Source organism: Mesorhizobium sp. M0618, from assembly GCF_040320765.1.
GTDB lineage: Bacteria > Pseudomonadota > Alphaproteobacteria > Rhizobiales > Rhizobiaceae > Mesorhizobium.
Genome location: NZ_JAMYQH010000013.1, coordinates 1 through 56,468, shown reverse-complemented (window position 1 = coordinate 56,468; position 56,468 = coordinate 1). Strand labels below are relative to the sequence as shown.

54 protein-coding genes and 6 pseudogenes (1 of these 60 running past the window's edge) are annotated in these 56,468 nt (G+C 60.2%); 16 read left to right on the top strand and 44 right to left on the bottom strand.

The window, feature by feature from the left end; genetic code table 11:
* The 14 genes from NKJ04_RS15740 to NKJ04_RS15675 form a co-directional block, all read right to left on the bottom strand.
* Positions 1 to 249, bottom strand: the 5' end (the start) of a protein-coding gene (locus tag NKJ04_RS15740) for a putative bifunctional diguanylate cyclase/phosphodiesterase (protein ID WP_352676154.1). It extends 1,662 nt beyond the left edge of the window; only the first 249 of its 1,911 coding nucleotides appear in the window; it begins with the start codon at positions 247 to 249; the stop codon falls past the left edge of the window.
* A gap of 293 nt (positions 250 to 542) precedes the next feature.
* Positions 543 to 1,724, bottom strand: a complete 1,182-nt coding sequence (ubiM, locus tag NKJ04_RS15735; protein ID WP_352676300.1) for a 5-demethoxyubiquinol-8 5-hydroxylase UbiM — start codon at positions 1,722 to 1,724, stop codon at positions 543 to 545.
* Between the two features lie 416 nt (positions 1,725 to 2,140).
* Entirely contained in the window at positions 2,141 to 2,257 is a 117-nt protein-coding gene (ccoS, locus tag NKJ04_RS15730) for a cbb3-type cytochrome oxidase assembly protein CcoS (RefSeq protein WP_084025756.1), read from the bottom strand.
* Between the two features lie 165 nt (positions 2,258 to 2,422).
* The gene (locus tag NKJ04_RS15725; protein ID WP_352676297.1) at positions 2,423 to 2,581 is read right to left on the bottom strand and encodes a BON domain-containing protein; all 159 of its coding nucleotides are present in this window, start codon (positions 2,579 to 2,581) and stop codon (positions 2,423 to 2,425) included.
* 236 nt (positions 2,582 to 2,817) lie between these two features.
* A complete protein-coding gene (locus NKJ04_RS15720) occupies positions 2,818 to 3,093 on the bottom strand; it encodes a CBS domain-containing protein (RefSeq protein WP_352676152.1) in 276 nt (91 codons plus the stop codon).
* A gap of 66 nt (positions 3,094 to 3,159) precedes the next feature.
* The gene (gene ccoS, locus NKJ04_RS15715; protein WP_352676150.1) at positions 3,160 to 3,330 is read right to left on the bottom strand and encodes a cbb3-type cytochrome oxidase assembly protein CcoS; all 171 of its coding nucleotides are present in this window, start codon (positions 3,328 to 3,330) and stop codon (positions 3,160 to 3,162) included.
* A complete protein-coding gene (locus NKJ04_RS15710; RefSeq protein WP_352676148.1) occupies positions 3,327 to 5,615 on the bottom strand; it encodes a cation-translocating P-type ATPase in 2,289 nt (762 codons plus the stop codon). The genes ccoS (NKJ04_RS15715) and NKJ04_RS15710 overlap by 4 nt, the downstream gene beginning before the upstream one ends.
* The gene (locus tag NKJ04_RS15705) at positions 5,612 to 6,109 is read right to left on the bottom strand and encodes a FixH family protein (protein ID WP_031261324.1); all 498 of its coding nucleotides are present in this window, start codon (positions 6,107 to 6,109) and stop codon (positions 5,612 to 5,614) included. The genes NKJ04_RS15710 and NKJ04_RS15705 overlap by 4 nt, the downstream gene beginning before the upstream one ends.
* The gene (gene ccoG, locus NKJ04_RS15700; protein WP_352676145.1) at positions 6,106 to 7,665 is read right to left on the bottom strand and encodes a cytochrome c oxidase accessory protein CcoG; all 1,560 of its coding nucleotides are present in this window, start codon (positions 7,663 to 7,665) and stop codon (positions 6,106 to 6,108) included. Before ccoG ends, NKJ04_RS15705 begins: the two co-directional genes overlap by 4 nt.
* 129 nt (positions 7,666 to 7,794) lie before the next feature.
* A complete protein-coding gene (gene ccoP, locus NKJ04_RS15695) occupies positions 7,795 to 8,658 on the bottom strand; it encodes a cytochrome-c oxidase, cbb3-type subunit III (protein ID WP_023809313.1) in 864 nt (287 codons plus the stop codon).
* Between the two features lie 2 nt (positions 8,659 to 8,660).
* Positions 8,661 to 8,810: a CcoQ/FixQ family Cbb3-type cytochrome c oxidase assembly chaperone gene (locus NKJ04_RS15690; protein ID WP_023735812.1), complete on the bottom strand. Its 150-nt coding sequence runs from the start codon at positions 8,808 to 8,810 to the stop codon at positions 8,661 to 8,663.
* Between the two features lie 11 nt (positions 8,811 to 8,821).
* The gene (gene ccoO / locus NKJ04_RS15685) at positions 8,822 to 9,553 is read right to left on the bottom strand and encodes a cytochrome-c oxidase, cbb3-type subunit II (RefSeq protein ID WP_023735813.1); all 732 of its coding nucleotides are present in this window, start codon (positions 9,551 to 9,553) and stop codon (positions 8,822 to 8,824) included.
* A gap of 11 nt (positions 9,554 to 9,564) precedes the next feature.
* Positions 9,565 to 11,175: a cytochrome-c oxidase, cbb3-type subunit I gene (gene ccoN, locus NKJ04_RS15680; RefSeq protein WP_352441140.1), complete on the bottom strand. Its 1,611-nt coding sequence runs from the start codon at positions 11,173 to 11,175 to the stop codon at positions 9,565 to 9,567.
* Between the two features lie 551 nt (positions 11,176 to 11,726).
* Complete coding sequence (locus tag NKJ04_RS15675) at positions 11,727 to 12,473, bottom strand: Crp/Fnr family transcriptional regulator (protein ID WP_023766606.1); 747 nt, start codon at positions 12,471 to 12,473, stop codon at positions 11,727 to 11,729.
* Positions 12,474 to 12,627: 154 nt separating this feature from the next.
* Between NKJ04_RS15675 and hemN the strand changes: the two genes are divergently transcribed.
* Positions 12,628 to 13,977: an oxygen-independent coproporphyrinogen III oxidase gene (gene hemN / locus NKJ04_RS15670; RefSeq protein ID WP_352676142.1), complete on the top strand. Its 1,350-nt coding sequence runs from the start codon at positions 12,628 to 12,630 to the stop codon at positions 13,975 to 13,977.
* 334 nt (positions 13,978 to 14,311) lie between these two features.
* On the opposite strand, the gene queE is transcribed toward hemN, so the two are convergent.
* The 3 genes from queE to queC are packed head-to-tail and all read right to left on the bottom strand — an operon-like array spanning position 14,312 to position 16,097.
* Positions 14,312 to 15,046: a 7-carboxy-7-deazaguanine synthase QueE gene (queE, locus tag NKJ04_RS15665; RefSeq protein WP_023735817.1), complete on the bottom strand. Its 735-nt coding sequence runs from the start codon at positions 15,044 to 15,046 to the stop codon at positions 14,312 to 14,314.
* Positions 15,043 to 15,399 (bottom strand): 6-carboxytetrahydropterin synthase QueD, encoded by a 357-nt coding sequence (queD, locus tag NKJ04_RS15660; RefSeq protein ID WP_023673552.1) that lies wholly within the window; start codon positions 15,397 to 15,399, stop codon positions 15,043 to 15,045. Before queD ends, queE begins: the two co-directional genes overlap by 4 nt.
* A complete protein-coding gene (gene queC, locus NKJ04_RS15655; RefSeq protein ID WP_023766604.1) occupies positions 15,399 to 16,097 on the bottom strand; it encodes a 7-cyano-7-deazaguanine synthase QueC in 699 nt (232 codons plus the stop codon). Before queC ends, queD begins: the two co-directional genes overlap by 1 nt.
* A 403-nt stretch (positions 16,098 to 16,500) precedes the next feature.
* Between queC and NKJ04_RS15650 the strand changes: the two genes are divergently transcribed.
* Entirely contained in the window at positions 16,501 to 16,890 is a 390-nt protein-coding gene (locus tag NKJ04_RS15650; protein ID WP_023735820.1) for a hypothetical protein, read from the top strand.
* A gap of 923 nt (positions 16,891 to 17,813) precedes the next feature.
* Here NKJ04_RS15650 and NKJ04_RS15645 read toward each other — a convergent pair.
* The 5 genes and pseudogenes from NKJ04_RS15645 to bluB form a co-directional block, all read right to left on the bottom strand.
* Entirely contained in the window at positions 17,814 to 18,068 is a 255-nt protein-coding gene (locus tag NKJ04_RS15645) for a helix-turn-helix domain-containing protein (protein WP_023735822.1), read from the bottom strand.
* Between the two features lie 519 nt (positions 18,069 to 18,587).
* Positions 18,588 to 20,408 (bottom strand): glutamine--fructose-6-phosphate transaminase (isomerizing), encoded by a 1,821-nt coding sequence (gene glmS / locus NKJ04_RS15640; RefSeq protein WP_352441143.1) that lies wholly within the window; start codon positions 20,406 to 20,408, stop codon positions 18,588 to 18,590.
* Positions 20,409 to 20,690: 282 nt separating this feature from the next.
* Positions 20,691 to 20,846 (bottom strand): hypothetical protein, encoded by a 156-nt coding sequence (locus NKJ04_RS15635; protein ID WP_023809321.1) that lies wholly within the window; start codon positions 20,844 to 20,846, stop codon positions 20,691 to 20,693.
* Positions 20,830 to 21,006: a class I SAM-dependent methyltransferase gene (locus tag NKJ04_RS15630; protein ID WP_023762808.1), complete on the bottom strand. Its 177-nt coding sequence runs from the start codon at positions 21,004 to 21,006 to the stop codon at positions 20,830 to 20,832. Before NKJ04_RS15630 ends, NKJ04_RS15635 begins: the two co-directional genes overlap by 17 nt.
* Positions 21,007 to 21,321: 315 nt before the next feature.
* Positions 21,322 to 21,942 (bottom strand): annotated as a pseudogene (gene bluB / locus NKJ04_RS33700) (5,6-dimethylbenzimidazole synthase).
* A 729-nt stretch (positions 21,943 to 22,671) separates the two neighbouring features.
* On the opposite strand from bluB, the gene NKJ04_RS15615 reads away from it, so the two are divergent.
* Positions 22,672 to 23,568 (top strand): hypothetical protein, encoded by an 897-nt coding sequence (locus NKJ04_RS15615; protein ID WP_352441144.1) that lies wholly within the window; start codon positions 22,672 to 22,674, stop codon positions 23,566 to 23,568.
* Between the two features lie 455 nt (positions 23,569 to 24,023).
* Positions 24,024 to 24,803, top strand: a complete 780-nt coding sequence (locus tag NKJ04_RS15610; RefSeq protein ID WP_023766597.1) for a Crp/Fnr family transcriptional regulator — start codon at positions 24,024 to 24,026, stop codon at positions 24,801 to 24,803.
* A 491-nt stretch (positions 24,804 to 25,294) separates the two neighbouring features.
* Here the strand turns inward: NKJ04_RS15610 and NKJ04_RS15605 are convergent.
* From NKJ04_RS15605 to panB, 8 genes and pseudogenes are all read right to left on the bottom strand, one after another.
* Positions 25,295 to 26,257: pseudogene (locus NKJ04_RS15605) on the bottom strand (hypothetical protein).
* Between the two features lie 155 nt (positions 26,258 to 26,412).
* The gene (locus NKJ04_RS15600) at positions 26,413 to 26,814 is read right to left on the bottom strand and encodes a DUF2285 domain-containing protein (protein ID WP_245264243.1); all 402 of its coding nucleotides are present in this window, start codon (positions 26,812 to 26,814) and stop codon (positions 26,413 to 26,415) included.
* Between the two features lie 67 nt (positions 26,815 to 26,881).
* Complete coding sequence (locus tag NKJ04_RS15595; RefSeq protein ID WP_350314065.1) at positions 26,882 to 27,256, bottom strand: transcriptional regulator domain-containing protein; 375 nt, start codon at positions 27,254 to 27,256, stop codon at positions 26,882 to 26,884.
* Between the two features lie 22 nt (positions 27,257 to 27,278).
* Positions 27,279 to 27,911 (bottom strand): acyl-homoserine-lactone synthase, encoded by a 633-nt coding sequence (locus tag NKJ04_RS15590; protein ID WP_023766595.1) that lies wholly within the window; start codon positions 27,909 to 27,911, stop codon positions 27,279 to 27,281.
* Between the two features lie 93 nt (positions 27,912 to 28,004).
* Positions 28,005 to 28,730, bottom strand: a complete 726-nt coding sequence (locus NKJ04_RS15585) for a LuxR family transcriptional regulator (protein ID WP_352676136.1) — start codon at positions 28,728 to 28,730, stop codon at positions 28,005 to 28,007.
* Between the two features lie 92 nt (positions 28,731 to 28,822).
* Positions 28,823 to 29,119: a pantoate--beta-alanine ligase gene (locus NKJ04_RS15580; protein WP_352676135.1), complete on the bottom strand. Its 297-nt coding sequence runs from the start codon at positions 29,117 to 29,119 to the stop codon at positions 28,823 to 28,825.
* Positions 29,067 to 29,618, bottom strand: a pseudogene (gene panC, locus NKJ04_RS15575) (pantoate--beta-alanine ligase); the annotation flags it as partial. The gene NKJ04_RS15580 and the pseudogene panC, both read right to left, overlap by 53 nt.
* Positions 29,619 to 29,683: 65 nt before the next feature.
* Complete coding sequence (panB, locus tag NKJ04_RS15570; protein ID WP_023766592.1) at positions 29,684 to 30,544, bottom strand: 3-methyl-2-oxobutanoate hydroxymethyltransferase; 861 nt, start codon at positions 30,542 to 30,544, stop codon at positions 29,684 to 29,686.
* A gap of 173 nt (positions 30,545 to 30,717) precedes the next feature.
* Between panB and NKJ04_RS15565 the strand changes: the two genes are divergently transcribed.
* The 11 genes from NKJ04_RS15565 to groL all read left to right on the top strand — a co-directional run bounded on the left by NKJ04_RS15565 (position 30,718) and on the right by groL (position 42,693).
* Positions 30,718 to 31,686 carry an NUDIX hydrolase gene (locus NKJ04_RS15565; RefSeq protein WP_352676132.1) on the top strand — a complete coding sequence of 323 codons (969 nt, stop codon included), beginning with the start codon at positions 30,718 to 30,720 and terminating at the stop codon, positions 31,684 to 31,686.
* A gap of 67 nt (positions 31,687 to 31,753) precedes the next feature.
* Positions 31,754 to 32,728, top strand: coding sequence for a quinolinate synthase NadA (nadA, locus tag NKJ04_RS15560; protein WP_352676129.1), 975 nt, complete (start codon positions 31,754 to 31,756; stop codon positions 32,726 to 32,728).
* A complete protein-coding gene (locus NKJ04_RS15555; RefSeq protein WP_023766590.1) occupies positions 32,725 to 34,266 on the top strand; it encodes an L-aspartate oxidase in 1,542 nt (513 codons plus the stop codon). The genes nadA and NKJ04_RS15555 overlap by 4 nt, the downstream gene beginning before the upstream one ends.
* A complete protein-coding gene (gene nadC / locus NKJ04_RS15550) occupies positions 34,266 to 35,120 on the top strand; it encodes a carboxylating nicotinate-nucleotide diphosphorylase (protein WP_352676126.1) in 855 nt (284 codons plus the stop codon). The genes NKJ04_RS15555 and nadC overlap by 1 nt, the downstream gene beginning before the upstream one ends.
* Before the next feature lie 94 nt (positions 35,121 to 35,214).
* Positions 35,215 to 36,213, top strand: a complete 999-nt coding sequence (bioB, locus tag NKJ04_RS15545) for a biotin synthase BioB (protein WP_050592767.1) — start codon at positions 35,215 to 35,217, stop codon at positions 36,211 to 36,213.
* Positions 36,210 to 37,358, top strand: a complete 1,149-nt coding sequence (locus NKJ04_RS15540) for an 8-amino-7-oxononanoate synthase (protein ID WP_023814406.1) — start codon at positions 36,210 to 36,212, stop codon at positions 37,356 to 37,358. Before bioB ends, NKJ04_RS15540 begins: the two co-directional genes overlap by 4 nt.
* Positions 37,355 to 37,990, top strand: a complete 636-nt coding sequence (gene bioD / locus NKJ04_RS15535; protein ID WP_023735844.1) for a dethiobiotin synthase — start codon at positions 37,355 to 37,357, stop codon at positions 37,988 to 37,990. Before NKJ04_RS15540 ends, bioD begins: the two co-directional genes overlap by 4 nt.
* Positions 37,990 to 39,255, top strand: coding sequence for an adenosylmethionine--8-amino-7-oxononanoate transaminase (locus NKJ04_RS15530; protein ID WP_023766586.1), 1,266 nt, complete (start codon positions 37,990 to 37,992; stop codon positions 39,253 to 39,255). Before bioD ends, NKJ04_RS15530 begins: the two co-directional genes overlap by 1 nt.
* Positions 39,252 to 40,235, top strand: a complete 984-nt coding sequence (gene bioZ / locus NKJ04_RS15525) for a 3-oxopimeloyl-[acyl-carrier-protein] synthase BioZ (RefSeq protein WP_023766585.1) — start codon at positions 39,252 to 39,254, stop codon at positions 40,233 to 40,235. Before NKJ04_RS15530 ends, bioZ begins: the two co-directional genes overlap by 4 nt.
* Positions 40,236 to 40,665: 430 nt before the next feature.
* Positions 40,666 to 40,962: a co-chaperone GroES gene (gene groES, locus NKJ04_RS15520; protein ID WP_019863563.1), complete on the top strand. Its 297-nt coding sequence runs from the start codon at positions 40,666 to 40,668 to the stop codon at positions 40,960 to 40,962.
* A gap of 63 nt (positions 40,963 to 41,025) precedes the next feature.
* Complete coding sequence (gene groL, locus NKJ04_RS15515) at positions 41,026 to 42,693, top strand: chaperonin GroEL (RefSeq protein ID WP_023766583.1); 1,668 nt, start codon at positions 41,026 to 41,028, stop codon at positions 42,691 to 42,693.
* Between the two features lie 1,057 nt (positions 42,694 to 43,750).
* Here the strand turns inward: groL and NKJ04_RS15505 are convergent.
* The 14 genes and pseudogenes from NKJ04_RS15505 to NKJ04_RS15440 form a co-directional block, all read right to left on the bottom strand.
* Positions 43,751 to 43,909: pseudogene (locus NKJ04_RS15505) on the bottom strand (ATP-binding protein); the annotation flags it as partial.
* A gap of 172 nt (positions 43,910 to 44,081) precedes the next feature.
* Positions 44,082 to 44,237 (bottom strand): annotated as a pseudogene (locus NKJ04_RS15500) (IS6 family transposase); the annotation flags it as partial.
* Positions 44,238 to 44,263: 26 nt separating this feature from the next.
* Positions 44,264 to 44,950, bottom strand: coding sequence for a response regulator (locus NKJ04_RS15495; protein WP_023814396.1), 687 nt, complete (start codon positions 44,948 to 44,950; stop codon positions 44,264 to 44,266).
* A 721-nt stretch (positions 44,951 to 45,671) separates the two neighbouring features.
* Positions 45,672 to 46,712, bottom strand: a complete 1,041-nt coding sequence (gene virB11 / locus NKJ04_RS15490; protein WP_023737143.1) for a P-type DNA transfer ATPase VirB11 — start codon at positions 46,710 to 46,712, stop codon at positions 45,672 to 45,674.
* Positions 46,696 to 47,832: a type IV secretion system protein VirB10 gene (gene virB10, locus NKJ04_RS15485; RefSeq protein ID WP_352676120.1), complete on the bottom strand. Its 1,137-nt coding sequence runs from the start codon at positions 47,830 to 47,832 to the stop codon at positions 46,696 to 46,698. The genes virB11 and virB10 overlap by 17 nt, the downstream gene beginning before the upstream one ends.
* Positions 47,825 to 48,709, bottom strand: a complete 885-nt coding sequence (locus NKJ04_RS15480) for a TrbG/VirB9 family P-type conjugative transfer protein (RefSeq protein WP_023766577.1) — start codon at positions 48,707 to 48,709, stop codon at positions 47,825 to 47,827. The genes virB10 and NKJ04_RS15480 overlap by 8 nt, the downstream gene beginning before the upstream one ends.
* Positions 48,706 to 49,419 carry a type IV secretion system protein VirB8 gene (locus NKJ04_RS15475; RefSeq protein ID WP_023766576.1) on the bottom strand — a complete coding sequence of 238 codons (714 nt, stop codon included), beginning with the start codon at positions 49,417 to 49,419 and terminating at the stop codon, positions 48,706 to 48,708. Before NKJ04_RS15475 ends, NKJ04_RS15480 begins: the two co-directional genes overlap by 4 nt.
* Positions 49,416 to 49,574: a type IV secretion system lipoprotein VirB7 gene (locus NKJ04_RS15470; RefSeq protein WP_081731114.1), complete on the bottom strand. Its 159-nt coding sequence runs from the start codon at positions 49,572 to 49,574 to the stop codon at positions 49,416 to 49,418. The genes NKJ04_RS15475 and NKJ04_RS15470 overlap by 4 nt, the downstream gene beginning before the upstream one ends.
* 27 nt (positions 49,575 to 49,601) lie before the next feature.
* Positions 49,602 to 50,489 carry a type IV secretion system protein gene (locus NKJ04_RS15465; RefSeq protein WP_023766575.1) on the bottom strand — a complete coding sequence of 296 codons (888 nt, stop codon included), beginning with the start codon at positions 50,487 to 50,489 and terminating at the stop codon, positions 49,602 to 49,604.
* Between the two features lie 55 nt (positions 50,490 to 50,544).
* A complete protein-coding gene (locus NKJ04_RS15460; protein ID WP_352676115.1) occupies positions 50,545 to 51,228 on the bottom strand; it encodes a TrbJ/VirB5 family protein in 684 nt (227 codons plus the stop codon).
* Between the two features lie 13 nt (positions 51,229 to 51,241).
* Complete coding sequence (gene virB4, locus NKJ04_RS15455) at positions 51,242 to 53,611, bottom strand: type IV secretion/conjugal transfer ATPase VirB4 (RefSeq protein WP_023737137.1); 2,370 nt, start codon at positions 53,609 to 53,611, stop codon at positions 51,242 to 51,244.
* Positions 53,611 to 53,937, bottom strand: a complete 327-nt coding sequence (locus tag NKJ04_RS15450) for a type IV secretion system protein VirB3 (protein ID WP_023679584.1) — start codon at positions 53,935 to 53,937, stop codon at positions 53,611 to 53,613. Before NKJ04_RS15450 ends, virB4 begins: the two co-directional genes overlap by 1 nt.
* Positions 53,937 to 54,302: a pilin major subunit VirB2 gene (gene virB2, locus NKJ04_RS15445; RefSeq protein ID WP_031257862.1), complete on the bottom strand. Its 366-nt coding sequence runs from the start codon at positions 54,300 to 54,302 to the stop codon at positions 53,937 to 53,939. Before virB2 ends, NKJ04_RS15450 begins: the two co-directional genes overlap by 1 nt.
* A gap of 14 nt (positions 54,303 to 54,316) precedes the next feature.
* Positions 54,317 to 55,102 carry a type IV secretion system lytic transglycosylase VirB1 gene (locus NKJ04_RS15440; protein ID WP_023766572.1) on the bottom strand — a complete coding sequence of 262 codons (786 nt, stop codon included), beginning with the start codon at positions 55,100 to 55,102 and terminating at the stop codon, positions 54,317 to 54,319.
* Between the two features lie 1,291 nt (positions 55,103 to 56,393).
* On the opposite strand from NKJ04_RS15440, the pseudogene NKJ04_RS15435 reads away from it, so the two are divergent.
* A pseudogene (locus NKJ04_RS15435) lies at positions 56,394 to 56,468 on the top strand (DNA-binding response regulator); the annotation flags it as partial.

The following is a 56,468-nucleotide window of genomic DNA, read 5'->3' as shown; positions in this document are numbered from 1 at the left end:
ATCCTGATGGCGCCCCGTTTCCTTTAGCTGAAAACGGGCGAGTGCAAGCCGGGCGGCATTTAGCGCATTGACGACCAGGAACCAGCTTGCAGCGGCAAAGCCGCCGCCAGAAAGGGCCTGCACCGCGCAAATCAGGCCTGACAGGATCGCGCTTATCGGCATCGACACGAAGAGCCCGGCCCTCAGGTCAGCAAGCTGATCCTGACGGATTTTGGCCTCCAGCGATTCTTCTTCCTTTAGGGGTGCCATGAATGGACCAGCTTGCTTGCGTCGTTGTTCGCGAGGACCAAACCTATGCAAGCCCACTGAAGGACGGGTTAACTACCCAGCGAGGGTAACCAGTGCGCTCACCATGCTGCGGGTCACACCTTTGGCTTGCATTGCCGAATGATCAAGGCTTCGCCCGCGCGCGTGCCTTGATCCGAATCATGCCATGATCGGCAACGTCACCAGGAGACAGCCTTGCCCCGCGACGACGCGCGCCAGCAAGACAAGGAAGCCTCGCCGAGACAGCGTTCCAGAGCGGCAGCGCTCTGTGCGATTCACCGCCTGAGCATGGCCGAAATGCCATGGCGGACAAAGGGAAGATGTTGGGCAAAGCGGAGCCCAGCATGTCTTGCAAGCCGTGCCGCCGAGTGCTCGCTTGAGTAGAGACCGACAAGCATGTTGGTGGCATGATAGAGCGGCCCCGCCGACAGCCGCAGCCGGCTTTCGTATCTGCCGAGCATGTCGGGATCGGCAATGTCGCGGCGGGCGCGACATGCTGTCAGTATTTTATGAGCGAGTTGCTTCTGGCCGCCGAGGCCGATGTTGAAGCCATGCGCGGTCACCGGGTGCATGCCGATGGCAGCATCGCCGATCAGTGCCGCACTCGGAGCCGAGAACTTGTGCGCCCAGGTCGTGACCAGCGGATAGGCATGGCGGGTGCTTGCCAGGGTCATCTGTCCGAGGCGTCCTCGACACCGGTTCATCAATTCCATGCGGAACAATTCGTCGTCGAGAGCAAACAGTCTGTCGGCCTCGCTTGAGCGCAAAGTCAGAAGCAGCGACGACACGCCTTCCATGAGCGGCAACATCGCTATGGTCTGATGGTGGTCGAACCATTCGACCGCGATCTGGTGATGGACGCGCTCGTGCCTCACTCGGCAAATCAGCATGGAGTGGCCAAGCGGATGGATGTTGGCGCCAATGCCGAGCAGGTCGCGCATCGGGGACAAACGCGAATCCGCTGCTACGAGCAGCCGAGCGGCCAATTGCCTGCCATCAGAAAGCGTTATGACCGCCTCGTCTTCGCTATTTGTTGCATTGACGACCGAGTTGCCGCACAGCAGCCGGGCATGATCCTGGAAGTGGACAATTTTGAACAGGGCATCGCGGATCCGACAATTTGGGACCAGAAATCCGAGTGGTTCCCCAGATCCGCTGGGAGCATCGAAGCTCAGGGCGAAAGGGCTGGATCCGTTGAGCACGCGCGCGCCATGAAGCGGTGATTTGTCCGATGCGGGGATGGCATCCCAGGCGCCGAGCTCGCGAAGGATTCTCACTGATGCGTGGGTCAGCGCGATCTCGCGACCGTCGAAAGCCGGATTCGCCAGGCTGTCGAGCGACTGCCGTTCAACCACTGCCACCTTCAGTCGGCTCCAGGCGAGCGATGCTGCGAAGGCAAGTCCGACCGGACCAGCTCCGACGACAATGATGTCGAATTTGTCGACATAGCCGGCCATCAGCGTGCCGCCAAAGCGGCTATCTTCGACACGAAGCGCTCTTGAAGCATCGCAATCACCCACGGTTTGCCGCTCATCTCCCCAACTCGATAGACATGCGTTCTCCGTTGGAAGCCTGGTCAATGAAACCATGCCGATGAAGAGATAACGCTGATCTGGATCAACCAGGCTCGACAAACCCGTCAGCGGCGGGTTCACGGTCGAGTGGTCGATTGCCGTGAAAACGTCTCCATGTCTGGGCATTCTGAATGGTCGGCTTCCCAATCGCGTGCCCCTCCTGGCCAAAGGTTCGGCAACGTATTGTGGCTGATCCGTTCTTCGCACCGCGCCGATATCGTCATGACGCGGCAATCGCCAGCAAAGATTCGGTCGACTGACGACCAGCATCCGCACAGTCGTTGGCGCCGCCAACCGGTTCAGCCTCGCGGCTCTTCCCGATCGATAAGGACCCGCTCGGCGGAGCCGTCGAGATCTTCGTATTGGCCGCTCTTCAAGATCCACAGGAAGCCCCGGTCCAAGCCCCACCAAAACAGGCAGCGGCCACCGCATTTCCGTCTGGACGGGCGTCTTGCTGCCGACAGCGTGCTCTCCTAACGCGCTAGACGCCGAAGGAACTCGCCGACGGCCTCATGTCCAAGTGATGTGGGAAGGGAGCAGAACCAAAGGGACTCTGCTTGGCGTCCCCGCTTTTTTCGCAGCTATGAAACCATCACTGAGAACGGATCCGTACTGAGGAGGAGGCGGTCCTTGACTTGCCCGACGCCGGCAACCTTCTCAGCCGCAACGATCGCTGCCTTCCGCTGACGCTCGTCGACCATCGCCCCCTTCAGTTCGACAAGGCCGTCGCTGACCCTCACATCGATCAAGTCCCACCGCTCCAGGTTTGTGGCTGCAGTTCGGCAAGGATAGCCTTGCGGATCAGTTCGTCATCGGGTGGCGTGGTTCCCTGTTTCGGCATGGCGGATCAGGACAAGCAGCAAATCAGTTCGCGTGATGATGCCGACGACCCTTTCCCGAATCGACAATCGGGACATTGTTGTGCGATGTTGCATCATCAGGTCGACAGGAGGCGCCGAGATGACGTGTGTGGTCATCACCTGATGGATGATCCGTCCATTCGAGCGCACACATAGTCATTGGCGGTTGTGCCCGGGCCAAGATCAAGCTCCAGCCATCGCGGACGCACAGGCTGGGTTCCGAGTTCCTCTCGGCGCAAGAAGTCGCTTTTGCTTACAATGCCAACCAAGGTGCCGTCGCTGGTCGTTACCGGCAGGCAGCTGACTTTGCTTGAAAGCATGACCGCTTCGGCGATCGTCGCGTTCGCATGCGTCGTGATGACTGGCTTTGTCATTAAGGATTCGGCTTGCATCCTCACCCTCCTGATCTTTCGTCGGACGACGATAGGACATCCCGACCCGCGGCGCGTTGATCTGAGTCACGTGGAACCAGTGGCATTCTCCGCGCCGTCGTCGCTGTCGATGAGAATGCGCTCCGCCGCGCCATCGAGATCCTCGTACTGGCCGCTTCTCAACGCCCAAAGGAAGCCGGACAGGCCGAGTGCGCCAAGGAATAGCGCTACGGGGATGAGGTAGACGAGCGTCGTCATGACGATTGAGCCAAGGCGCCGGCCCGCGCGGGCCTGTCTTGCCGCGCAATCGCGGACGACGCACCCGTTGCGAAGCCTTGCAGACGCATGGCATTTCCAACCACGAGCAATGACGAGGCTGACATCGCGACCGCCGCGATAAGAGGCGTAACATGGCCCAGAATGGCGATCGGCACGGCAACAGCATTATAAACGATCGCAATTGTTATGTTCTGTCGGATCAGGCTTCCCGCCTTGCGCGATACTTCAACAGCCAGCGGGACCGCCAAGAGGCTTTCGCGCAGGAAAACGAAGTCGGCTGCATTGCGGCCAATGTCGGCGGCGGTGGCGGGTGCGATCGAGACATGCGCAGCGCTCAGCGCCGGCGTATCGTTGAGCCCGTCGCCAACCATCAGAACCTTGTGCCCGTCCCTCGCCAGCGTCTCGATGCGTTCAACCTTGCCGGACGGCAGCAGGCAGGGAACGAAATCATCGACACCAAGCCCGTCCGCAACCTCGGCGCAGGCTTTCGCGGTGTCGCCCGACAGCATCTCCACGCACATACCAGCGTTGTGCAGTTGATCGATGGCCGCCCTGGCGTCGACGCGCAGCGCGTCCTCGAAATCGAAGGTCGCGACAATGAACCCGTCTTTTGTCAGCACCGTTCCGCCATAGCCATGTTTGCCTTCGCCGCCGGTCCGGGCCTTCCATCCAGCCCATCCGCGCCGGCCCAGCCGCCAGGTGCTACCGGCGGCTGTGGCCTCGATCCCGAAACCCGGGTGCTCGGTGACGGCATCGAATTTGTGCTGCCCGCCAAGGCGGGCAAAACCGGCTATGGCCTTTGAAAACGGGTGACGCGAATGCGCAGCCATGTCTCCCGCGATTGCCAGCATGGCCGGATCGATCGACGACGCATTGACGAGCCGGGGCTGTCCAAGCGTGAGCGTTCCGGTCTTGTCGAACACCGCTTTATCAATCGTCGCCAGGCGCTCCATGGCCGAACCGTCCTTGACCATGATGCCGCTCTCGAACAGGCGCCGCGCCGCGACCACCTGGACGATCGGTACGGCGAGGCCGAGCGCGCACGGGCATGTGATGATGAGAACGGCAATGGCGATGGTTATCGCCCGGTGCCAGTCACCGGTCGCCGCCATCCAGCCAAGGAACGTCGCGAAGGCTGTGAGATGAACCACCGGGGCATAGAGCGCTGAAACACGATCGGCGATCCGGCGATAATGCGCGCGGCCGCCCTCTGCGGACTCCATCAGCCGAACCATTTCCGCCAGAAACGAATCTTTCGCGGCGGCGGTCGCCTCGATCGTCAGCGGGCCGGTTAGGTTGAGGACACCGGCCTGCACGGCTTCGCCTGCCGCTACGTTTCGAGGCGTGCTCTCGCCGGACACCAACGAGCAGTCCAGATCCGAGGCCCCTTGAATGATCTTGCCGTCGACGGGGATTCTCTCGCCGGCAGCGATCAACAGCAGCATGCCAAGTTCGATCTCGCCAACCGGCAGATAGTCGCGTGCACCATCGCCGCGCAGCACCATGGCACCACGTGCGGCCAACTGGGACAGGCCTTTCACGGCGGTCCGGGCACGTTCGCGCATGACATGATCCAACGTGCGGCCGATCAACAGGAAGAACAGCAGTGACACCGATGCATCGAAATAAGCGTGGTCGCCATGGGTGATCGTCTCATAGAGGCTCATGGCGTAGGCGAGGGATACCCCGACCGCGATCGGCACATCCATGTTCATGCGGCCGTGACGCAGCGCATTCCAGGCCGAGCGGAAGAAGATGCCGCCGGCGAAGGCGAGTGCAGGGATGGCGATAAGCGCCGAGACCCAGTGGAACAGGTCGCGGGTAGCGCCTTCAGCACCGGACCAGACAGAGACCGAAAGCAGCATGATGTTGCCCGCCGCAAAGCCAGCGACAGCAACGGCGCGGATCAGCTCCGAAAGCGTCTTGTCCTTGTTGTCGACCTCGGGGTCGAACAGATGCGCCTCGTAGCCCAGCCGTCCCAGCGCGGCGACGAATGGTGGTACCTGGTTTCCACGCCAGCGGACCGCGACCCGCTTCGTCGACAGGTTGACACGAGCGCTCTCCACTTGATCGAGCTTTCCCAGTGCTGTCTCGATCGCCTGGATGCAGGCCGCGCAATGAACCGTGGGGACCGAAAGATCGGTCTGGCGGAGATCATCGCCAAGCGATCGGCTCGCCAGCCTGATCTCCTGGCTGGACGGCAGGACCGATCCGGCGTTGACCAGATCAAGCGCCATTTCGGCGCCCGGTGCACAACAGCTCATTGCAGCGCTCCATTGGAAATCATGATCCTGCGGACGTCGCGATACGGTTTATCCAGGCCGGCATCGGCGTCGACTTCGACGATCCAGACACCATCCTTCGGCAAATGCTGGGCGGCGAATTCCTGACCCGAGGCGAGGACGAGCTTGATGGATTCATCCTCTTTTTCGTAAGCGGGATGGCGAAACAGCGCCTTCACGCCATGCAAGGGAACCGGTTTGCCGGCGGCGTCGATGAGGCCGTAGCGGACTTCACCCGATGCGATGGTCAGCTTGCCGGTCCAGCCGAGGGCTGCCTGCGCCCGCCCTTCCTCGGCCTTCCTGTTGAACTGCTGGCTCGCCACATAGGTGTTTTCGACGACCAGGCCGGTCCAGCTCGTGTTGGCAAGCGTCGCCATGGTCAGATTGACCGCGATGACCACACCGAAAAAGGCCAGGATGATGGCCAACATGTGCCTGCCGGTGAATTCGCGGGTTTTTTGTGTTCTGGCGCTCATCTGGCAGTCTCCGGCGCGTTGAAGGTGGCGGTGTACTCGTTTGACTCGAAGCTGGCTCTGTCCTCGACGCGGAACTTGAAGGTCTGTGCCGGAGCGCGGATCTGGTCCGCCGGCTGGCGAACGAAGACCCTCAGCATTTTCAGGCGGTCGGGTTCGACCGGAATGGCGAAGGAACGGCCTGCGGGGATGTCGTCGCCGACGACGACCATGTCAGCGCCTTCAAGGCCCTGCATGGTTACGACGATCGTCCTCGGCTCGGGGATCATGTTGAGCAGCTTGACGGTGTAGCCGTTGCGGATCGAGCCGTCGGAGAGCGTCACGAATTGTGGATTGCGGTCGTGCAGGACATTGATTTCGAGCCGGTCGCGCGTCAGCAGCGAGTAGAGGAGGCCCAGGCCGATCAGCGACCACATAGCCATGTAGACATAGGTGCGTGGCCGGAAGATCTTGCTGACATGGAAATGCGCCACCTTGTCGGAGAACAGGCCACCAGCAGTCCTGACCAGCGACGGGTTGACTGAACTGGAGCCGCCCGCGGTCGCCAGCATCATGTTGGCGTTGTAATCGGAGAGCGTCGCGTAGGAAATCAGCCCACGCTCCCTGCCGAGCTTGTCCATGACGCCGTCACAGGCGTCGATGCAGAGCGCGCAAGTGATGCATTCGAGCTGCTGGCCATCGCGAATGTCGATCCCCATCGGGCAGACCGCGACACAGGCATTGCAGTCGACGCAGTCGCCCACGAGCTGGCCTGCGGCCAGCACCTTCTTGGCGTGGCGCGAACGCGGTTCGCCGCGCCAGTCATTGTAGGTGACAGTGAGGGAATTTTCATCGAGCATGGCCGCCTGGATGCGGGGCCACGGGCACATATAGGTGCAGACCTGTTCGCGCATCAGACCGCCGAACGTGTAGGTGGTAGCCGCCAGAACCGCGACGGTGATGTAGGCGACAGGCGCTGCCGTGCCGGTGAAGAGTTCGCCGAGCAGCGTCGGCGCGTCAGCGAAATAGAAGATCCAGGCGCCGCCCGTCAGCGCGCCTATGGCCAGCCAGATGGCGTGTTTCGATACCCGCAGCACGAGTTTGCGGGGGGTCCAGAGACCGGCATCAAGCTTGATACGAGCGTTGCGGTCGCCCTCTATCGCGCGCTCGACGACCAGGAACAGGTCGACCCATACGGTCTGCGGGCATGTGTAGCCACACCAGGCACGGCCGACAGTCGACGTGATCAGGAAAAGACCGACGCCGGCCATGACCAGAAGGCCGGCGACATAGTAGAATTCCTGCGGCCATATCTCGATGAAGAAGAAATAGAAACGCCGGTTAGCGACATCGAGCAGCACGGCCTGGTCCGGGCTAAACGAGCGCCGATCCCAGCGCAGCCACGGCGTCAGATAGTAGATGCCGAGCGTGACCGCCATCACCAGCCATTTGAACTGGCGAAAGCTGCCCGAGGCCCGCTTCGGGAAGATCTTCTTGCGCGCAGCGTACATTGGCTGACGCACCTTGGCGGAGTTGACCGGCGTGGGTTCGATCCTTTCTATTTGCGTGTTATCAAGCACGAGAAGCTCCAGTCACCAGCGACGATTTCGCCGGAAACCGACTCATCGGTTCTGGATGATGCCGAGGCCCGGCTTGCGCCGGGCCTCGTCGCTTGGCGGGAGGGGGAGGACGAGAATAGGCTTCTGCTCCTATTCTCCGCCGCCAAGCGAATGGATGTAGACCGCCAGTTCCTTGACCTTGGTCTCGCCGAGGCGCGCGCCCCAGGCCGGCATCACGCCCTGTTTCGGCGCGGTGACCTGGGCGGCGATGGCCGCTTCGCCTGACCCGTAGAGCCAGATGGCGTCGGTCAGATCTGGAGCGCCGAGTTCCTTGTTGCCTTTTGCATTGTCGCCGTGACAGGCCACGCAATTTTCGGCGAAGACCTTGGCGCCGGGCGCGACCAACGATTGATCGCCGACAGTGCCGGACAGGCTGGCAACGTAGGTGCTGACCTGTTTGATCTGATCGGCGGTGATGATGTCGCCAAAGGCCGGCATTTCCGACAGGCGCGTAGCCGGGTCGGAGGCGAAGCGGATGCCATGAGCGATCGTCTGCTGGATCTGGTCCACCTCGCCGCCCCACAGCCAGTCGTCGTCATTTAGGTTCGGAAAGCCCTTGGACCCCTGGGCGCCGGAACCGTGGCACTGCACGCAATTGACCTTGAACGCGGCGGCGCCGGCAGCGACGGCGAATTCGCGCAGCGTGTCATCCGCAGCAATCTCCGAAACACTTTTCGACTCTATTGCGGCGACATATTTGCCCTTTGCCGCTTCGGCCGCGGACAACTCGTTCTTGACTTCGTTGCGGCTGGAATAGCCAAGTACGCCCTTTGTCGCGGAGTGCAACAGCGGCCATGCCGGGTAGGCAATTGTGTAACCGATCGCCCAGACTATGGTCATGTAGAAGGTGATGACCCACCAGCGCGGGAGCGGGTTGTTGAGCTCGCGAATGCCGTCCCACTCATGACCGGTCGTCGAGATGCCGGAAACCTCGTCAATGTGATCGCTGCTCATGATCAGTCCTCCTTCAGAGGAATTTGAGCTGCTTCGCCGGCTTGCCTGCGGCTGCCGGGGCGAAGTGCAAAGGCAACGGATCCGATGAAGAAAAGAGCGATGGCAAGCAGGCCCCAGCTGTCAGCAAACTCCCGCATGAAATTGTACGTCATCGCCATTGTCCTCAGCGGTAGCCGGCGGTCTCATCGTAGTTCTTGAAATCGACAAGCGTGCCGAGCATCTGGAGATAAGAAACCAGGGCGTCCATTTCGGTGACTTGCTGCGGATCACCGTCGAAATCGCCGATCCTGGCCTTGGGGTAGCGGGCCTCGAGGCCGGACGTGTCGGCATTGGGATCAGCCTGCGCCATCAAATCAGCATTGGCGTTAGCGACCATGTCGTCGGAGTAGGGAACGCCGACGCGCCTGTTGGCAACCAGATGCGTCGAGAAATCCTTCACCGCGATCGGCGTATCCTTCAGAAAGCCATAGCTCGGCATGATGGATTCCGGCACCACGGAACGAGGGTCCGTGAGGTGCTCGACATGCCAAAGATTTGAGTAGCGATCGCCAACCCGAGCGAGGTCCGGTCCGGTGCGCTTCGATCCCCACTGGAAGGGATGATCATACATCGACTCGGCCGCCAGGCTGTAATGCCCATAGCGCTCGACCTCGTCACGGAACGGGCGGATCATCTGGCTATGGCAGAGATAGCATCCCTCACGCACATAGATGTTGCGCCCGACGAGTTCGAGCGGCGAGTAGGGCCGCATGCCTTCGACCTTCTCGATCGTGTTGTCGAGATAGAAGAGCGGCGCGATCTCGACGATGCCGCCGATTGTCACGACCAGCAGCGACCCGAGGAGAAGAAGTGTAGCGTTCTTCTCGATGACCGCGTGTCTGTTCATCAACCTCATTTTCTGTCTCATCATCGCGCAAGCTGGAGGGCGGGAACGGAGCCGGGCATCGGATCCTCCTCGCGCCGGTAGCCAAGGATGGTCATGGCGATGTTCCACGCCATGATCAGGGCGCCGGAAAGGTACATGGCTCCGCCGATGGCGCGCATGATGTAGTAGGGGTGCATGGCGGCCACGGTTTCGGCGAAGGAGTAGACCAGGAAGCCCTGCTCGTCGTATTCGCGCCACATCAGGCCCTGCATGATGCCGGACACCCACATGACCGACGCGTAGACAACGATGCCAAGCGTCGCCAGCCAGAAGTGCCAGGTAACGAGGCGCAGCGAGTAGAGCCGTTCACGGTTCCACAGCTTCGGCACCATGTAATAAAGCGCGCCGAACGAGATCATGCCGACCCAGCCGAGTGCGCCCGAATGGACGTGTCCGATGGTCCAGTCGGTATAGTGCGACAGCGAGTTGACCGTCTTGATCGACATCATCGGGCCCTCGAAGGTGGACATGCCGTAGAAGGCGATGGCCATCACCATCATGCGGATGATCGGATCGGTGCGGAGCTTGTCCCAGGCGCCCGACAGCGTCATCAGGCCATTGATCATGCCGCCCCATGACGGCATCCACAGCATGATCGAGAACACCATGCCGAGCGTCTGCGCCCAATCGGGCAAGGCGGTGTAGTGCAAATGATGGGGTCCAGCCCAGATGTAGAGAAAGATGATTGCCCAGAAATGGACGATCGACAGCCGGTAGGAATAGACCGGCCGGTTCGCCTGCTTGGGCACGAAATAATACATCATGCCGAGAAAGCCGGCGGTCAGAAAGAAGCCCACGGCGTTGTGGCCATACCACCATTGCGTCAGAGCGTCCTGGACCCCGGAGAAAGCCGAATAGCTCTTCGAGCCCAGGAAGGAGGCGGGCATGGAGAGGTTGTTGACCACATGCAGCATCGCGATGGTGACGATGAAGGACAGGTAGAACCAGTTAGCGACGTAGATGTGGGGTTCCTTGCGCTTCAGGATCGTGCCGAGGAACAGGATGAGATAGGCGACCCAGACAATGGTCAGCCAGATGTCCACATACCATTCGGGCTCGGCGTATTCGCGGCTCTCGGTGATGCCGAGCAGGTAGCCAGTCGCTGCCATGACGATGAAGAGCTGGTAGCCCCAGAACACGAACCAGCCGAGATCGCCGCCGAACAGCCGGGCGCGGCAGGTGCGTTGCACGACATAGAGAGACGTGCAAAGCAGCGCGTTGCCGCCGAAGGCGAAGACGACTCCCGACGTATGCAGTGGCCGCAAACGGCCAAAGTTGAACCAGGGCTGGATGTTGAGATCGGGATAGGCAAGCTGCAGCGCGATGACCACGCCGACAAGCATGCCGATGACACCCCAGAACATGGTGGCGATGGCGCCATAGCGGATTGGCCCGTCCATGTAAGCGGACGGGTCGATCGGCGCGGCAGGCTTGAACTCAGTGTTGCGCAACAGGATCGCAGTGAAGCCAGCCAAGGCGAAGAACAAGACCCACATATGCTGGCGAAAGGGTTCATCCACCCCAGCGCCAGCGGCCACCAAAGCCGCGAATGCGAACAGGCTTAGAAGCACGATTTCTTTGCCGAATTTCATCGCAAGCCCCGATTTCCAATTCCGGCGGATGCCAAACCGCGGTGCCTTATTGCGCAGCCGTCGCCTGCTCGCCCTGATCCATGTCAGAGCCGCACCATTTTGCTTCGAGCAGCATCGAGTTCGGTGCGATCAGACTGTGTCGAATGTGGAAGTGCAGCACCGGCCGCCGGTTTATGGACAGGCCCGGCGTCCCCAGTCGGGGCCCGGGTAGGCGGCGACCGCGGGCGTGTGGGGAAGCGCACCTTCTGTGACGCTGGTAAGCAGGCCGATGCCTTACCGAACGTCGATCGTTTCAATGCCTTGGAACAGCCAGCGCCAGCGTTGCGCTGCCTTCGCGACATTTATAGTTTGGGGAGACGGCGATTTTCGCCTGCGTATGAGGCATATTGACTTCGGCCAAGTGTGGATGCTTCGCCGACGAGCCGAAACGCAACTGGCGTATACGATCGGATGGAGAACGGGCTGTCGCTACGCGATGTCTTCTGAGCCCAACGCGAGCATGCCCTGCCCCGAATGAAGTAAGTGGCGTGGGCCATGCAGCTCCGTGTCATTCAAACGGCTATTGCGCCTCGGCCGCCGCAGCGCCGTTCCAGCCGGCTCATGCTGTCCACGGTGACGCGGCGGTTGTTCTCGATCCGAATCACGCCGTCCATTCTCAGGCTGGTCAGCTGACGGCTCACGGTCTCGTTTGTGATGCCAAGGAAATCAGATATGTCGGCACGCGTCATCGGCAGCTCGAAGCATGCCGACCTAGCCGCCGGGTCAACATTGGAGTCGATGTTCCGGGCAATCATGAGGAGAAAGCTCGCCACCTTCTCTGGTGCGGTCTTGCGCCCCAGAGTCACCATCCATTCGCGGGCCTCGTCAAGTTCGTTCAGCGCCTGCTTGAGCAGGCGATGCACAAATTCGGGTGACTGCTTCATCATCCGTTCGATGGCCGCTCTCGGAAACGAGCACAGCGAGACAGCTGTTGCCGCTTCCGCATTGATCGCACTTTTCATCTTGAAGGGCCGTCCCAGAAAATCCGGCGCGAACTGGAGACCGACGATCTGCTGGCGGCCGTCCGAAAGGCTCTTCGTGAGCTTCACCACGCCTGAAAGCACGTTTGAATAACAGTCCACCGCCTCGGCGTCGCCGATCAGTTCGACCCCCGGCTCGATATTGTGCCGCGACGACGTTTTGGCGAGCTGAGCCAAATCGTCTGGCTCGAGCGCGCCACAGACACCGCGGCGCCGTGCCTCGCAAGGCAGGCAAAGAACGGGAATGCCGGAACTGTGAATATCCTGCCGTAATGTCATTCGATCGCTCTACCGGTCCAGTGCGGGCAGGATAGCAATCCACGGTAGAAAAATCCTTGCGGCAGTTTGTCCGTGCTGAAGGTTGATCGAAATCAGGGCTTAGGCTCATCCAAGCATCCACAGTTCGGGCGACGCAAACACGGTGGACCACGACATGCGACAAAAGCTAGCTGCCAGATTTGGCGAGAACGTCCCGCGCTATACCAGTTATCCGACTGCGCCCCATTTCCATGCGGGCGTCGATGCCGTCGTTTACCGAGGCTGGTTGGAGGCGCTCGAAGGTGGTGACGAGATATCGCTTTACCTGCATATTCCCTATTGCGACAGGCTCTGCTGGTTCTGCGCGTGCCATACCAAACAGACCCGCCACTACGAGCCGGTGGCCGCTTATCTGCGCTCGCTGTATGCGGAGATCGCCACGGTTGGCGGCCTTGTTACCGGCAAGGGCCGAGTTCGCGCGGTTCATTTCGGCGGCGGTTCCCCGACGATGCTGGAACCTGAGGATATTGTGGCGCTGGGAAGCGTCCTGCGCAACAGCTTCGCCTTTCTTCCCGGCGCCAAGATCAGCGTTGAAATCGAACCCAATGATATGGACGATGCCCGCCTCGATGCGCTTGCCGAAATCGGCACGACCCGTGCGAGCCTCGGCGTCCAGGACTTCGATCCGAAGGTTCAGAAGGCAATCAACCGCGAGCAGAGCTTTTTGCAGACCAAAGCGGTAGTCGACGGTGTTCGTTCGCGCGGCGTCGAATCGGTCAATCTAGACCTGCTCTACGGCTTGCCGCACCAGACGAGGGAGAGCGTCTCCTCCACCGTCGCGCAGGCGCTGACCTTGGAACCCGACAGGATAGTGCTTTTTGGCTACGCCCATGTGCCGTGGTTCAAGAAACATCAGACCATGATAGACGAGGCATGGCTGCCCGGTCCCGCGGAGAGATTTGCTCAATTGCAACTGGCGGCGCGGGCGATCGTGGACCAGGGGTACGAAGCAATCGGCCTCGACCATTTCGCCAAACCCGGCGATGCCCTGGCCCTTGCCGCCCGCGCCGGAACACTGCACCGGAACTTTCAGGGTTACACCGACGATTGCTGCGAAACCTTGATTGGGCTAGGCCCATCGTCCATCAGCCAGTTTCGGCAGGGCTATGCGCAGAACATGCCTTCGACCAGCGAATATCGATGCACGGTTGATGACGGCGGGCTGGCCGCTGTTCGGGGTATCGCACTTTCCAGCGACGACCGCGTTCGCGGCTGGATCATCGAACGTTTGATGTGCGACTTCGCCTTCTCGGCCATCGATCTGGTGGAACGCTTCGGCGAGGCCGGCCAGAGGCTCCTCCTTCAGTCAAGTTCCATGGCCCTCCACGATCCGGTTCGATTGCTTGAACTTGATGGCGACAGATTCGTTGTGCCGGCTGAAAGTCGCCCTTTCGTCCGAAGCATCGCGGCCAGGTTCGACAAATATTTCGAAACTGGAACGGCCAGGCACTCGGCGGCAGTCTGAGCACCGCAGAGGAACGGTCATGGCTCTCACTCGATCGTGAACCGATTGCGATCGTTTTCCACTGTTGACCGGCGACCGTCGGCCGAGACGGTTCGAAGCGGACCAGACGCGTCTTGGCATGGCGACGATGTCGCCGCTCATGCCCTGCCTGTGAGATCATGGTTGTCGGCGACAGCTCCCTTCGACCTTGCAAGGAGAATGCAAGGTGCCGTGCAAGCGGCTGACAACACTTGGGCCGGTGGCAGAAGTCCGCAAGCACCCCGGCAGCGCGGTCAACGTTGAACCACCCGTTCACCCGAATATGCCGGTGCAGTTCCGGTGGAAAGGGCTTGGCCTAGACGGCTCTCTTGTTACCCCAGAGCATAACGTGCAGCTGCGGTAGCACGCGGGCTTCGAACCATTTGTCGCGGGTCACGCTGTCAACCAGCCACTCCATGCGCTTCAATATTCCGTCAAGGTCGACGGGCGCGTCATCATTTGCCGGGTGTGGCGGCGTGTGATTGCCGGGTTGCAGATAGATCGGAAGTTGCGGAAATTGCGCAGCGGCGTCTTTCGCGTAGGCGTAGTCCCTTTCGTCGAAAACAATGAGCTTGAGCACGATTTGGGGCTTGCCTTGTGCCGCCTGGAGGCACGCCTCGACAGCGGCCCAATCTGTCGTCATTTGGCTTGACGGCGGCTTTGGGCTGAGGATCAGCACGTCAAGGTGCGCAAACCAGTCCCTGGCAAGCGAACCTTGGGTTTCCAGCGCAAAACGGTAACCGTCACCATGGCCTCGGTCGATGAGCGCGCCGAGCGGCTGGATGGCCGGATTGCCGCCTGACAGTGACACCATAAGCGGGCGGCCACCGGAAAGCGCAAGCACATTTTTCCACACCGCGCCGACGGACATCATCTCCCATTCATGGCGGAATTGATTGTCCACAGCATGCAGGCTGTCGCACCAGGAACAGCGAAAGTCACACCCGCCGGTTCTGACGAAGATCGTCGGCAAACCTATGAGCACGCCCTCGCCCTGGATCGTCGGCCCGAAAATCTCGCTAACGCGGATTGCGGGATGCGTATTGGTCATGGCCGGTATTCCGCCCAGGTTTTCGGCGTTTCGCTCACCCGCACGGCCGCGGTTTCGCTCAGGCGTGCCTTGCACCAGTCGTAGAAATGTCTGGCCAGATATTCCGCCGTGACTTGCTCGTGTCCCAGCACGTCGTTGAGATGTCGGTGGTCGAAGCTCTCGTCGATGTAGCGTTTGAATGGCGCCAAATCGTGGTAGTCGCGCACGAAGCCGTGATCGTCCAGTCCATCCGCTGAAAGCTCCACTTCGACGATGTAGTTATGTCCGTGCAGGCGCGCGCATTGGTGATCGGGTGGCAATGAGGTGAGCTGATGCGAGGCTGAGAAGTGGAATTCCTTGGTGATGCGGAACATTACGCGGTGGTCCTTCGCAGCGCTCCGAGCCAGAAGTCGGAGTCCTCGTACTCGGTTGGGTCCGGGTGCCCGGCGATGTGGAACGCCTCACGCCGCTCGACGCAGGTCCCGCACCTCCCGCAATGACGCTCGGCGCCCTTGTAACAGGACCAGGTCTGCGCAAAGGGCGTGCCGTATGTGGCTCCATCCCTAACAATGTCCGCCTTCGTCAGGTTCACATAGGGTGCATAAAGGCGAATCTGCGCGTAGCCGTCGAGCGCGTGGTCCTGCATCATCTGGAAAGCATCGATGAAGGCCGGACGGCAATCGGGATAGACAATATGATCCCCACCATGCACGGCCGTCGCCACCGCGTCAGCGTCTTGCGCTGCGGCGAGACCGAAGGCAATGGCCAACATGATGGCGTTCCGGTTGGGCACCACCGTTACCTTCATCGTATCTTCGGCATAGTGCCCATCGGGCACGTCCACATTGTCGGTCAGCGCGGAGCCGGAAAGGCCGCCGCCGATCTCGTGGATATCGATGATTCGCTGCGGGACGCCCAGGCGCTCCGCGCAAAGGGTGGCGAAGCCCAATTCCTTCCTATGCCGTTGGCCGTAATCGAACGATAGCAGGCCGGTAAGCTGGTGCTCCGCTGCCACCTTGTGAGCAAGAGTAACGGAATCCAATCCGCCGGAGCAGACGACGAGAGTCTTCATCGTTGGGTCCTTGTTTTAACCGGGTAGGCTGCGACCGGAGATTTCTCTGCGCTCCAGTACTTCAGGAAAACCATTTTGTGAAGTGAACGGAGACCAGTTTCGTGCGCTTGCGTGCGGTGCGCAAAACGCCCTCGCGGTGAGCTGGAAGGACACGGACTGGTGAGACGTCACGCTTCAGCGGAATGCTCAAGCGAACGCTGCTCGCGGACAAAGTTCTCGACGAGCAGAGCCTGGCGGTTCCGAGCGCCGAGGGACGCCACTGCAACGGTTGCAGGGTACAAGGAGCCCGGATGGCTTGCCGCAAAGATGACCGGCAAACCCTGAATAACCGGTGATGAGCCGACATCTGTGAACAAGCGGTGTGGTCGATTGCAATCACCCATGTCTTGCGCACAGGTACCTTATGTCAGTGGATGAACTGAACTTGATGGTTTTACAGATGGCAGTCGAAAGCGTCCGCTCGCTCTCGTTGAGCTTCGCTGAAAAAGCCGCCGAGATAGCAACCAGGAGCCGCGGCATCCTGCTTTTCGACGTGCGGATCGACGGTGACGCGCAGGTCCAGCGGGTCGCAGCCATCCGATATCACGGCGGCCAATTCGGCGTGCTGGCGTTGGATGTACACGGCCTAGTTACCCACTATTGCATCGTTAACGGTATGTTCTCACATTACATTGCGTCCTTGGAGAGCTGGCACAGGATGCCCCTGTCGATGCAGGCCAAGATGGATGCCAACGGCAATGCCCGTCTCTTCGTAGCCGCGTTGCGGGATGCCGGACATATGCTGGGCACCTAGCATTGGGCGAGAATGCATCTGTGAATTTTGCATGTGCGTCACTGCGATGGCGCCGGCATGATCGTCATGCTCCAAAACGGCTGCGGCCCCCGCGAAGCGGTCGCCGCGATGATGGTGATCAACGGCGTTGCATCGATGCGAGCGTAGACAGAGGTCTCCTCCTGGCATCGAGCGCATGCAAGGAGCTACGCAAGCGCAGCTGCATCAAGTATTTTGAAGGGACGACCTCATGCATGGAGCTTGCGCTGCATACGGGCGGCGCGAGCCGCGTTGCCATCCAGCAGAGAGGGTGCTTGCGGTACTCTCAATGACCCGAGATCGCAAATGGACGTGGGTAAGCACCAGAACTGCAACACCCATGGTGGTCCGCTGGACTCGCTGGAGGAAGCACAAGGTGTCGGCGGGCAGAGCGCAGCGAGTGCCTACCTCGATCTTTCTAGAAGCGCGCCGGCAGCCTGGGCGGGGGGGCTTGGGGTTAGACTGCCGGCGCACGCCACTCACGAAGAGCGGCCCCTTTTCGTGGTTCGAACACCCATAGTCAACCCGGAAACGTCAGGATGCCCGCCATGTTATTTTCAGAGCGGCGCGATGCCGGCCAGTTGGCCGATTCAGCCTAGGAGTAGCCACTCTCGTAGGCCGAGTTGATGCTCAAGCGCCAGCATCGCCTCGCCGAACTACCAAGAGTTCGCCGTTACAATCCTTCGTCGCGAGCCGATGCCCTCGTGCACGTTTCGTAGCACTCCGGGCGGCTATATCGCGTTGTTGTTCGCGAGCCCATGTGAAGGGTTCCTGCATCGGAAAGTTGACGAGATTCTCTTGGCGGTACTGCGCCAGAGGCATCCCAACGGAATCAGCGTCTACAATCAGCCGCAAGCTTCACATCACAAGAGCGGTAGTCCACCCATTGCGGATCATCCGACTGATCAGGCGGCGTCCGAAATGTGCGACTCTGCCTCAAGGATTCCCACAGGTATGGAAAGCGATCTCGCTATCCGATCCCGATATCCCTTGTTGTACCTCAGACCTCGCTCGATGTTTTGAATTTCCTCAGCGGCAAGCCCGCTCGCGACCGTCAGGTCCTCGATCGAATACCCAAGGTGCTCACGATAAGCGCGGACGATGTGGGTCCCCTGCGACATAGCCGTCAAGACTGGTTCGGGAATGCGCGAATCGTTCATAAACATCTCCAAGAACATGGGAGCTCCCTCGGGAGATACCCCCCGGCGGCGCAGACCAAGCAAATCAAAAAATGGACGTCCATTCAGCCGGACCGGCCTCATCCATGGAATGGGCCGCCTGAATTAGGAGCTGGGTCGGAATATGGCGGCTCACCTCCTTCTAATCAAGAAAGCCAACGGCGAGAATTATTCGCGAAGGATCGCAGGTCGGATGCGCTACAGCCGATCAGGCCATCTCAGGAGGGGGCCCTGGAACTCTGAACACCAACTCGAACTCCCGGTACGGACACTGCTTCCTTCGGCCAATCTCCACCGGCGGGGGAGCGAAAGACCCACTCTTGAAAGCCCCCGGCTGCGTGCTGACGTCGGCTCTAGGAAGCTCGATCGCCCTGTGCCCCGATCGACCGGCCGAAAAAAGGGATTCCAAATTCCAGCAAACACTGGTCATCTGGTTTTCATCCGGATCCAGACAAAGGGTAGCTTTCCATCGAGAGCTTCGCCATCTGTACAGGTTCACAATCATTCGACCGTGACCGATTTTGCGAGATTGCGCGGCTGGTCTACATCTGTCCCCATGAAGAGCGCCGTGTGGTAGGCAAGAAGCTGTATCGGCAGCGAGAAGATCATTGGCGCGATAATCTCGTCGACTACCGGCAGCACGAGCGTGTGCATGGTGTCGAGTTTCGATGCGGCTGCCCCATTTTTATCGGTGATGAGTATAATCCGCCCTCCACGGGCAGCCACTTCCTGCATGTTGGAGACGGTCTTGTCGAAAAAGCGGTCATGGGGCGCGATGACGATCACCGGCATGTTCTCATCTATCAATGCGATTGGCCCGTGCTTCAATTCACCCGCTGCATAGCCTTCGGCATGGATGTAGGAAATCTCCTTGAGCTTCAGCGCTCCTTCCATCGCTAGCGGGAAACTGGTGCCACGGCCGAGATACAGGACGTCACGACACTTTGACAGTTCGCGCGACAAGAACTCGATCTCCGGCTGGATGCTGTTGAGTACCTGGCCCATGACGCGCGGCAATTCGGCGAGGCTCCTGACGAGTGCCCGCAGCTCGCCTTCGGGGACGGTCCCGCGGGCTCTGGCGGCGCTGATGGCGAGTGCGGCTAGAACGGCAAGCTGGCAGGTAAAAGCCTTGGTAGAGGCGACGCCGATCTCCGGTCCGGCAAGGATCGGGAAGACCGTATCGGCCTCCCGAGCGATGGTCGATTCGCAGGCATTGACGATAGCGCCAATTTTCAGCCCACGCTCCTTGCAGTACCTCAACGATGCAAGCGTATCGGCGGTTTCGCCGGATTGCGAAATGAAAAGAGCCGCGGACTGCGGCGGCAAAGGGATCTCGCGGTAACGGAATTCAGACGCAACGTCGATTTCAACCGTCAGGCGCGCATAGCGCTCGAACCAGTATTTTCCGATCAGTCCGGCGAGATAGGCGGTCCCGCAGGCAGAGATCGCCAAGCTCGGAACCTTGGCGAAATCGATGCCAGGAACCATGTCGCGACCCTCTATGATTTTGATGTAATGACGAAGAGCATGGGCGATGACCTCGGGCTGCTCGTATATTTCCTTCTCCATGAAGTGGCGATGGCTGCCCTTGTTGGCCAGATCGGCCGCGGCCGTGGAGATATGGCACGGACGCTCGACGGGATGGCCGTCGATATCGAAGATATGGGCGCCCGAATTGCCGACAATGGCCCAGTCGCCGTCCATGAGATAGGTAATTTCATTGGTGAAGGGCGCAAGAGCGATCGCGTCGGAGCCCAGGAACATCTCGCCGTCGCCGTGACCGATCGCCAGCGGTGGTCCGTTGCGCGCCGCCGTGATGGTCGACGGTTCATCTTCGAAGAGGATGGCAAGCGCATAGGCGCCCCTGACGCGTTTCAGCATGGCACGCGTGGCCTCTTGCGGCCTCATGCCCTCGCGGCGGTATCTTGCCAAGAGATGCCCAACGACCTCGGTGTCAGTGTCGGTCTGGAACTCGGCGCCATCCGCCGCCAATTCCTCCTTCAGCTCGGTGAAATTCTCGATGATGCCGTTATGGACGACGGCGACACCGTCGGTAAAGTGCGGGTGCGCATTGCGTTCCGTCGAGGCCCCGTGGGTTGCCCAACGCGTGTGGCCGATGCCGACTTTGCCGCTCAGCGGCTCTTCCTTCAGTCGCCTCTCGAGATTGACGAGCTTGCCCTCGGCGCGCCGGCGGTGCAAGGCACCGTCGATGATCGTCGCAACGCCGGCGGAATCATAGCCGCGATATTCCAAACCCTTCAACGCGCCGATCAACCGATCCGACACCGGCTGTTGCCCAACGATGCCAACAATCCCGCACATGTTCGTCTCCGCATTTTTGCGGGCAGCATCAGCCCACGCGAGACGGATACCCATCCGGCCGCTTTAAGTGGCGGCCTTGTAGTAGTATTCCATGATATTGGTACAATTGATTGTAGTGATCACTACCATCCGCCCCATGGATAGGTCGGCTGCTGTGGGGACCTAAAGTTCTATTCGCGCCTGACGCTCTTATGACAATCGCAGACTCACCCGCGGCAGGATCACGGCCTCAGAAACGGCCAGCAGGCCTTGGACAGTGGACGGACGACCGGCCTGCGAGCCCTAGTCAGGCAGTCCGGCATGTAGAAGCATTGTGCCGCCGACTTCGGCATCGGCGATGGTCTGTCTCGGCGACAGCCTGAGTTCGCTTCGCGGGCCGCGCGGCTCGCCCAGGACCGTCGTCGTCTGCGCGGCGCCGGTGTCAGTTGACGATGGCATAATGCCCGCCGGGGGCGAGCGCCTCGCGCACGGCACGTGCCAGCCGCGGTCGGTCCGGGACGCCATGGAAAGCGTTGGCCATGAAGACGAGGTCGACGGGGCGTGACACCAGAGTAGCGAGTTCATAGGCGTCGCCGGCGACGAATTCGCAATTGGTCACGCCGGCGCCGGTAGCGGCGCTGCGTGGCCTCCAGCTGGTCGGCGTCGATGTCTATGGCGACGACATGGCGGGCGACCGTGGCGATCGGCACAGCCGTCGCCGCAGCAGAGGTCGACCACCTCCATGCCCGGCTTCAGCCCGGTTGCCGCCAGCGCCATCTTCGCTGCGGTCCGGTTTGTCAGTGCTCTTTCCTGGCCTTGGCAAGAACACGAACTTCGGCTTCGGTCCGGAATGGCAATGTACCCCGATGGCGAAGGGCGACCCGATCTGCGTCAAGCTCATCGCCAGGGAAGAGACGAAGTGATGGGCACCCCCCTACCGCTGATTACCACCGGCGGCCGCCTCGCGTTCCAAGGTGGGCATGTCGTGCTCCTCGCAGGCTAGCCGAGGCAGAAATAACCGATCAGCGTCCACTCGGGCGGCGTGTCGAGAATCTCGGCCATCTCGGTCACATCGAGGATCGACACCCAGCCCATGCCGATGCCTTCCGCCCGCGCCGCTAGCCACAGTGTGTGCACCGCCATGACGGCCGAATAGTCGATGGTCGCCGGCATGGTTATGCGACCGAGCCCAAGGCCTTGTCCGGTCGTGCGGTCGGCGAAAACCGCGAACTGACAGGGCGCCTCGTTGAGACCGGCAAGCTTCAGCCGGGCATAGAGTGCAGCGCGCTCTCCCGAAAAGCACGTGAGCGCCTCGGCATTGCAGCGTTCGAAGCAGTCTCTCACCGGCGGTGCGCCGCTCGAGGCTGTCGACCACTACGAAGCGCAAGGGCTGGCTGAGGCCAACGCAGGGCGCAATGCTGGCGAGCTCGAGCAGCCGTTCCAGCTTGCCCTCCGGCAGAGCCGTCGGCTCGAAGCGCCGCACATCCCTGCGCCAGCGCAGCAGCGTGATCAGCCCGGCCCGAAAATCGTCGGCGAAATCGGGAGGTGACGGCATGGCGGTCTCGTTCGGGGCTAGGGATTGCAGTAGGGAGTACGGTGTGGATTGCCAGCTGCCTATTGCCCAAGCTGGCTTGTTGCGTCCGACAAGCGCGCCATGCGGCCCTAACCGCAAACGATAGAAAAATGTTTCCTGGTGGGCGGCGCTATTACGATGCAATCCAGCAAACCAGTTTCGATCAGCTCGCACGGCGGTGAATCATGTGCCAGGGCCTTTGCTAAATTCGCCATTGACACTCAGGCGCACCCGTATCGCTCACCAGGCCTCGGAATGCGGAGAACGTCGGCCTAGAACGCGGCGACGGCGACAGGCGTCTCAGCTTGCATATACTCGTTCCTGCCGCACCGCCTGTAACTCATTTTGCTTCCGACCACGTCGGCCTCGACGTCCCCGAAGGTTCCCCAGGTCATTCGGCAGATACCATCGTCTGACGTCATAGCGCCGGACCAGCACCAGCTGCCCAATTTCATGGGCATTGCTGAGCTTCCAGTCGCCCGCAGTTTCGCCTTCCACCAGTGTCAGGCATCACCCAATGGGGACTCATCCCTCTCACAGTCAATTCGCGGTTGACTTATTTGTCTCCGGCGAAGTGCGACAGCTGCTCGTATCCAGCAGCGTGAGCGATAGTTGATCAAATGCTGCCAATGAGTTTTGATACTGCAATCTTTAGACAGCCGCCTACCATGAATGTGCCATCGCGTTTCGGCGATCGAAGGAGCGAAGCCGGTGTCCAGTCGTCACTACATATTCCCGGAGAACAGCGAACCTCTGCGGCTATCGCGGCGGCTTGTAGAGGGAATGATCTTCGGAAAGGACGCTCTCCCGCAATACGCCGGCACACGCCAGCGGGTCGTCTCGGTGATAGTTGAGAACGAAGGCACCGCGCCGAATCGGATTCTAGATGCCCAAGGAGCCTATTGGGTTTTCGATGCTGCGGGCGATATCCGAAAAGGCCTCACACGGTCGACTAGCGACATTATGAGCGCCACCTTCAATGATTCCGACAACAAGGGAACGGTGGTGGCACTTCAGCCAAAGCTCTCCAAGAAGAGGGCTGAGGAGGAGCACCGCTGGGTAGTGGGCAAGGCCGAACTCGACAGGATTGCCGCAGACATCTGGCCGAAGGTGAAGTCGGACAAGATGAGATCCGCGCAGGGGGTTTCGGTGAAGCGACCGCCGCTTACCTATGATGCTCGGCACGCACTCGACGAGGCTACCGCAAATCTGTGGAAGATTTCGCACGCAGTAGCTCAACTTAAGGAGCCTAGCCTGAAGGGCTTTGCCCATGAGGCTCGTTCGAGAGGTGCCGACCGCCCGGAGCACGAACTTCTCTACCAAGCCATCGCCCAGTTGGCAGATCAGCGACTCGAAATTCTGCGACGTCGCAGGACCGGGAAAGGCGTCTGGTATGCCATAGTGGGCGTAATAAAATGGAACGGCGACCACGTAGGCCAGAGCGTAGCCAGGTTCCACGAGAAGTGCGAAGGAAAGCGTTCAGCGGTCGTCGCGGCGAGAAAGCTTCTCGCCGAACATGCCGGTGAATTCGCGGAAAATATGACTGTGGAGGCCGAAGTGCTGACTGACCTTGAATGGCAGGGCAGGCTCCCTGAAGTGGAAGATTGAGGGTCGCGCCATGGCGGGCTACTTGATTTCGGTGTCGCAGATGCGTGGCCAAAGACCGACACATGCTGCCAGGCATATGCATCTGCGGACTGGTTTGACTTTTGATATTGGGATAGGCAGGAAGGCCGCTTGCTGTACAGACGAGCTTATCGGCGAGGTCGAGAATCCTAGTACCGGTCAATGGTGGTGCATCCACAGCAGTCTGATTTCGACAGCCGTCGTCGAGCCGGAGTGCGCACCGCCCTGTGCGGTGAGGCCTCCGTAAGGTCTGGGTATCTGAATGCCGTGTTAGCGCGGGCGCGCCAAACCTTGGCTCGCGCCGGTCAAGGCAGTTAATCAAAAAAATGGGACATCCGGGGTTCGCAGGCATACAGTGTGCCATCGACGGCAACTCTAAGGGCGTCCGTCGGCTGTGAGCGATCAACATGCTTCCGCCCCAATAGGGAGAGGGAGCTATGACAGACTCCAGTTCACAAACTCACACTGCCGCGCAACGCGACACCCGCCAAAATTCCATCTATCGCAATTCGCTGCTGCTTCGAATGTGCTCGGCAGATTTGGCATTGCTGCAACCTCACTTGGAAAGCGTCTCCCTTGGACTGAAGACGCATCTCGAAGTGGCGGGGTCACCAATCAGAACCGTGTACTTCTTCGAGAGCGGTCTCGGGTCAGTGGTGGGCGAACTGCGGCCTGGTATTGAAGCTGAGATCGGAATCATTGGTTGTGAGGGCATGACCGGCTCAGCGCTTATCATGGGCGATGACCGATCAACGCACGATTGTTACGTGCAATTAGAAGCCCGCGCCTTTGTTATCGACGCGGGCCTCTTCACCAAGGCGCTTTTGACAAGCCCAACCCTGCGAACTTTTCTGCTCCGCTACGTTCACTACTTTCACCTCCAGGCAAGCTTCACCGCGCTCAGCAATGCCCGGATGAACATCGTCGATAGGCTCTCAAGATGGCTGGTGATGTGTGATGATCGCGTCGACGGAAACCGCTTGGCGATTACGCACGAGTTCTTATCAGTCATGCTCGGTGTCAGGCGGCCCGGCGTCACCATAGCGCTGCAAATGTTAGAGGGGCAAGGTCTGATACGATCGATGCGAGGAGAGGTCGTTATCCTTGATCGCACGCGTCTGATTGCGCTGGCTGACGGGTCGTATGGCAGGGCTGAAGCCGAATACGCTCGGCTAATCAGCCAACTGCCTTGGCCGCAGGCGCCTGATCGCCAATGAATGTGCTCGAACAGGGAGATGGCCGATCTCCTGCATTGAGGCCATGTCCGGGTAAGCCGCCTAAACAGAGCCTTCACCGCCGACGTTGTCGAGCATCAGATCCAAGACGAAGCTGTCATGCCGGCACCGCTGCATGCGCCGCCCCAGGGAAACCGCCCCTCGCATCCATTCAGGATTCCGAAGCACGATACGGCTGTGCACCACCTTCCGGCCACTGCAAAGGGGACCCGAGATGACTCGGTCCGTAAAGGCGGTTTTCGAAGAGCATCTGAGGCGATATCGAGGAGGATCTTGGGGCGCACTGCCGTCTAACCTCGATTAAGCAGGCATTCATGCGCTGGTTGGAGCAATGGCGAGACTCATTGCACCAGCCCAGTTCAAGGCATGTGCGGACAACCGCTTTGGGCGCCGAACAGATCGATTGGCGGCATAGCCTTATCTTGCCTCACAAGACTTGTGGTCCGGGAAGGCTGTTTCGGGACTTTTCGAAATCAGCGGATCACAGGCTCGCCATGGAAGCGGCGGCGTGATGGAGGAGAAACCCCGAAGCCAACTTCCATCATCAGCCGTGGCCTGTGCGCCGGCACGGTGCCCATATGGAACCCGAACGGATCCTCGACGAAACCGAAACCGGCCTCGCCGGTCAGCGTGACCGGGCTCTGCTTGCCGTACACGTCCAGAATCTCTTGCGCGGGATGGCCGACGACAAGCGTAAGTTGGTGCTTGAGGGCGCGGCGATCATGGCTGCCGCGGACATAGACATGCGGGCCGGTCCCCTCGTCGACGGGCACCAGATAGAAAAAGAACTTCAGCATCCGCCAGTCGTCCAGATCGAAGTGGTATTTGCCGAGCGAAGCCAGGTTCTTGTCGGCGTCCGACGCCTGGCCGGTCGGGAAGCTCCACCAGACGCGCGTTGTGATCAGCGTCGCCTGGCCGCCGAGATAGTGCGCGGCAATATCCATGAGCAGCGGATCGTTTTGGATGGCAACGGCCAAGTTACAGCCCAGAATGCGCTCGAAATAATGAATGACCGCTGAGCAACGGACGGCCAAACCGCGCCTCAGCCTCCGCATGCTCCGCCGGCATGAATTCGTGCCGAAACAAGGTGTGCGCCTGGCGAACGCGGCTACATCTTCAGCCACCATTGTTGGCAGGACGAGGCCGGGAAAAAGCCCATCCATCCGCAGCGCGTCGACAACGTCCTGGCAATTGATACCGGCAAACATCGTGTCCTGGGCTCTTTGCGACCTTCGGACCGGCTTTGCACCACGCCAGTGCATTCTCCGTGCCGGCATGGTGCGCGCCAACATGAACATGGGCAGCCACGCCGGGTTCTCGCGAATATCCGACAGGTAGGTCGGAATGCGTACGGCTATGCGACGCAGCATGCTGCCGTTTCGCGCGATCGTCTCAAGGCTTGCCGCGCCGGCTTTGTCGGGGTTCATAACGGTCATCGGGATCCTCAAGGCATGAATGCACTCATCGACGAAGGTTGGGTCCCAGTGCTTCGCCGCGGAAGAACTGGGCGCTTGCCACGTTTTGTGCAACGCACAATTGCACTCAGAAATGGAGGTTGCGCGTTCGAATAAGACAATCGCAACCGCCCCAATTACCTCAGGAACTGTCTGTAGCCGCCGCCCATCAGGTAGCGGCCACGTTGGATGGCGCGACGTACCTGATCGCGAAGATGGCCACCTGGATGACGCCAATCTTCTTCGACGCGGCGTGTCCCGAACAAGGCAATGGCGACCTCCTGATGAGATGCTCCGGCAAGCGAGCCATCCAAAGCCTGGAGTACGATACGCAGACGCGCTCCGCGGTGTTCCGGCGGAAAGCAAGCAGCTGACAGGCGGGCGCAACCATTGACGTGGTTCAAGAACTGAAGGGCAGCGACATGGAACTTGAGGTGCTGCGGCTGAACGATCGCGTCGACATATAGCCGCAACGGGCGGAGGACGGACGCACCGGAAACGGCGATCTGCAGACTCCGGCAGTTCTCCCTCAGCAGCACGTGCTGCACGCCCGCAGCTGTCAGCAGGATGTCCTTGCAGCATGAGAGCGAAGAAAGGTGAAGCGGTTCAAAATCGTGGTCGAGCCCAAGCGGCTCCGCGGCCGCTCGTAGAATACAGGCGCAATCGCGCGGATCCCAAAAGACCCTCGCCGATGTAGCGTCCGAAAGTGGCGCGTCGGCGAAAAAGAAGGCTCCATTGTCTTAGGAGAGCTGATCCTGTCGTCAACTCGATTATCTGCATGTCGCCTTGGGGTCCGACAATGCAGGCGGACGGTGCCATTTTGGCGTGGTCGCGCTGGAATTGTGGATTGCGCCGAAGAAACTCCCAGGCCCAGCCAGTGCGTGGCAATCGTCTGGCATAGTGGTAAGCGTCGTGGCGACGCCAGTCCGGCCAGCATACAAGGCCGACCGTCGCTTCCTTGGACAGACCAGCATCCTTCATGGCTCAGGTGTCCACTATAGCGCTATGCCGACGGGCCTAGAACCGGTTGCCACAGTACCGGTCCAATCAGACGTCCCCTGCTGCGGATGCGCAAAAGGCTCGCGTGGGAAATCTCGAGAAACCCAGCCACCGCCTCCGTTTTGCCGACGCATTTGGGTTCTCCGATGCGCGACAATGGCCACGTAGCCAGGCGGAGGATCCGCTCCATGCGCGTATCCGTCACCGTTACTATCCGGGTCAGATCCTTGGCCAAGCCGAACTCGATCATGCCCGCGAAGAGCTCGTAGGTCGCCTGGGCCAGCCCGCCCGCAGCCTTGGGCGCCGACGGAGGAAGATCGAGCGCGAAACGACTGCTCTCCCATATGTCGGTGGTCGAGGGCACGACGTCAGCACCCAGCAGCACCGGGAAGGTGTCGCGCAACATTGTGGGTCCGGTGCTGGGCAGAAGACGCACGCAACCGCGAATTCGCCAGTCGGATCCTTTGAGGAGCAGATAGACGGGCTTCAGAGCATCAAACGAATCGGATTCCATCTGGTCTTCGGTATCAACTTCCCAATCGAGCCTTTCCTTGAACACCCGAAACCTGAGCCCGTGCATCTCTTTGAGTTCGCCTGCAAACTCGTTGTAAAAGTCTGGTGTTATCAGTTGCATCATGGTCGCCTCCATGTGGGATGTGTTCCCGCCATCGAAGGGCAAAGCTGACAGCGATGCAGCCTGTAGAGGTTTACAGGTATCGTGGCTGAAGAATCAGGATCTCGTCTGGCCGGAGGCAGCCATGCGTGCAACGGCCTGGTTGATCGTTCGAACGCCAAACTTTGCCTTGGCGTTTTCCAAGTGAAAAGTCACGGTGCGCTTTGAGACGCCGAGAAGCTGGCTGATATCCCAAGCCGACTTGCCGCGCGCCGCCCATTTCAGGCACTCGAACTCCCGCGGGGTGAGCGTTACACCATCCACCACGCGATCATCGGCGAGCCTGCGCCGGACGTGGATATGAAAGTTGATGGCCACCAGCTGCAATGCTTTTTCGTAACGTGCCAGTGACCGCAACAGAAGCGGACGGGACTCGTCGGAAGCAAAGGTCAGGGCAGCAAACCGGCCGAGATGATCATGCATGGACATCGTCAGGCCGCCGCAGATGCCAAACTCAGCCGCACTCTCCAGAATTTGTTGCTGCGAATTCGGCAGACAGTGTCGAGCGCGGTCCACACCCCAATCGAATGTATCCCAGCCTTGCAGCCCGCGCAGGATGACCGGATCAAACCTGTGGTACCGCTGTTGCAGATAACGTGATGTCCAGGATGAAGGATAGTTTGAAATCAATTGGGGGGCGTCGCCGGAGGCCGACGGGTAAGTGAAATAGGCGAATAGCGGGAAGTCGAAGCCGGCTGCAGCGGAGGCCATTGCCTCACAGAGATCGGCAGCATCAACACTTGCAGACATTTGCTCGACGAAGTTCTCAAACACGCGATGCATTTGCCCTGTGCGTAACCTCCGTTCGCTCAATGCCAGGCAGAGACCTTGTTTTAAACGATCCCGGACGGATACAGCGCGTGCCGAGAACGTGGCTAATCTGTTGAACCAATCCGAAATAGTCTGACGTTGTCTATGAGACGTGTGCCGCCGAGCCAGGCCGCGGCAAGCAACCGTGCCGGTCGATCAAGGCTTGGCATCGGGTGCAGATCTGCCTCTTCGCGAAGTTCCAGGTATTCGACCTCCGCGATAGCCTGCAGCCAGAATTGCTGCGCGAGATTCTGCAAGCGTTGGCAGGACGGGTGAGCCGCGCCCAAGCCGCTCAGCCGTCTTGAGCAGGACCGATGATAGCTTGGGAGCAACAGCGCGTTGCGCTGGCGAGAGCCGCACATTGCGCGATGATAGCGCAAGACCGTCGGCTTCACGGACTGTCGGACAGGCAACAATGGTGATTGGAATATCCAAATCCCGGGCCATGCGCCTGACCAGGTGAATTTGCTGAAAGTCCTTTTCGCCAAAGAAGCCGAAGTCAGCGCTGGTCTGCAGGAAGAGCTTGGTGACGACGGTCGCCACGCCATCGAAATGTCCCGGCCGGAAGGCACCGCACAGGCCCTCGCTGACACCGGACACCGAAACGGTGGTGGCGAAGCCCGCCGGATACATCTCCTCTGCATCTGGCGCATAAAGCAGGTGCGCGCCAAGCGGTGCCAGTTTGGCGGCATCCTCGTCCTCGGTGCGCGGATACGCGGCAAGATCGGCCTGGCTGTTGAATTGCTTCGGGTTTACGAAGAGCGTCACGATCACACGGTCTGCCTTCTCGAGTGCAGCGCGCACCAGGCTGAGATGGCCCTCATGCAGGACGCCCATCGTTGGCACCACGGCAATCCTCACGCCCTCGCGGCGCCATGCGGCGACGATTTCGCGAAGCTGGTCAGCGCTCCTGACGATCGGCACGGTCACGCTGCTTCTCCGCTTTTGGTGGCTTGCGTGTCGGCGGGCGTGGGCGCATCGGCAAACACGTGCTCGGCGGCCGGAAACTGGCGCTCCTTCACCTCGTGCGCATAGGAAGCGATCGCAGCCGCAGCCGCCTCCCCCAGTTCAGCATAGCGCTTGACGAATTTGGGTCGGAAGTCGCCGAAGAGGCCCAGCATGTCGTCGACGACGAGAATCTGGCCGTCACAGGCTGCCGAGGCACCGATGCCAATGGTCGGGGCCGCCACCTCCCCCGTGATCCGGCGGGCGAGCGCCTCAGGAACCTTCTCCAGGACGATCGCAAAGGCGCCCGCTTCGCTCACGGCAAGTGCGTCGCGCCTGATGCGCTCGGCATCCCCGCCCCTGCCCTGCACGCGGTAGCCACCGATGGTGTTGATGGCCTGCGGCGTCAAGCCGACATGAGCCATGACCGGCACGCCGCGTGCGGCGAGGAAGCCGATCGTCTCTGCCATCGTTTCGCCGCCTTCGAGCTTGACGGCCGTGCAGCCGGTCTCCGCCATGACGCGCGCAGCATTTCGGAAAGCCTGCTCTGGGCTTTCTTCGAAGGAACCGAACGGCAGGTCGACGACCATCAGCGCCTGCTTGATGCCACGGCGAACCGCCTGGCCATGCGTGATCATCATCTCCAGCGTGACACCGAGCGTCGAGGGCAGACCGTGGAGAACCATGCCGACGCTGTCGCCGACGAGCACCACATCACAATGGGGATCGACAAGCCGCGCGACTGGGGTGGTATAGGCGGTAAGGCAGACGAGCGGCGTCCCACCTTTGCGCGAACGAATATCCGGCGGTGTGATCGCCTTGGTATCACCAAACGCGCTCAATGGATCCTCCTTCCCCTACGTTACCAACCGCGGGTGTCGCCTTTCGCACATTTTTGTGCAGGTGCGAAGAGCAAAAAAATGGCCGTGCAGCTGTGGGGTGTTGACGTGCCGACAGGCGCGCTTACACTAAATCGATTAAGTGCCCCCCCGAGCTGGCAAACCAATTCGCGAACATGGACGATCAGGCAATACGACTCAGGAAAGACAGAGCCGCCGTGAATGCCGACGACGTCAAAGTGGACCTGATCGCCTTTGTGGTCGCCGTAAACGACAGTGAACCCTGTGTCCTCACCATCGGCCAGGCGGACACCTTGCCCTCCGGTCCCTTTGCGCTTGAGCACCGATCGCTGCAATCCGGCTTGAGGGGGTGGGTCGAGCAGCAGACCGGCCATCGGCTGGGGTACATTGAGCAACTCTACACGTTCGCTGATCGGGATCGCATCGGCGCCGAGCGCCAGCAGCGCGTCATCTCCATCAGCTATCTTGCATTGACCCGCAAGGAACAGGCAGCGGGCCCGCCCAAGTGCGGATGGCAGAGTTGGTATGAATATTTTCCATGGGAGGACCATCGCTCCGGCACGCCTCCGGTCGTGCTGGATGTTCTGCGACCACGCCTGATTGAATGGGCAAACGGCGTCCGCGATGCGGCCACGCGACGTGAACGCTGGCAGCGGGCGACGATAGCCTTTGGCTTCGACGACCGCCTTTGGAACGAGGAACTCATGCTGCAACGCTATGAGTTAGTTTACGAAGCAGGCTTGGTCCAAGAGGCCGTAAGAGGGCGGGACGGGGCGCCCCCTCCGCTGGTGCCCAGCAAGTCCATGGTCGCCGATCATCGCCGCATCGTGGCGACCGGCATTGCGCGGCTGCGCTCCAAGATCAAATACCGGCCGGTCGTCTTTGAGCTGATGCCGACGGTCTTCACGCTTTTGCAGCTGCAGCGAACCGTGGAGGCGCTCGCCGGCAGGCTCATCCACAAGCCGAACTTTCGCCGACTGATCGAACAGCAGGAACTGGTCGAGGAGACCGGAGAGGCCACTACTGAGACCGGCGGCCGGCCAGCGAAGCTTTTCCGTTTCCGCCACGCCGTTCTCGACGATAGGCTCATCGCCGGGACAAAATTGCCGCTGGCGCGGGGTTGACATCCCTTATACTCACAGCAAGTATATGCTGGTTATTTTCAATTAGAGTATAAGCGGGAGAGGGTTGATGAGCGCCATGCTGCCTGCGGCCGCGTTGCTCTACGAGCGCGTCCGGCGAGTGATCCCGCCGATCGAATGGCCGGCTTTCGTCGACGATATCGAGGCGATCCTTGCACTGAAGCGCGAGCGCAACGCCATCATCCTGGCGCACAACTATCAGACGCCCGAGATTTTCCATTGCGTGGCCGACATCGTCGGCGACAGCTTGGCATTAGCCCGCACGGCTGCGACGATCGAGGCGCAAGTCATCGTGCTGGCCGGCGTCCATTTCATGGCCGAAACGGCCAAGCTCCTTAATCCGGACAAGACCGTGCTCATTCCGGATCTCAGCGCCGGTTGCTCGTTGGCGGAATCAATCACGGCAGAAGACGTGCGCTTGATGCGCCAGCGTTATCCCGGCGTTCCGATCATTACTTATGTAAACACGTCGGCCGAAGTGAAAGCCGAGTCGGATATCTGCTGTACATCCGGCAACGCCAAGGCGGTCGTCGAATCCCTTGGGGTTCTCCGGGTGATCATGCTGCCGGACGAATATCTGGCCCAGAATATCGCCGCCCAGACCGATGTACAGATCATCGCCTGGAAAGGGCATTGCGAGGTGCATGAGCGCTTTACACCGGCCGACATCCGCGAGTTGCGCGAAAGCCATCCCGGCGTGGTCGTGCTCGCCCATCCCGAATGCCCGCCCGACGTCGTGGCTGAAGCAGATTTTTCCGGCTCGACGGCTGCCATGTCCGACTATGTCGACGGGCAAAGGCCGCCACGTGTCGTGCTGATGACGGAATGCTCGATGAGCGACAACGTCGCGTTAGCGCACCCAGAGGTCGAGTTCATCCGGCCCTGCAATTTGTGCCCGCACATGAAGCGGATCACGCTTGCCAACATCCGCACGGCGCTCGAGCAGAACCAACATGTCGTAACCATCGAACCCGGGATCGCCGGGCGCGCGCGGCTTGCGGTCGAACGGATGCTGGCAGTTTGAGCGCCGACCTCCGCAGCTTCTTCGGGCGTCCCATCATCATCGGCGGCGGCATCGCCGGACTGATGACCGCGCTTCAACTGTCGCCGGAGCCGGTGCTTCTTCTGTCAAGGTCGCTGCTGGGAGCTGACAATTCGAGCACCTGGGCACAGGGGGGTCTGGCTGCAAGTTTCGGCGAAGACGACGAGCCGGCAATGCACCTGGCCGATACGCTTGCTGCCGGGGATGGTCTCTGCGACAGAGACGTGGCGAGCCGCATCCTCCAAGCCGCGCCCAAGGCGATAGAGGGGCTTGCGGCCTTTGGGGTTCCCTTTGACCGCACGCCGAAAGGATCACTGTGCCTCGGATTGGAGGCCGCACACAGCCGACGTCGCATCGTTCATGCGCATGGGGACGGCACCGGGCGTGAGATCATGCGTGCCCTGATCGCGGCTGTGCGTTCCACTCCGTCGATAGTTGTCGTGGAGGGCGTGGAAGCGCGCCGGCTGGCCGTGCGAGAGAATGCGATCCGGGGCGTCTGGGCGAGCTGTTCGATCGGACCTTTCTTCTTCGGCTCACGGCGGGTCGTCCTCGCCACCGGTGGCATCGGGGGACTGTTTCTCGACACCACGAACCCTTGGGGAAGTTGCGGACAAGGCCTTGCACTTGCGGCCCGCGCTGGAGCTGTCCTAGCCGACCTCGAATTCATCCAGTTCCACCCGACCGCGCTTGACGGCCCGGAACGCCCTATGGCGCTGGTCAGCGAGGCTGTCCGAGGCGAAGGTGCTGCCCTGATCGATGAAACCGGCCAGGCTTTTCTCCAGAGCGTGCCAGGGGCGGAACTTGCGCCTCGCGATGTCTTGGCCCGGGCCGTGTGGAACCATCTTGCGGACGGCCACCGTGTTTTTCTCGACGCCCGACAACGGCCTGGCCCGGCATTCGCTCGACATTTCCCGACAATCGCATCAGCCTGTCGTGGAGCGGGCATCAATCCCGCCCGCGATCTCATCCCCATTCGGCCGGCCCAACACTACCACATGGGTGGCGTTGCAGTGGACAGCTCCGGCAGAACCTCCGTCAAGGGGCTGTGGGCCTGCGGCGAAGTCGCTTCGACAGGACTGCATGGCGCCAACAGGCTCGCCAGCAATTCCTTGACAGAAGCCATCGTGTGCGCCCGCTGGGTCGCTGAAAGTGTCGCCGGGACGCCTGCGCGCAGAACAAGGCCTGCGTTTGCCAACGTTTACCCACCGCCCGCTCCGATACGCGTGCGTGTTTTCCTGTCGCGCGCACTCGGCATCGTCCGGGATGGTGAAGGTTTGAAAGCAGCCGCGCGTGCCTTATTGCCGCTCGCCGAAAGCAAGGATGCGGTCTCGGATCCGGCGGCTGTCGGGCTAATGATCGCGGTTGCCGCCTTGTTGCGCGAAGAAAGCCGCGGCGCTCATTACCGGACAGATTTTCCTCATCATGCGACTGCCGCCCGACGGTCCGAAATCACCCTCGAAGCCGCCTTGGCTACAGCGCGGGGACTCGGACACTCGCCAAGTCTCGAAGGGCCGAAGTGATGACACTTTCACCGCTACCCACGGTCGTGCTTGAGCCGCTTGTACGGGCAGCTCTTCTTGAAGATCTTGGCAGAGCCGGCGACTTGACCACGCAGGCCATCGTCCCGAAGGAATACCAAGCGGGAACCGTGTTGGTGGCGCGACAGTCCGGAGTTGTCGCCGGCCTCGATCTGGCGATGCTCGCTTTCGGCTTGATTGATCCTGCTGTCGAAATCTCGGTGGAGCGCGCAGACGGCTGCAATGTCGTGGATGGAGAGATCATTGCATCAGTGGTTGGCCCGGCCCGGGCCATTCTCACAGCCGAAAGGACGGCACTCAATTTTTTGTGCCATCTGAGCGGCATCGCCACGGCAACGGCATCGATCGTCGCTGCGGTTCGTGGGTATGGCGCGAAGATCGTCTGCACCCGCAAGACGACGCCCGGATTGCGGGCAGTCGAAAAGTATGCCGTGCGCGCAGGTGGCGGGTCCAATCACCGCTTCGGTCTGGACGATGCAATTTTGATCAAGGACAACCACATCGCCATCGCAGGCGGCGTCCGCCCAGCGCTCGAGCGAGCACGAAGAGCGGCCGGTCATCTCGTCAAGATCGAAGTCGAGGTCGATACTCTGGCCCAGTTGGAGGAGGTACTTGGCTTCGCTCCCGATGCGGTTCTGCTCGACAACATGTCCCTCCCCGATCTTCGCCGCGCCATCGCAATGGTCGGTGGCCGCGCTATCACCGAGGCTTCTGGCGGGATCACGTCCCATACAGCGCGGGCGGTTGCCGCGACCGGCGTTGATCTGATTTCGGTCGGCCGACTCATCCACAGCGCGCCGATCCTGGATATCGGCCTCGACCATCGGGGCTCATGATTGTCTGAGTCAGGATTGGGTCAACTGTCCTCTCCGATCGTCAACAGTCAGATAGCAAAGACCCCGCAAGACAGACCGGAGGAACAGCATGGACATGCAAACGGCAAGTTCAACGCAGACATCGCCACAGGCTCAATCCCCTGACCCCGGAGCGTGGACCCTGGAGAAGGCTCAGGCACTTTACCATGCCCCCTTCAACAATCTCCTCTTCCTGGCGCAAACGGTGCACCGCCAGAATTTCGATCCAAACAAGGTCCAGCTCAGCCGGCTGCTCAGCATCAAGACGGGAGGATGCCCGGAGGATTGTGGCTATTGCAGCCAGTCGGCGCGTCACGAAACCGGCCTGAAGGCGTCGAAGCTGATGGAGGTCCGGCGCGTCATCGCCGAGGCGACCAAGGCGCGTGATGCCGGCGCCACGCGTTATTGCATGGGCGCGGCCTGGCGAAACCCCAAGGCGCGCGACATGGATGCGGTGGTGGCGATGGTCGAAGGCGTCAAGGCGCTGGGCATGGAGACCTGCATGACGCTCGGCATGCTCGATCTTGAGCAAGCCGCTCGACTGAAGCAGGCGGGCCTCGACTACTACAACCACAACATCGATACGTCGGAACGCTACTACAGCGAGATCATCAGCACGCGCGGCTATGCCGAGCGGCTCGACACGCTTGAGCAGGTTCGTCGATCCGGCATCAAGGTCTGCTGCGGCGGTATTGTCGGCATGGGCGAAGATCCGGTGGACCGGATCGACATGCTGGTTACGCTGGCGAACCTACCCGAGCCGCCGGAAAGCGTCCCGATCAACATGCTGATCCCGATCGCCGGCACCCCGCTTGCCGAAGCCAAGCCCATCGAGCCGATCGAATTCGTGCGCGTGATCGCCCTGGCGCGCATCATGATGCCGAAATCGCATGTGCGTCTTTCCGCCGGCCGCACCGCCATGACCGACGAGATGCAGGCGCTGTCCTTTTTTGCCGGTGCCAACTCGATTTTCGTCGGCGACACGCTGCTGACGGCGGACAATCCCGGTGAGGACAAGGATAGCCTTCTGTTCCGCCGTCTCGGCATTGAGCCGATGGAACTCGAGGCGCAATGAACGGGGCACCGCTTGCCCGCTATGACGCGACCTTGCAGGGACTGGCCCGCAAGGACCGGCTGCGGACGCTTGCGCCGCGCGCAGGTCTCGATTTCTCGTCGAACGACTATCTCGGGCTGGCCTCGTCCAGGAGACTTGGCGATGCTGTTGTGGCGGCGATTGCGCGGGGCACGCCGGTTGGCGCCACCGGGTCGCGGCTGTTGCGCGGCAATGCACCGGAACACGAGCAGCTCGAGGCAGACGCGGCGGCATTCTTTGGAGCCGACCGCGCGCTGTTCTTCGGCAGCGGCTACATCGCCAACTTCGCTCTGCTGAGCGCCCTGCCGCGGAAGGGCGATCTTTTGGTTCTCGATGAGCTCGCCCATGCCAGCATGCATGAGGGTGCGCAGGCCGGGCGCGCACAGTTCGTGCTGGCCGCGCACAACGATGCCACCGCTGTTGAGGATGCGATCACACGTTGGCGCGCCGCAGGCGGCATGGGATGCGTCTGGATCGCGGTGGAGAGCCTTTACAGCATGGATGGCGACTGCGCGCCTTTGGAGAGCCTGGTCGCGCTTGCCGATCGGCACGGCGCATTCATCGTCATTGACGAGGCGCATTCGACCGGCGTCTGGGGACCGGACGGCCGGGGGCTTGCCGCCGCTTTCGAGGGCCGCGACAACATCGTCGCGCTCCACACCTGCGGCAAGGCGCTCGGCGCATCTGGTGGGCTCGTGACCGGGCCGAGGGCACTGTGCGAGTATCTGATCAACCGTTGCCGGCCATTCATCTACGCCACCGCGCCATCGCCGCTGATGGCAGTGGCAGTGCGCGAAGCACTCGCAATGCTCGCCGACGAGCCTATGCGGCGTGTTCAGCTGCATGAACGCGTTGCCCTCGCCGGCCGCCAGCTGGCCGAGCGCTGCGGCGTGATACCCAGCGGCTCGCAGATCCAGCCCCTCGTAATCGGCGATATCAGGCGCACCATGGCAGTGGCGGCGCGCCTGCAGGCCCGCGGCTTCGACATACGCGGTATTCGTCCTCCGACCGTGCGCACGTCGCGGCTGCGCATCTCACTGACGCTCAATATCGGCGAAGCCGACATTTCCGCCATGGTCGAGGCGCTGGTCGAGGTGTTGGCCCAAACATCACCGGAGGCGGTATGACCCAACGCATCGTCATCACCGGAACCGACACGGGAGTTGGCAAGACCGTGTTTGCGGCTGGGCTCGCCGGTTTGCTCGACGGCTTTTACTGGAAACCGGTGCAATCGGGCCTCGACGGCGAGACCGACAGCGAAGTGGTCGCGCGGCTTGCCGGCTTGCCCTCAGAGCGCGTGCTGCCGGAAGCCTACCGCTTGCGGAGCCCGCTGTCGCCGCATCGTTCGGCCGAGATCGACGGCGTGGCGATCAAGGCTGCCGATCTTGCTTTTCCCGTCCTACCGACGCCGCTCGTCATCGAAGGCTCCGGCGGCCTGATGGTGCCGCTTAACCGGCGCACAAGGCTCATCGACATCTTCGCTGAATGGCGGCTGCCCGTTATTCTGTGCGCCCGCACCACGCTCGGCACCATCAACCACACCTTGCTCTCGATCGAGGCGCTCCGCGCCCGATCCATCCCGTTGGCCGGCATCGCTTTCATCGGCGATGAGATGGCCGATACGCAACGGACCATCGTGGAATTCAGCGGTGCGCCGCAGCTCGGCAGGCTGCCGCACCTCGATCTGCTGACCGGCAAGACACTGAGGGACGCAATGATTGCCGGCTTCGCCTTCGCCTCGATTACTGGAGGTGACTGATGTCGCAGTCTCATGTGTGGCATCCCTTCACCCAGCACGCGCTCGAGCCTGCGATCCCAGAAATCGTCCGGACTGAAGGCGCCTATCTCCGCAGGGCCGACGGCGCCCGCATCCTGGACGCCATCTCCTCCTGGTGGGTCGTCACACATGGCCACCGCCATCCCCGCATCATGAAGGCAATCGAGACAACCGCGTCGAGCCTCGACCAGATTATCTTTGCGGGCTTCACGCACGAGCCGGCAGAGCGCTTGGCCAAGGCGCTTGTCGGCCTCGCTCCCGCTGGACTCGACTGGGTGTTCTATTCCGACAGTGGCTCGACCTCGGTCGAAGTAGCGCTGAAGATGGCGCTCGGTTATTTCCGCAATATCGGCGCCCCACGCTCGCGCATCGTCGTCATGGATCACAGCTATCATGGCGACACGATCGGCACGATGAGCGTCGGTGCGCGTGGCGTGTTCAACGCCGCCTACGAACCCTTGCTGTTCGAGGTCGCCACCATCCCCTTTCCGGCAGCGGGGCGCGAGCAAGAGACGCTGGATCGTTTAGAGGCTGTGACCCGCGATCGACGAGCCGCAGCCTTAATCGTCGAGCCGCTGGTGCTGGGCGCCGGCGGCATGCTGATGTATCCGGCTTCAGTTCTGGCCGAATTGAAGAAGATCACTGAGGCCTCCGGCACGCTGCTGATCGCCGACGAAGTGATGACCGGCTGGGGGCGGACCGGAACCATGTTCGCCTGCGAGCAGGCATCGATCTCTCCAGATATCCTGTGCACCTCGAAAGGCCTGACCGGCGGCGCCATCCCGCTGGCCGTAACGCTTGCCACCGATGCCATCTTCCAGGCTCATTATTCCGAGGACCGGAAGAAGACATTTTTCCATTCGAGCTCCTACACTGCCAACCCGATTGCCTGCGCGGCAGCACTTGCCAATGTCGAGATCTGGCGGGACGAGCCGGTGGCCGAGCGCATTGCGGCCTTGAGCGCAATGCAGGCCACCGGGCTTCGACGCTTTCGCGACAACAGCTTCTTCACCGACTGCCGGGCGACCGGCACGATCGCGGCGCTCGACCTGCGAACCGGTTCCGCAGGTTATCTCGCCGAGATCGGACCGAAACTGCGCGCTTTCTTCCTCGAGCGAGGGCTACTTGTGCGCCCGCTCGGCAATGTCCTCTACCTTCTGCCACCCTATTGCATCACCGGCGACGAGCTCGAGCGACTCTATGACGCCATTGAGGAGGCGGGCGAACGCTTCGGGTCCAGGCCATGAGCAAGTCGTCGCGCATTCTCGGGTTTGGCCATCATGCGCCTGGGCGAAAGGTGGCGAATGCCGAAATCGAGAGCAATCTCGGTCTTGATCCAGGCTGGATCGAAAGGCGTACCGGGATACGGTCGCGCTTCTGGGCAACCGACGAAGACACGCTGTCTGGTCTTGCTGCGCAGGCCGGCGACATGGCGCTGGCGAACGCCGGTATTGCGCGCCACGACATCGGTCTGCTGTTGCTTGCCACCTCGACGCCCGACCATCTTCTGCCGCCGAGCGCGCCGCTGGTCGCACACAAGCTTGGCCTTGGCAGCGCAGGCGCGGTGGATCTGACAGGCGCCTGCGCCGGCTTCATCTATGCGCTGATGTTTGCGGACGGATTTACCCGCCTGCACGGCAAAGCGAGCCTTGTTATCGCCGCCAATATCCTCAGCCGCCGCATCAATCCAGCCGAGCGCGCAAGCTCGGTCCTGTTTGCCGATGCCGCCGGCGCCCTGGTGATCGGTCAGTGCGATGATGCTGATCGGGGCATTCTCGGTGCCTCGGTGGCTTCGGACGGCTCGCGATACGGGCTGATCCAGATTCCCGCAGGAGGAAGCAACAAGCCGTTCCACGGTGACCTCGATCTCGCGCAAACCCGAATGAGGATGACGGACGGCCGCGAAGTGTTCGCAAAGGCCGTCGAGATGATGACCAATTGCTCGATAAGCGCGCTAGCCGCTGCCGGAGTGCGGCCACACGATCTCGGCCGGTTCGTGCCCCATCAGGCCAATACTCGGATTTTCGACGCGGTCGGGAGGAACCTCGGCATCGCGGACCAAGCAATTGTCAAGACGATTGCCGAATACGGCAACTCTTCGGCCGCGACGATCCCGCTGTCGCTCTCGCTCGCCAACCAGACGGAGCCATTCCAGCCTGGAGAGAAAATCCTTCTGTCGGCGGCGGGTGCGGGTCTCAGCGGCGGCGCTCTCGTGGTTGGAATCTAGCCGGCCGGCTCACGCGCGCAGGACTGGTCATGAATGGGAATAGGGCAACAGAACCAATGCCAAAATGGCCTTCTGAAGCTCGACATGACCGAGCTGACGCAGCACGACCCCGTGCGAGCCTCTGGATGAGATCAAATGCATCACCTGTTGCATCATTCGTGCCATCTGAATAAAGCTCAAATACAAAGGGTGAGCCGCCCCATATATGTCTGATACCCGACATTGTTCACATAAAAGGCTCGATGCTTACACGCTCTTTGCTCTCTTCTCTTTGCTGTCTGCTCTTTTCTCTTTGCTCTTTGCTCTTTCGTCTTGACTAGCAGGAGCATGCGGCTTATCTCATTGCCGCGTTAGCACTCGCTTCCGCTGAGTGCTAAGCACGCTCCGGCAACGGAGAACCGTTCAACATCCGCACCAAGGACATCCAAAAATGGCAAAGTCGAATTTCCGGCCGCTGCATGACCGCGTGGTCGTTCGCCGGGTCGAATCCGAATCCAAGACCGCCGGCGGGATCATCATCCCGGATACGGCGAAGGAAAAGCCGCAGGAAGGCGAGATCATCGCCGTCGGCTCCGGCGCTCGTGACGAAGCAGGCAAGCTGGTCCCGCTGGACGTCAAGGCCGGCGACCGCATCCTGTTCGGCAAGTGGTCGGGTACCGAAGTCAAGCTCAATGGCGAAGACCTTCTGATCATGAAGGAATCCGACATTATGGGCATCATCGGCTGATATCAGGCCTTTCCTTCGCACCATCAAATCTGAATTTCGGGCGAGATGCCCAGGAGTAAAAAAATGGCTGCCAAAGACGTAAAATTCTCCCGCGATGCCCGTGAGCGCATGCTTCACGGCATCAACATCCTCGCCGACGCGGTGAAGGTCACCCTCGGCCCCAAGGGCCGCAACGTCGTCATCGACAAGTCGTTCGGCGCACCGCGCATCACCAAGGACGGGGTCACCGTCGCCAAGGAAATCGAACTTTCCGACAAGTTCGAAAACATGGGCGCGCAGATGATCCGCGAAGTTGCTTCGAAGACCAACGACATCGCCGGTGACGGCACCACAACCGCGACCGTTCTGGCGCAGTCGATCGTCCAGGAAGGCAACAAGGCCGTTGCCGCCGGCATGAACCCGATGGACCTGAAGCGCGGCATCGATCTGGCCGTGACCGAAGTCGTCGCGGCGCTCGGCAAGGCTGCCAAGAAGATCAAGACCTCCGAGGAAGTTGCCCAGGTCGGCACGATCGCCGGCAATGGCGACGAGTCGGTCGGCAAGATGATCGCCGAAGCGATGCAGAAGGTCGGCAACGAAGGCGTCATCACGGTTGAGGAAGCCAAGACCGCCGAGACTGAACTCGAGGTCGTCGAAGGCATGCAGTTCGACCGCGGCTATCTCTCGCCCTACTTCGTCACCAACGCCGACAAGATGGTTGCCGAGCTCGAGGACGTCTACATCCTCCTGCACGAGAAGAAGCTGTCCAACCTGCAGGCGATGCTGCCGGTTCTCGAAGCCGTCGTGCAGACCTCGAAGCCGCTGCTCATCATCTCGGAAGACGTCGAAGGCGAGGCCCTGGCCACGCTGGTCGTCAACAAGCTGCGTGGCGGCCTGAAGATCGCCGCCGTCAAGGCGCCGGGCTTCGGTGATCGCCGCAAGGCCATGCTGGAAGACATCGCCATCCTCACCGGTGGCCAGGTCATCTCGGAAGACCTCGGCATCAAGCTCGAGAACGTCGGCCTCAACATGCTCGGCCGCGCCAAGAAGGTGTCGATCTCCAAGGAGAACACCACCATCGTCGACGGCGCCGGCAAGAAGGCCGAGATCCAGGGCCGCGTTGCCCAGATCAAGCAGCAGATCGAAGAGACCACTTCGGACTACGACAAGGAGAAGCTGCAGGAACGTCTGGCGAAGCTCGCCGGCGGCGTTGCGGTGATCCGCGTCGGCGGTGCCACGGAAGTCGAAGTCAAGGAAAAGAAGGACCGCGTCGATGACGCCCTCAACGCGACCCGCGCGGCCGTCGAAGAAGGCATCGTTGCAGGCGGCGGCGTCGCTCTCCTGCGCGCTTCGGCCGACATCAAGGTCACCGGCGTCAATGCCGACCAGGCCGCCGGCATCAACATCGTTCGTCGTGCGCTGCAGGCTCCGGCCCGCCAGATCGCGGCCAACGCCGGTGCGGAAGCATCGATCGTTGCCGGCAAGATCCTTGAGAACAAGGGCGCGACCTTCGGCTACAACGCCCAGACCGGCGAATATGGCGACATGATCGCCATGGGTATCGTCGATCCGGTCAAGGTTGTCCGTACGGCTCTCCAGGACGCGGCCTCGGTCGCCGGCCTGCTGGTCACCACCGAAGCCATGATCGCGGAGGCTCCGAAGAAGGAGTCGGCTGGCGGCGGCGGCATGCCTGGCGGCATGGGCGGCGGCGGTATGGGCGGCATGGGCGGCATGGGCGGCATGGATTTCTAATCCAGCCCCTATCAACCTACAGCGGAAAGGGCGGCAGCAATGCCGCCCTTTCCTTGTGTGCCGAACATGATCGACAACTTGGAGTGCGTCCCGAGGATCTCGTCAGAATTAGGATCTTGTCCGATCGAGCAATTCGCGGGCTCAACCTGGTCAAACCGGCGCCCCCTACGAACTGCCCGATCCTTGAGGATTCCGCTGCGCGACAATCACGATGATTCATTCAGTTGGTAGCTATAGGCGGTGAATCATGAGGGGCATTGAGGAGCGTGGCAAGGCGCCCATCTCGGCATTTAACCCCATCGAGCGTGATATCCGAGACAATTCTCTCATCGGACCGGCGGCTGGCGTTGAAGGACCCGGTGAATCATCCTGTTCTATAGTGGAGCAGACGCGCTCTGAGCCTCAAGATCAAGCGTTTCCTCCTCTGAGTATCCTTGATCTGCCGCTGGACATTCTCGTTGATATTGCTGAGCGGCTCAGCCCGATGGATCTGCTGAGGTGTCGCACACAAATCAAGAGCTGCGTGTCGCCGCGATGATAGTCGCAACGCCTCAAGAAAGGCGGATCCAGGTTCAGGCTCGTCGTCGTGGCCGAGAGGCCTCGTGACCCCGACGACTGCGCTTCGGCCTTGTGGGGCCTCGGAGCGGGCGTGGCAGCGCTTGCACCTGAGCTCCAGCGGCGTCTCATCCTGCTTGAGCCCAGGTCTCAGACCATTGCCCTGGAGGGCCTCGGAGCAGGCGTGGGTGGCCTTTGGCCAACCTCCAGCGGCTTGTCTGCGGATTTCACTAAATTGGGACAGCCGTTTTAGTAAATCGCGAACAAGCGTTTCGCTAAGTCGCGGGCAACGGAAGCGATCGAGTTCCGGTTGCCTTTGCTGTTAGGAGTGATTGATTTCGGTTATTTCGCTGAAACGCTGAAACGCCATATCCAGCTTTTCCAACGGTAAATTGGGCACTGTCCAATACTTTATTTCTTGAAATCCAACGTTTTTGCCGCGCAGTGACGTTCGGACATAGCAAGGCCTGTCCCATACCTATGAATACGTTTGGCTGAAGCAGACCGATGGCTGCGCGTCGAAGCCGAAGCCGTCGAGTTCGCGGACAAACGGGAACTGCGCGATCTTGCTCGACATGAGCGTGTCGAGCTGGTCGCGGATGGCCGTCAACTTCAGCCGATCCAGGATTGCGATCAGCAGGTCATGATCTAGCGTCGTCATCACCAGCTCCCTCCGACCACCGCTTCGTACTCGGCGAGTGGCCGCAGCAAGGTGGCCGGGGATGATCTTGATGCGCTCGGCGCGCACCGGCCCTTCGAAGCCGGCAACGCCGACAAAAGGCTCTGTCGCAAACCTGGAAATGGGGGTGTGAACGGCCATTTCGGCCTGTCCGTCAGGCAGCGAGGATATCGAAACAGCGATCGACAGACTTGTAGTCATACCTCGCCTGTCGCTTGCCAATCATGTGGATCATCTCGATGCCGGAGAGGATAACCACGGCGCTCGCCTGCGACTTGAAGCCGATGGATCGAATGCGGCGCTTGATACGCAGTCTGTTCTTTCAATTTAGACCAACTATGCGGATGCCGCCTCAGTCAATTCAAGAAGGTAACCAATGCCGCGCACGGTCGTGATCCGTGGCGTTGCACCTGACCTACTCAGGTGTCCACGTAAGCGATAGATTCCGACTTCAAGCGCGTTGGCAGATACCTCGTCGTTGAACGAATAGAGGTGATCTTCCAACTGCGCACGAGGCACGATGCGGCCTGCACGGATAAGCAGATGCTCTAAAATACATAGTTCGCGGCGTGCGATCTTCAGAGGATGACCCGAGACGGAAACCTGTCGGCCGATCGGATCGAAATTGAGATTGCCAAATACAACGATGGGGTCGGTCACCTGTGTCGACCGGCGCAGAATGGCTCTCATTCTGGCGATGAGCTCATCGAAAGAGACGGGCTTGAGCAGAAAATCGTCCGCGCCACCGTTGAAAATTGCAATTCGCTTCTCGAGATCGTTGATGCTACTCATAATGAGGGTTGGAACTGAATGCCCGTCGCTCCTTAGCTGTCTCAGCCAGCCCAAGCCATCGCCATCTGGCAGAGCCAACTCCAGCAGGAGAATTTCATAGGTTGCGCAACAGAATGCCCTCGACGCCTGTTCCAGGTTGCCAACTACATCAACGGCAAAACCGCTATCCCCGAGCGCAGCTCGCACGGCGCGCGTAAGATCCACGTGATGATCAATGAGCAGCGTTCGCATTTCACGTCCTATCAAGGTAGGACAGGTCACCGTCCGCTGTAAGACCGGGGCGACAGCAGAAGTCGCGCAACTCTTCGTAGTGTTCGTAACGCTCTTTCCGATGGGTGATCGCGGGAGAATGCAATCCGCACGCCTGCAATAGTCGGGGATGGAACACGTGAAGACCTGTTGACGGGCTGAAACCGTCGGTCGGCCAGCCCACAATGCCACCGACTCTGCCTGCGATTTCTCTGCGCATCGATCCTCCTATATGGGTTGCGTCGCAAACTCCAGCTGAGGTCGCAAGGGCAGGTTGCGGCTTTGTTCATTGAGAGGACCCCCTGGAGGCAATACCGGGAGGATTCCCTGTATAGCACTTCCCGATTTACCAACCGGTCATTCCGAACCACGTTCGGCGGCTTTGAAGACGCTCATTTGAGCGCGGCTAGGTAAATCAAGGGTACGACCTGCCGGGTGTCGATGCCGCTTTTGAAGCAGGCATCGGCACCAGCTCGCTGAGCGTCGCCCGCGCAATTCAGCGGACGCGCTCGATACACCCAGTCGAATCGTGCCGCAGCTTGCCGCGCCGACAGGGCGGCCGAAGAGTTCAGGCTTGTGACCGAAGGGCTACGCCCAGTCGTCCTCCCATAATCAACCTCGGTCAAATCAAAGTGACGTTGAATCTGAACAAGTTGCGCCATCATATCACAAACGACTTACCGATCCCCGACGTGCTCGAGCCTTAGTGCTTATTGAGAAGATCGGCTACTGTCTCTCCGCGTCGCCGGGCATCGGCGGCGAGCCACACCTCCCCCACCTCATACACGTCGCCGTGGGTACGAAACGGCACAATGACGTCAATGGCAGCCGACAGCAGGTCAAGAAGCGTGTGGTCTTCCACAGCAGCTCCTTGCGGGCTGCTCTTGACGAGTGAAAAGAGCTTTTTAAAGCCTTGGACCGGATCCGCCCCATGAATCGTCGATATTGATCCCGCATGGCCGGAGACGACTTCGCTAAGGTAGGCCCAAGCAGCATCATCGCGCATCTCGCCAAGCAATATTCGATCAGGGCGCATGCGCAAGCTGGCTTGCAACAGTTGCTCGGCTGTCACCGCACCTACGCCTGCTCGGTCCTTCGGATAGAGTAACCGGACATGATTCTCGTGCGGGATTGCAAGTTCGAGCGTGTCCTCGATACTTATCAGCCTCTCTTGCGGGGGTATAGCGTTGATCAAAGTCTTGCTCATTGTCGTTTTGCCGCTACCAGTAGGTCCGCAAAGCAGCATCGTGAGCCGCCCGCAAACGCACGCTCGCAAAAATTGCTCCAAGTCACCATGGTCGTAGTGCTGAAGAATCGTTTCGTCCTGCCGCTCTTGGCGCTCCTTTCGTGACCGCCATTGATTCCAACGCGAGTATTCGTAGCGAGAAGAAACTTCCTTGAGTTCGGTCACACGACTTGAGGGACGCCGTATCGTCAGGCTTATTGTTCCTGAGGGAACAGCGGGCGGCAAACAGATCTGCAGCCGCTCTCCGTTCGGCAGCTCAGTCGCACAGAGGGGGCTTTGCGGTCCGACATCTTGCTTGCGCAGCGCTCCAGCGAGGATCGCGATGTCCTCCAGATCGTCATAAGATAGCGGTAGCGGATGTTTCGTGAAAACGCCGGCCTGTCGGACAAAGGCTTCCCCAGGCCGGTTGATAGCGACCTCTTCGGTCCTTGGCTCCTCAAGCCATTTCAGAACAGGGTTGAGAAGCAAACGCAATTGAGGGTCAGCCTCCGGTCGCATTGTTGTCTCTCCGGCGTTGGCGATGTTGGGGGGGGGCTGGCGCCACGGCGGTCGCTCTAAGATCGTATACATCTGAGAAATCGAGGTCCCGAGCCACAAAGATGGATACAGCATCTCCCTGGTTTTTCTTCAGAGTTGGCGGAACGTTGATCGTTGCTCTAAGGGTCGTCTCAACGGCTTGTCCGGCGTTGCTCTGGAAGCTGTTGATACCGCTTCCTCCACCTGAGCTGCCAGCGTATTGACCGGCGGCCTGAAACGCGCCTTGAATGACGCTCATGAGCATTGCTCCGCCAAAGCGCTGCCAGAAGTGATTATCCACCGTGCCAGGCATTCCGGAGCGGCCGAGCTCGTCAGCGCCCGGCGATGCTAGCGAAACGAGGGCATGGTCAGGCGTTTCCATGCGCGTCCACAGCACGAAGACACGCGCATCCCCCTGTTGGAGACCACGCTGGATCTCGCCAATCACGGTCGTCCCGCGATCCAAAAGCACCACGTTGTTGGTGGCGCCGCGGACGTCTTTAGGTAAGACGCACTTCACATAACCCGGTAAATTTGTGTCGACTGCCGTTTGCAAAATGCAGGGGATGATCGTTCCTTGAGTAATCACGAGATCAGGGTGCGGCAAAAGTGTGGCCCGGCTTGGCTCCTGTATATCTGGCTTCAATCGCGCCGACAGATCGCCAGCGTCTGAAATCTCATCCGAGGTCGCGGGAGCATCCCTATGGTTGTCTTCGCTCCGCTGACCGTCGTTGGGCATTTTACTGCTGCCACTGTAGGCGAAAATTGGTGTTTCCTCCGGCGGCGGATCAGCTGAAGTCGGCGTGGATGGCGCAGGATCTCCTGCCTGCGCCGCCTGTACGGCTGCTGGAGCTCCGGGAGCAATCTCAATCGGCACGGGGCGGAATGGTTCGGCGTCGGCGACAATTGGAGGTTTTGGCTGAGTTGGTTCGTCTTGTGTGCTGGGACGACCTCCGAGCCAGATGAGTGATAGAGATGAGATGAGAACAAGAGCAGCGACGGCCAACTTCTGCAATCCCGAAACATGCCGGCGGGCCGGCTCCGAGACCATCGATCCGGAGGCATGGACATCATGTCCCGACTGTGGGCCGGTTTCATTCATCGGCCGAGCCTTTCAAAACGCGCCACACGTCGGGTGTCACTGTACCGGTCCCTGGCGCTCGTCCCACAGGGTCATAAGCCCTGTTGAAAATGGACAAGACCGTATTGCCATCTCTCAGACGCCATTCCCGGGCGACTGCGGATACTTCAACATAGTCTCCTTTGACCGTGTAATTGGCAGCGGCTTCCTTGCCGTCGGGATTGATAATGTAGAGAGAGGGTATGCGGGAATTGCTTGCGAAGCCAAATACGGTGGTAAAGCCATTATCGAAAACTTGCAGCGGCGACAGCGATCGATCGCCCTTTGCGACGTAGTGAAAATTGCTTTCGTCCGGACTGGTAGTTGCGGCGGGCCGATTCAACAAATCCTGAACTCTCTCGTCGTGCAGCACTTTCGCCCGGGCCTGACCAAGAATCGAGCGCCTTTCTGCGTCCTTTCTCCGAGCAGCAGCCTCATCAGCAGGATAGGTGAACTGCACACTGTAGTATAGGTCAGGTTGCTGCTCATCGAGTTTTGGCATCGCTCTCGTTGAAATACTGAAGACGTATCTCCGTGTACCGGACTCACTCTCGGCCAGCACGATGACCGGCTGCGGCGGGAGCATCCGGCTAGCCTTAAAAAAGAGATAGTTGGCGCGCGGGAGCGCAGCCAGGTCTTTGCTATTGGAAACGGCCACGGCTGCGACTGTCTCGTTGGCCGCGAATGTGACAACCAGCGTTGCCCCCACTGCGGTAGACAGGCGCACCACTTCGTCAGGACGGTAAGCCAGGTAGCGCATGCGCGCATCATGCTTGCCGGCAAGTGGTGTGTCTTCCGCGGACGCTTCCATCGTTAAGAAGAGTGAACAGACCAGCGCGAGAAACGCTCTTTTTGTCATGGCTGCACATAGCCCAGGTTCGATACGCTATCTTCCGAGCTTTGATAGGAAGTGATGAGTAGACCTCCCGGATTGGTGAGCCTCGATTGCCCAGGCAGACCCGTCAAGCGCTCGTAGCGGATGGTAGCTGTCCAGGTGGTCACTATCGGCATCTGCCCATCGACAACAAGCGTACGTTTGTAACGGATCTGTTGAACGTCCGGACTGATGTCGTTTGAAGAAATATGCCCGACCTCGAGCTTGCCGCGCTTGCCGACCGTGACTTGCGGCGAGGTGGGATTCGGATAGTTGAAGAAATCTTGATATTGCTGTCGCACAGTCGGCGCGCTGAAACTGGATACGAGGTCATAGGCGTATTGGGCTGTATCTGCTGTGTACCCCTCGCGCAGGCGTACATATTCCCACAGCGAAGCATTTATGACGGCTCGGTCTTGGGTTGCCGGCAGTCGAGACACTGACACTTCGCTGTCGACGGTCCCATCCGGCCGGACCCAGAGGAACACAGGTACGAGCTTGGCCAACGGGACCATGGCAGCGATGGTAAATGCCTGGGCAACATTTCCTAGGACCGCCGCTGCGGCAAAGGCGATCAGGGCCTTTGACAGGCGCCGCGCAGACTTCGCTCGTGACGTTTGAAACGCTTCCACCTTCTTATAGTGGGCGGCTAGCGTTTCTCTCTCCACCAGAAGGGCATGTTCAGGAAATTTCACTTTGGCTCTTCCGCGCATTCGACCTGAAGATCCTCAGGGGTGGTTTCCCATTGTCCCACGTTCAGTTGGAATGGGGCACCCGCGCACGTCGCAAGCCCATGGCTCGTCTTGCAGGCGGCCAAAGCGAGGATTGACAGAAGTAGGCAATATTTCATGTTTTTGGCACCGAACTTGTCGATTGATTAACCACCCGCCGTTTTGGCAAAGTGGCGATTGAGGCTGTTAAGAGGTCGGTTCGCACCTCCCCAAGAGCCGCCGGCGATGCTGCTGGCGATCGTCGGAAGCGCGACGATCAGAGCGTCACCAGCTAGGAAAAGCATGTCGAGCTCGTAAAGCCCGATGATCTTGGCTGCTGTCGTGCCCGAGAATTTGATCATCAAAAGCATGGCTGCCAGCGAGACTGCTTCGGCAGCGATTACTATCGTTGCAACGATGTTGAGGAGGAGAAGCAGCAGCCCGTACGAGAGCAGTTGGCCGATCCATCTGGTGGCTATGTCTCGAGTGTGATCAAAAAGGTAGCCTACAAGGACCAGGGGGCCGATCGTCAAGAGCACCTTCGTCAGAATTCCAACGGCATCGTAGATCTCGAACGCTGTCCACAGCGCGCCGTAGAAAATCCATTGCGCTCCCTCGAAAGCAAGTATGTCCTGGCCGTTCATAGGCCCAATTTCGGAAGCAATCAGCTGAAAGACATACTGGCTTGAAGCAAACATGATGTCGAGCTTCTGGGCGATTCCGATGAAGGGCAAGTCGCTGCCACTGATGTCGTGAGCCAACCTCGGAATCGTTTCGTCGAAAAGCGCTTCAATGTACTGCTGATAGTTGGCCTGCCCTAAGATAAGGGCGACGACAATCGACACCATGATTACGCGCGAGATACCCCCGCGCGCATCGACTTGACCACGCATGACCAGACAGCCTTGGATTATTATCCAGAGCGTGACACACGCAACCAGAGGCGCACTGACCGCCGCTTGGACGTTTTCAAGCACTTTGTGCAGCCCGGACGTGAAGGCCCCATGAAAGATCGTGTGTATAGTCGTGAATGGCGCGGGAATTTTGAAATTCATGGCGTGAGCCTGATGTGTCCCTGATCAGCGCAGCTGAGCCTGATGAACTCAGCGTTCACGGGAGCGGGCCAAAAATGCGAGCGGTGTCCCGATGTTCGCGACGCTGCGTGGCGGCCTCCTCAGCGGCGTGAAGGCTCCCTTGTGCAGTGGCCATAGTCAGCAGACTCGTGGCCTGGGCATTTTGGATCATCGCATCGTGAATCTGCTTGAGGACCAGACCGTTGGTCACGGTGGCCTGCATAATATTTCCCGAGCGGGAAAGCTGACCAAGCGTGCCGGCGTTATCCTTAAGGCGCTTGTCCATCATGCCCAAAGTGTCGGCTGCAATAGCTGCGGCATTGGCGGCCCCAGCGATTTGTCCCTTTAACAGTTTCGCTTCTGAATCGTCGCCCGTGACTATCCGATTTGGGTCCTCCGCAATGTTACGGGCGACAATCGAAGCTGGCGCCCGAGCATCAAACATCTGCTCCTCCAGCTTATTGCTCGACGGGTAATGATTTCCTTGGTTCAGTGAGCTTAGCACTCCCGTGACAGCGAATGACGAGGTTAGCATTGTCACCATTTCGATCGTCGTAGCGAGCGTCTCGATTGACCTCTCAAGGATCGCCGCATTGGAAATCGCTGTTAAGGTCGATTGTGTTTCTGTTACAGGGTCGGTGACGATCCATTGCGACCGGGCCTGTCCGTGAAGCAGAAGGGAAGCAGCAAGGGTCGTTACTGCAAGTTTGGCAAGTTTCATGAATATTCCTCCGTCAGTCTTGAACTTCATGGTACCGGGCCATGAACTTGTCGAGCCACCCACTTGGGGCGTCTCCGTGCTGGTTGCGAAGCTGGTCGGCAAAGCGCACTGTGTTGGCCCGCCCCGAGAGTACGGCTACGTACTCGCGCATCTGCCCAAGATCGAATTCGCAAACAATACTCCCGCTATCGCGCTTGAGCAAAAACTTGCGGCTGCCGATTGCCATTCCCTGGCGGATTGCCTCGAACTCCTGCGCAGTGCACTTCAAGCCATCGACATACGCAGAGCGGTCCGCCGTCGGTGATGGGTAGAAAATTTTCGTCATACATTGCGCAACGAGACTAGCTCCGAGAGGCGATTCCAGAACGTGTTCAGGCTGCTGCGTTGCGAGTATCAACATGCCGTTGTTTTTGCGGACCGTGAGCAAGAACTTGTCGATAACGGCCGAGAATTGGGGGTTGAGTAGATAGAATCGAAATTCGTCGCAGCTCATCACGAACCGACGACCATCGACGATAGCGCCCACTCGATGCAGAAGGTATGCGGCGGCCGGTGCACAGACCTCCTCATATTCCAGGAGCTGCGTCATGTCGAAGCCCGTAATGGAGGCATCCAGCCTTACTTCGTCCACGTCGCCGTCAAAGGCCCATCCAAGCGCCCCCCCTCTACACCACCGCTGCAGCCGTGCTCCTGCGCCCTCGGAGGGGCTGTGCAATAGGAACTCGCGCAGGCCCGCAAGTGAGCGCATAGGGGGTTCGAACGAAAGCTGACGAACAATGCCGCGTTCCAGCCGACGGCTTTCCTCCGGCGAGATCGGACCACGGCCGTCACTCTCGATCAGGGCCATCAACCACTCGCGCAGAAAGTCCCGAGAGGCGGAGGTGTTGTCCAGTCCACGCAGAGGGGCCAAGCCGCTCGGAGCGCCTCTGCGCAACGCAAGATATGTCCCTCCCGTGGCTCGCACCAGCAGTTCACCACCCCGATCCTTGTCGAAGAAGACGATCGCACCATTGCGATCGACCAAGCTTTGCTCAAGCATCGCGAGGACAAAGGTCATCAGCGTCGTCTTGCCTTTGCCAACGGGCCCGAATATTGCCGTCATGCCGACGTCATTCTCATGGGGGATGTAGTCGAAAGAAGTTCCACCGTTTGTGCGAAAGCGCGCAACAGCATTGCCCCAGTGGCCGGAACTGGAACCGCTTGGGAAGTTCTCAAATGAGACGAGCCCGGCAAAATTGTGTGAGGTGATCGCCCCCGGGCGCGTGCGCCACCTGTTGTTCCCCGGAAGTTGGGACCAATATGCGGCCTCCATGCCGATGCCCTCTTGGACGATAACGGCGCCCGCGTCGGCCAGCCGTGCGCGGGCACTTGCTGCGCGATCTGCAAGGCTATTGAGGCTGTCGGCATAGACGCACAGGCTCAGATGATGCGAACCCATCACGAATTCGTTGCTTGCCAGTGCGTCCTCTGCCTCGGCAAGTTCATTGATCTGGGTGAGAGCCTTGTCGCCGGCACTCGTCATCTGGCTGGACTTAAGGCTTAGTTTGGCATGAGCTTGCGGGCGAGTGAGGAAGGAAAAGCTCTGGCTCAGGACAAGCGGGAAGTTGGCGGACAGCAAGGAATTTAGCATGCCCGGCCGCGTCGTCGCCGGATATTCACGGAACGAAAACAATGATCCGACGGAGCTATCCCCGGGCCTTCGAATCTCAAGCGCCCGCTTCCCGCAGATGACCTGGTCAGTGTAGATCGAGGCGCCAAGTGAGCCGGTAACCATCGGAACCGGAAGAAACCGGCAAGTCATCATGAGCCGAAGCGCCTCGCCGATTTCCGTGAAGAGCACGTTGCCTTTCTCACGAATGCCCAACCGGCGCAGACCGTAACCGCCGAGTGCGCCAGCAATGATGTGCCAGAGGTCTTCCAGGCTCCGCATTTGGGTGGCTAGATCGTGCTCATTCCGTCTGCGGGACTTGGCAATCCGCAAGCCGATCTTGCCGATTGCGGTGCGGGGGGACACGATCAAAGTGAGGAAGTGATCGTTGCGAAAGAGCTTTCCCGACAGCACACGACGCTCGTAGGCCTCGCTCAGACTGCCAGCGAATGCACTTTGAAACCGGCGCGGCGCCGGCGCCGGCACATCGTTGTGTCTCACAAGATGAGCGTATATCGAGACATTGTCATCGGCGATGTTGCGCAAGAGAGTGTTGAACGCGCGGCAGCGCGAGTTGCGCATCTCAGCGTCTTCCAAATCAAAGGGCACACCGTTCACATGTGCCATGGCCATGATCGATCCGTCTTCCAGAAGGACAACCTGATCGCTTACGTGACCAACATACGGAAGGTAGATCTCGCCAGACCTCTCGGTCCGGCCGCTGGCGCCGAACATTACACCATTCCTCTTCCGCGTTTCGGCACTCTGATCGGATTGGCGCTGACGCTTGCGCCTCCCCAGACCGGCCCGTCCACGCTTCTGCCGGCCGTCTGCAAATAGAGCAGCACGACGCTTGCCGCGTTATAGTCACGCTCAACAACCAGCCGTGCTCCGAACCAGAGTGGCGCGAGAACGATTTCGTAGAGCGGGTTCTGAAGGATAATGATAACAAGCCCAGCCAACATCATGAGCAATCCGGCCAGCGTCAGCGGCACCCCCAGAAACAGTGCCGGGCGCGTCGCCGCCACATAGAGGGTGCTCACTTCCAACCGGTCGCTCATCAGCCACCGCCTATGAGCGCCTTGCCCAGGAAGCTGGCCCCGAACATGATGACGATCCCTCCAACGACACCCGCAACCAGGCCAAGTGAAGCACGACCGAACATCCAAGAGATACCGATGGCTACGAGCCCGAGCACGGCCAGTGATTGTCCAAAGGGCCCAAGTATGAACGTGCAGATATTCTGGACCATCTTGGCAGGATCCGTCCCTCCGGTCACCTGAGCCGCGGCTGGCCCGCTGTAGAAGACCGTCCACGCCGCGCCTGCAGCAGCGGCCGGTACATATTCAGCCGCCATGCGCAGCATGAAAAAAGGCGAAGGAACACGCGTTTTAAGCGCACGAAGTATCTTGAGTGGCGTCATCATTGCATCTCCATGTTTCAATCGAATACGAGTTTGTTCGGGTTCGAGGGTTCCCGTGCTTTCGCAGCCTGGCTGCCTGTCGGATCGGAGGGATCGGCCCCGGAGCGGTCTGGCTGATACGAGCCCCAGATGTCCCAAGAATCTTGGTTGGGCTGCTTCTTTCTATTGGCCTGTTGGCTCTGCTGGAGCAGAGGCGGCACGGCTTTCCGACCGGGTGCCTCAAGGTGCGGCACATCTCGAGCAGTCGGCTCCAGCGTTCTCTCAAGGAGACTTGAGATGTCCTTTGCGGCCGACTCGACCTTGCGTACATAACCGTTGGCGAAGCCATGCGTGACGTCGCCCGTGTTATAGGCCGAGATGGCACGGCGAAGCGCCAGTTGCTGTGCCACAGCAGTGGTGCCGCCGGCATACCGGCTTTCAAGCAGGTGGGCGGCAGCCGAAAGCGAGGCGCAGGGCTCGAAAGCCCTTTCCGGCGTGAGATTGAGCACGGCAAAGTTCTTGCTGTTTATCTGCATCAATCCAACATCGACAGAATGTTGTGCTTCGAGGCGTTCCTTGATGCCCCGCGTGGCTTCCAGGTGGTCTATCCAGCGAAGCTGCTCACCTGTGGTGTTGTCATGAGCCACCAGCGTTTCAAAGCCACTTTCAATCTTGGCAATCGCGGCGAGGGTGGACGGCGCAACCCAGGGGGCGCATTTGCGCGACAGGCTGCGGAACTCACGCGGAGAAAGTGGCGCGGGCTCGGCTGGGAGTGACATGGATGTCATCAGGACGATGGCCAGCGGCCAAGCTGCAATAAACATTCCCTATCACCTACCTTTCCAAGCCGCCGGACGGGTTCTGGCCCTGTCCGGCACGCGCTTATCGGGGAGGTTTGTTACTGTGTGATGTTCAAGTTCAGCTTTTCGGTTTCAATTGAAGCAAAGACCGTGTTCGTATCAGCGTGGGTGAGCATCTTGCGCATGCGTGAGTGGCGCGGGCCCGATCAGCCAGCGACATCCGGAGCATCTTGGTACAATGACTCCTGTACAGGATTGCTCGTCCCGGCCGTCCGTTGCTCCTGGAGTGTGGGCCGCGACTTTGGCGTCATGGATGGTACTTCTGTCAGCGCCAAGCCAAGGACAAAATGGGGAGCTTGGCGGGCTTGTTCAGGCTCGGGATCACCGTGGGGAATCGACTAAGGCGATAAAGCGGCCCAACTTTGCCGGTATGCTGCCGGTCGTTAAAGAGCAGCCATGCGCGGCCCTGCACACTCAGATCATTGCTTGAGACGCGAGCTCGTCCGCGAAGCTGGCTCGAGGGCGCAAATCCGCGGCGGCGAGGGTCAACTGGGAAGACGTGGCGGCGCAGCCCATCCTGGTGCGAGCCTCGTTCAGCTGTTCGGCCGCCGCCGCCAAAGGGTGGATCATGCACAGTCCCATCGGCAGATAACCGCACGTCATTGACGGAGTCCGACGGCGCAATGGACAAGCATAGTGACACGCTCAAGATGGAGGAGTTGCAGTAACTGAGAAATGTTAGCCCGGACGTTCACCGCAACCGGCGACCTGCCGGTCGCCGAACAGCATTTGAGGCCGCCGGCCACCTTGGACGAAGCCGGCTTGGCAGGAGACACACTATTTTGCACAAGGCCGCTGCAGCGAATCACGGTCTTCTTCCGCCGACCGCCTCTCCGATCAAGCCAAACGCCGCGCTGCTCAACCATGTCCGAGCTGGATCCACGAGCCGGAGGATATCGAGATGATCCAGGTCCGCAAACTCCAGGATGACCAGGATGCAAGGGCATAGCAGGAAACTTGGCATCCATGAGGTCGAACTTGAGTGATATTGGCAGGCCTGCACCAACGGGGGAGCTCGAAGCGAAAAAGCGAAGGACCACACGGCAGGGTCATGTCGGCGCTTGGACCTGTCTGGTGGCCACGGGCTGCCTTGGTGCGGTCAATTCGCTGGGGATGAAAAGAACAGGACGAGCACGGCCTCACATTGGCCGCACGCAACGGCGAGTGGTATCAAGGAGCAGCTGTTCTGGGTCGGTGCCCCAGGGTTGCTCGGCAACAGGTTTAGACAAGGGGATTCAAGATTGAAGGTGTGCCGTTGAAACATGTTCTTGTCATTGACGATGATGCCGCAATGCGGCGCCTCATCGCCGAGTATCTCACGATGCATGCC

Bases quoted from the DNA above. Each gene is read 5' to 3' on its own strand.
- NKJ04_RS15450 (WP_023679584.1), bottom strand. From the start codon at position 53,937: ATGAGCGACCGGTTGGAAGTGAGCACCCTCTATGTGGCGGCGACGCGC.
- queD (WP_023673552.1), bottom strand. From the start codon at position 15,399: ATGTTCCGCATCACCAAGGAATTCCACTTCTCAGCCTCGCATCAGCTC.
- NKJ04_RS15650 (WP_023735820.1), top strand. From the start codon at position 16,501: ATGTCAGTGGATGAACTGAACTTGATGGTTTTACAGATGGCAGTCGAA.
- groES (WP_019863563.1), top strand. From the start codon at position 40,666: ATGGCAAAGTCGAATTTCCGGCCGCTGCATGACCGCGTGGTCGTTCGC.
- NKJ04_RS15530 (WP_023766586.1), top strand. From the start codon at position 37,990: ATGTCGCAGTCTCATGTGTGGCATCCCTTCACCCAGCACGCGCTCGAG.
- NKJ04_RS15465 (WP_023766575.1), bottom strand. From the start codon at position 50,489: ATGAATTTCAAAATTCCCGCGCCATTCACGACTATACACACGATCTTT.
- NKJ04_RS15495 (WP_023814396.1), bottom strand. From the start codon at position 44,950: ATGCGAACGCTGCTCATTGATCATCACGTGGATCTTACGCGCGCCGTG.
- nadA (WP_352676129.1), top strand. From the start codon at position 31,754: ATGAGCGCCATGCTGCCTGCGGCCGCGTTGCTCTACGAGCGCGTCCGG.
- queC (WP_023766604.1), bottom strand. From the start codon at position 16,097: ATGAAGACTCTCGTCGTCTGCTCCGGCGGATTGGATTCCGTTACTCTT.
- queE (WP_023735817.1), bottom strand. From the start codon at position 15,046: ATGACCAATACGCATCCCGCAATCCGCGTTAGCGAGATTTTCGGGCCG.
- NKJ04_RS15635 (WP_023809321.1), bottom strand. From the start codon at position 20,846: ATGCCATCGTCAACTGACACCGGCGCCGCGCAGACGACGACGGTCCTG.
- virB10 (WP_352676120.1), bottom strand. From the start codon at position 47,832: ATGAATGAAACCGGCCCACAGTCGGGACATGATGTCCATGCCTCCGGA.
- NKJ04_RS15440 (WP_023766572.1), bottom strand. From the start codon at position 55,102: ATGTTTATTGCAGCTTGGCCGCTGGCCATCGTCCTGATGACATCCATG.
- NKJ04_RS15645 (WP_023735822.1), bottom strand. From the start codon at position 18,068: ATGAACGATTCGCGCATTCCCGAACCAGTCTTGACGGCTATGTCGCAG.
- NKJ04_RS15460 (WP_352676115.1), bottom strand. From the start codon at position 51,228: ATGAAACTTGCCAAACTTGCAGTAACGACCCTTGCTGCTTCCCTTCTG.
- ubiM (WP_352676300.1), bottom strand. From the start codon at position 1,724: ATGGCCGGCTATGTCGACAAATTCGACATCATTGTCGTCGGAGCTGGT.
- NKJ04_RS15470 (WP_081731114.1), bottom strand. From the start codon at position 49,574: ATGAAATATTGCCTACTTCTGTCAATCCTCGCTTTGGCCGCCTGCAAG.
- groL (WP_023766583.1), top strand. From the start codon at position 41,026: ATGGCTGCCAAAGACGTAAAATTCTCCCGCGATGCCCGTGAGCGCATG.
- nadC (WP_352676126.1), top strand. From the start codon at position 34,266: ATGACACTTTCACCGCTACCCACGGTCGTGCTTGAGCCGCTTGTACGG.
- NKJ04_RS15590 (WP_023766595.1), bottom strand. From the start codon at position 27,911: ATGATGCAACTGATAACACCAGACTTTTACAACGAGTTTGCAGGCGAA.
- NKJ04_RS15480 (WP_023766577.1), bottom strand. From the start codon at position 48,709: ATGACAAAAAGAGCGTTTCTCGCGCTGGTCTGTTCACTCTTCTTAACG.
- virB2 (WP_031257862.1), bottom strand. From the start codon at position 54,302: ATGATGACGCCACTCAAGATACTTCGTGCGCTTAAAACGCGTGTTCCT.
- NKJ04_RS15710 (WP_352676148.1), bottom strand. From the start codon at position 5,615: ATGAGCTGTTGTGCACCGGGCGCCGAAATGGCGCTTGATCTGGTCAAC.
- ccoO (WP_023735813.1), bottom strand. From the start codon at position 9,553: ATGAGGTTGATGAACAGACACGCGGTCATCGAGAAGAACGCTACACTT.
- virB4 (WP_023737137.1), bottom strand. From the start codon at position 53,611: ATGTTCGGCGCCAGCGGCCGGACCGAGAGGTCTGGCGAGATCTACCTT.
- ccoS (WP_352676150.1), bottom strand. From the start codon at position 3,330: ATGACGACGCTCGTCTACCTCATCCCCGTAGCGCTATTCCTTGGCGCA.
- NKJ04_RS15565 (WP_352676132.1), top strand. From the start codon at position 30,718: ATGGACGATCAGGCAATACGACTCAGGAAAGACAGAGCCGCCGTGAAT.
- NKJ04_RS15690 (WP_023735812.1), bottom strand. From the start codon at position 8,810: ATGACGTACAATTTCATGCGGGAGTTTGCTGACAGCTGGGGCCTGCTT.
- bioZ (WP_023766585.1), top strand. From the start codon at position 39,252: ATGAGCAAGTCGTCGCGCATTCTCGGGTTTGGCCATCATGCGCCTGGG.
- virB11 (WP_023737143.1), bottom strand. From the start codon at position 46,712: ATGCGACCGGAGGCTGACCCTCAATTGCGTTTGCTTCTCAACCCTGTT.
- glmS (WP_352441143.1), bottom strand. From the start codon at position 20,408: ATGTGCGGGATTGTTGGCATCGTTGGGCAACAGCCGGTGTCGGATCGG.
- NKJ04_RS15675 (WP_023766606.1), bottom strand. From the start codon at position 12,473: ATGACATTACGGCAGGATATTCACAGTTCCGGCATTCCCGTTCTTTGC.
- NKJ04_RS15595 (WP_350314065.1), bottom strand. From the start codon at position 27,256: ATGAAGGATGCTGGTCTGTCCAAGGAAGCGACGGTCGGCCTTGTATGC.
- bioB (WP_050592767.1), top strand. From the start codon at position 35,215: ATGCAAACGGCAAGTTCAACGCAGACATCGCCACAGGCTCAATCCCCT.
- NKJ04_RS15585 (WP_352676136.1), bottom strand. From the start codon at position 28,730: ATGCATCGCGTGTTTGAGAACTTCGTCGAGCAAATGTCTGCAAGTGTT.
- NKJ04_RS15720 (WP_352676152.1), bottom strand. From the start codon at position 3,093: ATGCAAGCCGAATCCTTAATGACAAAGCCAGTCATCACGACGCATGCG.
- NKJ04_RS15705 (WP_031261324.1), bottom strand. From the start codon at position 6,109: ATGAGCGCCAGAACACAAAAAACCCGCGAATTCACCGGCAGGCACATG.
- NKJ04_RS15540 (WP_023814406.1), top strand. From the start codon at position 36,210: ATGAACGGGGCACCGCTTGCCCGCTATGACGCGACCTTGCAGGGACTG.
- NKJ04_RS15580 (WP_352676135.1), bottom strand. From the start codon at position 29,119: ATGTGCGGCTCTCGCCAGCGCAACGCGCTGTTGCTCCCAAGCTATCAT.
- ccoN (WP_352441140.1), bottom strand. From the start codon at position 11,175: ATGAAATTCGGCAAAGAAATCGTGCTTCTAAGCCTGTTCGCATTCGCG.
- NKJ04_RS15610 (WP_023766597.1), top strand. From the start codon at position 24,024: ATGACAGACTCCAGTTCACAAACTCACACTGCCGCGCAACGCGACACC.
- bioD (WP_023735844.1), top strand. From the start codon at position 37,355: ATGACCCAACGCATCGTCATCACCGGAACCGACACGGGAGTTGGCAAG.
- ccoP (WP_023809313.1), bottom strand. From the start codon at position 8,658: ATGAGCAGCGATCACATTGACGAGGTTTCCGGCATCTCGACGACCGGT.
- hemN (WP_352676142.1), top strand. From the start codon at position 12,628: ATGCGACAAAAGCTAGCTGCCAGATTTGGCGAGAACGTCCCGCGCTAT.